Origin of the sequence: Coleofasciculus sp. H7-2, assembly GCF_042747725.1 — a bacterium.
Classification (GTDB): domain Bacteria; phylum Cyanobacteriota; class Cyanobacteriia; order Cyanobacteriales; family FACHB-T130; genus FACHB-T130.
Genome location: NZ_JBHZGO010000089.1, coordinates 57,672 through 114,390, shown reverse-complemented (window position 1 = coordinate 114,390; position 56,719 = coordinate 57,672). Strand labels below are relative to the sequence as shown.

57 protein-coding genes and 1 tRNA gene (2 of these 58 only partly in view) are annotated in these 56,719 nt (G+C 46.0%); 36 read left to right on the top strand and 22 right to left on the bottom strand.

The features are described 5' to 3' along the window. The 5 genes from ACFW2W_RS18475 to psbX all read right to left on the bottom strand — a co-directional run. Nucleotides 1-299, bottom strand: the 5' portion of a protein-coding gene (locus ACFW2W_RS18475; RefSeq protein WP_378181380.1) for a TolB family protein. 187 nt of this gene lie to the left of the window's left edge; the window shows 299 of its 486 coding nt (coding positions 1-299); the start codon lies at nt 297-299; the stop codon falls past the left edge of the window. Nucleotides 300-750: 451 nt separating this feature from the next. Further along, nucleotides 751-1,275 (bottom strand): TolB family protein, encoded by a 525-nt coding sequence (locus tag ACFW2W_RS18470; RefSeq protein WP_378181335.1) that lies wholly within the window; start codon nt 1,273-1,275, stop codon nt 751-753. A 2-nt stretch (nt 1,276-1,277) separates the two neighbouring features. After that, nucleotides 1,278-1,835, bottom strand: coding sequence for a TolB family protein (locus tag ACFW2W_RS18465; protein ID WP_378181332.1), 558 nt, complete (start codon nt 1,833-1,835; stop codon nt 1,278-1,280). A gap of 100 nt (nt 1,836-1,935) precedes the next feature. Next, a complete protein-coding gene (locus tag ACFW2W_RS18460; RefSeq protein WP_378181329.1) occupies nt 1,936-2,751 on the bottom strand; it encodes a Ycf66 family protein in 816 nt (271 codons plus the stop codon). A gap of 241 nt (nt 2,752-2,992) precedes the next feature. After that, nucleotides 2,993-3,112, bottom strand: coding sequence for a photosystem II reaction center X protein (gene psbX, locus ACFW2W_RS18455; RefSeq protein WP_190410189.1), 120 nt, complete (start codon nt 3,110-3,112; stop codon nt 2,993-2,995). A gap of 242 nt (nt 3,113-3,354) precedes the next feature. Here psbX and ACFW2W_RS18450 point away from each other — a divergent pair, with 242 nt between their 5' ends. Continuing rightward, nucleotides 3,355-3,648, top strand: coding sequence for a YggT family protein (locus ACFW2W_RS18450; protein WP_378181326.1), 294 nt, complete (start codon nt 3,355-3,357; stop codon nt 3,646-3,648). Between the two features lie 62 nt (nt 3,649-3,710). Here the strand turns inward: ACFW2W_RS18450 and accC are convergent, their stop codons facing one another. Continuing rightward, nucleotides 3,711-5,063 carry an acetyl-CoA carboxylase biotin carboxylase subunit gene (gene accC / locus ACFW2W_RS18445; protein WP_378181323.1) on the bottom strand — a complete coding sequence of 451 codons (1,353 nt, stop codon included), beginning with the start codon at nt 5,061-5,063 and terminating at the stop codon, nt 3,711-3,713. A 192-nt stretch (nt 5,064-5,255) separates the two neighbouring features. On the opposite strand from accC, the gene ACFW2W_RS18440 reads away from it, so the two are divergent. From ACFW2W_RS18440 to ACFW2W_RS18430, 3 genes are all read left to right on the top strand, one after another. Beyond that, nucleotides 5,256-5,336 (top strand) — tRNA-Leu (locus ACFW2W_RS18440). Between the two features lie 176 nt (nt 5,337-5,512). After that, nucleotides 5,513-6,136 (top strand): chorismate lyase, encoded by a 624-nt coding sequence (locus ACFW2W_RS18435; RefSeq protein ID WP_378181320.1) that lies wholly within the window; start codon nt 5,513-5,515, stop codon nt 6,134-6,136. A gap of 348 nt (nt 6,137-6,484) precedes the next feature. Further along, nucleotides 6,485-6,649 carry a hypothetical protein gene (locus tag ACFW2W_RS18430; protein WP_378181317.1) on the top strand — a complete coding sequence of 55 codons (165 nt, stop codon included), beginning with the start codon at nt 6,485-6,487 and terminating at the stop codon, nt 6,647-6,649. Between the two features lie 980 nt (nt 6,650-7,629). Here ACFW2W_RS18430 and purF read toward each other — a convergent pair. After that, nucleotides 7,630-9,123, bottom strand: coding sequence for an amidophosphoribosyltransferase (gene purF, locus ACFW2W_RS18425; protein WP_378181314.1), 1,494 nt, complete (start codon nt 9,121-9,123; stop codon nt 7,630-7,632). A 164-nt stretch (nt 9,124-9,287) separates the two neighbouring features. Then, nucleotides 9,288-11,645: a phosphoribosylformylglycinamidine synthase subunit PurL gene (gene purL / locus ACFW2W_RS18420; protein WP_378181312.1), complete on the bottom strand. Its 2,358-nt coding sequence runs from the start codon at nt 11,643-11,645 to the stop codon at nt 9,288-9,290. 39 nt (nt 11,646-11,684) lie between these two features. Here purL and ACFW2W_RS18415 point away from each other — a divergent pair, with 39 nt between their 5' ends. The 3 genes from ACFW2W_RS18415 (at nt 11,685) to ACFW2W_RS18405 (ending at nt 17,081) form a co-directional block, all read left to right on the top strand. Next, entirely contained in the window at nt 11,685-11,837 is a 153-nt protein-coding gene (locus tag ACFW2W_RS18415; RefSeq protein WP_378181309.1) for a hypothetical protein, read from the top strand. Nucleotides 11,838-12,344: 507 nt separating this feature from the next. Further along, nucleotides 12,345-15,167, top strand: coding sequence for an ATP-binding protein (locus ACFW2W_RS18410; RefSeq protein ID WP_378181306.1), 2,823 nt, complete (start codon nt 12,345-12,347; stop codon nt 15,165-15,167). Nucleotides 15,168-15,170: 3 nt separating this feature from the next. After that, on the top strand, nt 15,171-17,081 hold the full coding sequence (locus tag ACFW2W_RS18405; RefSeq protein ID WP_378181303.1) for an EAL domain-containing protein: 1,911 nt from the start codon (nt 15,171-15,173) through the stop codon (nt 17,079-17,081). A gap of 66 nt (nt 17,082-17,147) precedes the next feature. Here ACFW2W_RS18405 and ACFW2W_RS18400 read toward each other — a convergent pair whose 3' ends face one another. After that, the gene (locus ACFW2W_RS18400; RefSeq protein WP_378181300.1) at nt 17,148-17,507 is read right to left on the bottom strand and encodes a helix-turn-helix domain-containing protein; all 360 of its coding nucleotides are present in this window, start codon (nt 17,505-17,507) and stop codon (nt 17,148-17,150) included. Nucleotides 17,508-17,655: 148 nt separating this feature from the next. Here ACFW2W_RS18400 and ACFW2W_RS18395 point away from each other — a divergent pair, with 148 nt between their 5' ends. Both ACFW2W_RS18395 and ACFW2W_RS18390 read left to right on the top strand, forming a co-directional pair. Further along, on the top strand, nt 17,656-18,069 hold the full coding sequence (locus tag ACFW2W_RS18395; protein ID WP_378181297.1) for a GIY-YIG nuclease family protein: 414 nt from the start codon (nt 17,656-17,658) through the stop codon (nt 18,067-18,069). A 76-nt stretch (nt 18,070-18,145) separates the two neighbouring features. Beyond that, entirely contained in the window at nt 18,146-18,517 is a 372-nt protein-coding gene (locus ACFW2W_RS18390) for a hypothetical protein (protein WP_378181294.1), read from the top strand. A 523-nt stretch (nt 18,518-19,040) separates the two neighbouring features. Here ACFW2W_RS18390 and ACFW2W_RS18385 read toward each other — a convergent pair. The 4 genes from ACFW2W_RS18385 to ACFW2W_RS18370 all read right to left on the bottom strand — a co-directional run bounded on the left by ACFW2W_RS18385 (nt 19,041) and on the right by ACFW2W_RS18370 (nt 20,259). Then, on the bottom strand, nt 19,041-19,415 hold the full coding sequence (locus tag ACFW2W_RS18385; RefSeq protein WP_378181291.1) for a type II toxin-antitoxin system VapC family toxin: 375 nt from the start codon (nt 19,413-19,415) through the stop codon (nt 19,041-19,043). Next, the gene (locus ACFW2W_RS18380; RefSeq protein WP_378181289.1) at nt 19,406-19,621 is read right to left on the bottom strand and encodes a hypothetical protein; all 216 of its coding nucleotides are present in this window, start codon (nt 19,619-19,621) and stop codon (nt 19,406-19,408) included. Before ACFW2W_RS18380 ends, ACFW2W_RS18385 begins: the two co-directional genes overlap by 10 nt. A gap of 193 nt (nt 19,622-19,814) precedes the next feature. After that, nucleotides 19,815-20,033 (bottom strand): type II toxin-antitoxin system HicB family antitoxin, encoded by a 219-nt coding sequence (locus ACFW2W_RS18375; RefSeq protein ID WP_378181286.1) that lies wholly within the window; start codon nt 20,031-20,033, stop codon nt 19,815-19,817. Further along, nucleotides 20,026-20,259 (bottom strand): type II toxin-antitoxin system HicA family toxin, encoded by a 234-nt coding sequence (locus tag ACFW2W_RS18370; RefSeq protein ID WP_378181283.1) that lies wholly within the window; start codon nt 20,257-20,259, stop codon nt 20,026-20,028. The genes ACFW2W_RS18375 and ACFW2W_RS18370 overlap by 8 nt, the downstream gene beginning before the upstream one ends. Here ACFW2W_RS18370 and ACFW2W_RS18365 point away from each other — a divergent pair. Beyond that, the gene (locus ACFW2W_RS18365) at nt 20,253-20,420 is read left to right on the top strand and encodes a hypothetical protein (protein WP_378181280.1); all 168 of its coding nucleotides are present in this window, start codon (nt 20,253-20,255) and stop codon (nt 20,418-20,420) included. The two genes, ACFW2W_RS18370 and ACFW2W_RS18365, sit on opposite strands and share 7 nt — an antisense overlap. 86 nt (nt 20,421-20,506) lie before the next feature. On the opposite strand, the gene ACFW2W_RS18360 is transcribed toward ACFW2W_RS18365, so the two are convergent. Next, nucleotides 20,507-21,361, bottom strand: coding sequence for an Rpn family recombination-promoting nuclease/putative transposase (locus ACFW2W_RS18360; RefSeq protein ID WP_378181277.1), 855 nt, complete (start codon nt 21,359-21,361; stop codon nt 20,507-20,509). A 155-nt stretch (nt 21,362-21,516) separates the two neighbouring features. Next, entirely contained in the window at nt 21,517-22,548 is a 1,032-nt protein-coding gene (gene pdhA / locus ACFW2W_RS18355) for a pyruvate dehydrogenase (acetyl-transferring) E1 component subunit alpha (protein ID WP_378181274.1), read from the bottom strand. A gap of 169 nt (nt 22,549-22,717) precedes the next feature. Here pdhA and ACFW2W_RS18350 point away from each other — a divergent pair, with 169 nt between their 5' ends. From ACFW2W_RS18350 to ACFW2W_RS18325, 6 genes are all read left to right on the top strand, one after another. Further along, the gene (locus ACFW2W_RS18350; RefSeq protein ID WP_378181271.1) at nt 22,718-25,135 is read left to right on the top strand and encodes an IMS domain-containing protein; all 2,418 of its coding nucleotides are present in this window, start codon (nt 22,718-22,720) and stop codon (nt 25,133-25,135) included. Nucleotides 25,136-25,237: 102 nt separating this feature from the next. Further along, on the top strand, nt 25,238-26,200 hold the full coding sequence (locus ACFW2W_RS18345) for an AEC family transporter (protein ID WP_378181268.1): 963 nt from the start codon (nt 25,238-25,240) through the stop codon (nt 26,198-26,200). Nucleotides 26,201-26,921: 721 nt separating this feature from the next. Beyond that, entirely contained in the window at nt 26,922-28,190 is a 1,269-nt protein-coding gene (locus ACFW2W_RS18340) for a DUF4912 domain-containing protein (RefSeq protein WP_378181265.1), read from the top strand. A gap of 100 nt (nt 28,191-28,290) precedes the next feature. After that, complete coding sequence (locus ACFW2W_RS18335) at nt 28,291-28,860, top strand: hypothetical protein (protein WP_378181262.1); 570 nt, start codon at nt 28,291-28,293, stop codon at nt 28,858-28,860. Nucleotides 28,861-28,884: 24 nt separating this feature from the next. Next, nucleotides 28,885-29,286: a DUF2358 domain-containing protein gene (locus ACFW2W_RS18330; RefSeq protein WP_378181260.1), complete on the top strand. Its 402-nt coding sequence runs from the start codon at nt 28,885-28,887 to the stop codon at nt 29,284-29,286. Nucleotides 29,287-29,319: 33 nt separating this feature from the next. Next, complete coding sequence (locus tag ACFW2W_RS18325) at nt 29,320-30,507, top strand: TRC40/GET3/ArsA family transport-energizing ATPase (protein WP_378181257.1); 1,188 nt, start codon at nt 29,320-29,322, stop codon at nt 30,505-30,507. A gap of 157 nt (nt 30,508-30,664) precedes the next feature. Here the strand turns inward: ACFW2W_RS18325 and ACFW2W_RS18320 are convergent, their stop codons facing one another. Next, complete coding sequence (locus tag ACFW2W_RS18320) at nt 30,665-30,868, bottom strand: chlorophyll a/b-binding protein (protein ID WP_378181254.1); 204 nt, start codon at nt 30,866-30,868, stop codon at nt 30,665-30,667. Nucleotides 30,869-30,899: 31 nt separating this feature from the next. Further along, entirely contained in the window at nt 30,900-31,919 is a 1,020-nt protein-coding gene (locus ACFW2W_RS18315) for a succinate dehydrogenase/fumarate reductase iron-sulfur subunit (protein ID WP_378181251.1), read from the bottom strand. A 452-nt stretch (nt 31,920-32,371) separates the two neighbouring features. On the opposite strand from ACFW2W_RS18315, the gene ACFW2W_RS18310 reads away from it, so the two are divergent. Both ACFW2W_RS18310 and ACFW2W_RS18305 read left to right on the top strand, forming a co-directional pair. After that, nucleotides 32,372-32,803 carry an AbrB family transcriptional regulator gene (locus ACFW2W_RS18310; protein ID WP_378181248.1) on the top strand — a complete coding sequence of 144 codons (432 nt, stop codon included), beginning with the start codon at nt 32,372-32,374 and terminating at the stop codon, nt 32,801-32,803. Nucleotides 32,804-33,029: 226 nt separating this feature from the next. Further along, the gene (locus ACFW2W_RS18305) at nt 33,030-33,911 is read left to right on the top strand and encodes a CPBP family intramembrane glutamic endopeptidase (RefSeq protein WP_378181245.1); all 882 of its coding nucleotides are present in this window, start codon (nt 33,030-33,032) and stop codon (nt 33,909-33,911) included. Here ACFW2W_RS18305 and cbiE read toward each other — a convergent pair. From cbiE to ACFW2W_RS18290, 3 genes are all read right to left on the bottom strand, one after another. After that, nucleotides 33,908-35,194: a precorrin-6y C5,15-methyltransferase (decarboxylating) subunit CbiE gene (gene cbiE / locus ACFW2W_RS18300; protein WP_378181242.1), complete on the bottom strand. Its 1,287-nt coding sequence runs from the start codon at nt 35,192-35,194 to the stop codon at nt 33,908-33,910. The genes ACFW2W_RS18305 and cbiE overlap by 4 nt on opposite strands. 103 nt (nt 35,195-35,297) lie before the next feature. Continuing rightward, a complete protein-coding gene (locus ACFW2W_RS18295; RefSeq protein WP_378181240.1) occupies nt 35,298-35,915 on the bottom strand; it encodes a cobalt-precorrin-8X methylmutase in 618 nt (205 codons plus the stop codon). A 52-nt stretch (nt 35,916-35,967) separates the two neighbouring features. After that, a complete protein-coding gene (locus tag ACFW2W_RS18290; protein WP_378181237.1) occupies nt 35,968-36,753 on the bottom strand; it encodes a DUF1868 domain-containing protein in 786 nt (261 codons plus the stop codon). Between the two features lie 34 nt (nt 36,754-36,787). Between ACFW2W_RS18290 and holA the strand changes: the two genes are divergently transcribed. The 11 genes from holA to ACFW2W_RS18235 all read left to right on the top strand — a co-directional run bounded on the left by holA (nt 36,788) and on the right by ACFW2W_RS18235 (nt 48,814). After that, entirely contained in the window at nt 36,788-37,810 is a 1,023-nt protein-coding gene (gene holA / locus ACFW2W_RS18285; protein WP_378181234.1) for a DNA polymerase III subunit delta, read from the top strand. A gap of 339 nt (nt 37,811-38,149) precedes the next feature. Next, nucleotides 38,150-38,629, top strand: coding sequence for a DUF4168 domain-containing protein (locus ACFW2W_RS18280; RefSeq protein WP_378181231.1), 480 nt, complete (start codon nt 38,150-38,152; stop codon nt 38,627-38,629). A gap of 94 nt (nt 38,630-38,723) precedes the next feature. Further along, the gene (ureE, locus tag ACFW2W_RS18275; RefSeq protein WP_378181229.1) at nt 38,724-39,167 is read left to right on the top strand and encodes an urease accessory protein UreE; all 444 of its coding nucleotides are present in this window, start codon (nt 38,724-38,726) and stop codon (nt 39,165-39,167) included. Nucleotides 39,168-39,360: 193 nt separating this feature from the next. Further along, a complete protein-coding gene (locus ACFW2W_RS18270) occupies nt 39,361-40,062 on the top strand; it encodes an urease accessory protein UreF (RefSeq protein ID WP_378181226.1) in 702 nt (233 codons plus the stop codon). Between the two features lie 97 nt (nt 40,063-40,159). Continuing rightward, the gene (ureG, locus tag ACFW2W_RS18265) at nt 40,160-40,777 is read left to right on the top strand and encodes an urease accessory protein UreG (protein WP_378181223.1); all 618 of its coding nucleotides are present in this window, start codon (nt 40,160-40,162) and stop codon (nt 40,775-40,777) included. Nucleotides 40,778-40,917: 140 nt separating this feature from the next. Next, the gene (gene urtA, locus ACFW2W_RS18260; RefSeq protein ID WP_378181220.1) at nt 40,918-42,255 is read left to right on the top strand and encodes an urea ABC transporter substrate-binding protein; all 1,338 of its coding nucleotides are present in this window, start codon (nt 40,918-40,920) and stop codon (nt 42,253-42,255) included. 146 nt (nt 42,256-42,401) lie between these two features. Next, complete coding sequence (urtB, locus tag ACFW2W_RS18255) at nt 42,402-43,562, top strand: urea ABC transporter permease subunit UrtB (protein ID WP_378181217.1); 1,161 nt, start codon at nt 42,402-42,404, stop codon at nt 43,560-43,562. A 63-nt stretch (nt 43,563-43,625) separates the two neighbouring features. Further along, complete coding sequence (gene urtC, locus ACFW2W_RS18250) at nt 43,626-44,759, top strand: urea ABC transporter permease subunit UrtC (protein ID WP_378181377.1); 1,134 nt, start codon at nt 43,626-43,628, stop codon at nt 44,757-44,759. After that, complete coding sequence (gene urtD / locus ACFW2W_RS18245) at nt 44,734-45,513, top strand: urea ABC transporter ATP-binding protein UrtD (RefSeq protein ID WP_378181214.1); 780 nt, start codon at nt 44,734-44,736, stop codon at nt 45,511-45,513. Before urtC ends, urtD begins: the two co-directional genes overlap by 26 nt. Nucleotides 45,514-45,812: 299 nt before the next feature. After that, on the top strand, nt 45,813-46,514 hold the full coding sequence (gene urtE / locus ACFW2W_RS18240; protein ID WP_378181211.1) for an urea ABC transporter ATP-binding subunit UrtE: 702 nt from the start codon (nt 45,813-45,815) through the stop codon (nt 46,512-46,514). Between the two features lie 185 nt (nt 46,515-46,699). Beyond that, on the top strand, nt 46,700-48,814 hold the full coding sequence (locus ACFW2W_RS18235) for an ATP-binding protein (RefSeq protein WP_378181208.1): 2,115 nt from the start codon (nt 46,700-46,702) through the stop codon (nt 48,812-48,814). Nucleotides 48,815-48,938: 124 nt separating this feature from the next. Here ACFW2W_RS18235 and ACFW2W_RS18230 read toward each other — a convergent pair whose 3' ends face one another. Further along, nucleotides 48,939-49,766, bottom strand: coding sequence for a hypothetical protein (locus tag ACFW2W_RS18230; RefSeq protein WP_378181205.1), 828 nt, complete (start codon nt 49,764-49,766; stop codon nt 48,939-48,941). Nucleotides 49,767-49,878: 112 nt separating this feature from the next. Here ACFW2W_RS18230 and ACFW2W_RS18225 point away from each other — a divergent pair, with 112 nt between their 5' ends. The 5 genes from ACFW2W_RS18225 (at nt 49,879) to ureC (ending at nt 53,716) form a co-directional block, all read left to right on the top strand. Then, on the top strand, nt 49,879-50,769 hold the full coding sequence (locus tag ACFW2W_RS18225; protein WP_378181202.1) for an urease accessory protein UreD: 891 nt from the start codon (nt 49,879-49,881) through the stop codon (nt 50,767-50,769). 49 nt (nt 50,770-50,818) lie between these two features. After that, the gene (gene ureA / locus ACFW2W_RS18220) at nt 50,819-51,121 is read left to right on the top strand and encodes an urease subunit gamma (RefSeq protein ID WP_190440229.1); all 303 of its coding nucleotides are present in this window, start codon (nt 50,819-50,821) and stop codon (nt 51,119-51,121) included. Nucleotides 51,122-51,402: 281 nt separating this feature from the next. Further along, nucleotides 51,403-51,714: an urease subunit beta gene (locus ACFW2W_RS18215; RefSeq protein ID WP_378181198.1), complete on the top strand. Its 312-nt coding sequence runs from the start codon at nt 51,403-51,405 to the stop codon at nt 51,712-51,714. 31 nt (nt 51,715-51,745) lie between these two features. Beyond that, entirely contained in the window at nt 51,746-51,958 is a 213-nt protein-coding gene (locus tag ACFW2W_RS18210) for a DUF1349 domain-containing protein (protein ID WP_378181195.1), read from the top strand. Between the two features lie 27 nt (nt 51,959-51,985). Continuing rightward, the gene (ureC, locus tag ACFW2W_RS18205; RefSeq protein WP_378181191.1) at nt 51,986-53,716 is read left to right on the top strand and encodes an urease subunit alpha; all 1,731 of its coding nucleotides are present in this window, start codon (nt 51,986-51,988) and stop codon (nt 53,714-53,716) included. Between the two features lie 181 nt (nt 53,717-53,897). Here the strand turns inward: ureC and ACFW2W_RS18200 are convergent, their stop codons facing one another. Beyond that, nucleotides 53,898-54,332, bottom strand: a complete 435-nt coding sequence (locus tag ACFW2W_RS18200; protein WP_378181188.1) for a hypothetical protein — start codon at nt 54,330-54,332, stop codon at nt 53,898-53,900. Nucleotides 54,333-54,941: 609 nt separating this feature from the next. Between ACFW2W_RS18200 and ACFW2W_RS18195 the strand changes: the two genes are divergently transcribed. Beyond that, complete coding sequence (locus ACFW2W_RS18195) at nt 54,942-56,081, top strand: response regulator (RefSeq protein WP_378181186.1); 1,140 nt, start codon at nt 54,942-54,944, stop codon at nt 56,079-56,081. Between the two features lie 78 nt (nt 56,082-56,159). After that, a protein-coding gene (locus ACFW2W_RS18190; protein WP_378181183.1) for an aldehyde dehydrogenase crosses the window boundary here: on the top strand, nt 56,160-56,719 show its beginning. It continues 820 nt past the right edge of the window; the window shows 560 of its 1,380 coding nt (coding positions 1-560); it begins with the start codon at nt 56,160-56,162; its stop codon lies beyond the right edge, outside the window.

Below are 56,719 nucleotides of genomic sequence, written 5' to 3'. Positions count from 1 at the left end.
AAGATATCCGTCTTGCCTCGCTCGCTAGAAACATAAGCAATAAATCGACCATCCGCACTCAAAGCAGGTTGATCCTGTCTGGAGTCGCGACGATTGATATTGGGGAGATCGACGAGACGGCGTTGCTGCAAGTCGTAGAGGAAAATGTCTCGATTGTTATTGCGGTCAGAAGCAAAGGCGAGATAGCGACCGTCACTGCTGTAGGCGGGATGTTCGTCGGGCGTCTGGCTGTTGATACCGCCAGTGAGTATTTGCGGCGGGTTGAATAGCTGGGTGTCAAGACAACCAGTCATCCCCATTGTTAATAAAATTGTCAGCCAGCGCCAGTTAATTAGCCATTTCATATCACTTGCGCCTAAATACCTGATGACTGTAACTGCGAAGCGCGACTACACGAACCAAGCCCGCCTGTACAAGCTAAAAATATCACCTGATTCGCCAAAGTTGCGGATTAGAATAAGCGAGTAAGTAGATGGATATAACTATTTGTAGGATGGGTAGAGCGACTAAGCCAGGACTTACGCAAAGCTTATACATATAGCGTTCTTGTCGGTTCAATCCCCTTGTGGTTGCCCAAGAGATGTGGTGATATTTGCGTAAGTCCTGTAAGCGTTACCCATCAAACCCCTGTCATGCGTTGGGTAACGTTGCCTCAACCATTCCCTACATCAGATGTGCGAGTTTAATTATGTCTACCTACTTATTTATTTTTTCTCAGTACTTGTTACACACTACTTAGCACTTTTATCCTCAAGGAGGTGCTGGAAGATTCAGCGGTTGTCCAGAGCGGTCGATAACCACAATATCCCACTGACCATTTTCACTAGATTCAAAGGCAATCATCCTGCCATCGGCGCTAATCGTTGGATTTCGCACTTCTGCTTGCACGTTTTCCGCGAGATTCCTTAACTGGCGAGTTTCGCGGTCATAGAGGTAGATTCCCGACCGACCCTGACGACTTGCAGCAAAGACAATGTAACGACCATCAGCGGAAACAGCCGGGTGAGATGCGATCGCATCCAGGGAATTTAATCCTGGCAAATCAATTAAACGCCGATCCACCGTGTCGAAAAGATAAACATCCTGACTGCTGCGCCGGTCAGAAATCAGGACGATGTACCGACTGGCAATTTGAGGATTGATGTCAGAGGCTGGGCTATTTAAACTTCGCCCTCCTGAATCAAAGGGAAAACTCACGAGACGACCTGAGCCAGTACAACTACTCAATAAACTGGCTAAAGCAACAAATACTGATAGAACAAGGTTACGTTTCACGCTCAGGGAGAGGCAGATGGGCTGCCATCGGGGATATCTAACTCAATATTAGACCCCCGGTCTAGCACCTCTATGTCCCACTGACCGCGACTGCCGCTTTCAAAGGCAATATAGCGACCATCTGGACTAATACTAGGATTTCGCACCCAACCGCGATAGCCCATCGTGAGAATTTGCGAAGATTTGGTGCTGCGGTCGTAAAGTTCCACTTCCGGGCGTCCTTGGTCGCTGGCAATGTAGACAATGTAACGACCGTTCTGACTGAGACTGGGATTTTCGGCGATCGCGTCTTGTCGGTTCAAGCGCGGTACATCTACAAACTGCCGCTGTTGCAAGTCATACAGCCAAATCTGTCGGCTGCCATTGCGGTTAGAAACAAAGGCAAGCAACCGACCATTGCCACTCAAAGCCGGTTGCTCATCTGTATAACGACTGTTGAGGGCAACTGGCCCTGTTGAGCGATTGACTGGGGTACAGGCGACGACTAACCCAGCCATGCTAAACCAGATTCCCCATTTGACCCAGGTATGGATTCCCAGACCGCACGTCAATCTTTTCACATCAAAGTTGCATTGTTGCTTGCAAAAGTAACCCGACCCAATGAACCAGCCGCGTCTCATAAAACGCGGGGCGGACACGAAGACAACGCCCTTACCAGACTCATTCTTGGTCAAAATTGCTGGAGTTGTCCCCTTCGTCTTCCGGGTAGTCTATCGGTTTGTAGTCCACATAGTCGGTTGGGGTTGCTTCTACATCCTCCCGATTCTCCCGATTGGGCGATCGCTCCGACGATTCTCCTCTAGGTGGACGACTTCTTCTTGGCTTGGCGGCAGTCTCTGGATCTCGGCTGGGTGGACGAGTCGAGCTGGGACGGCTACTGCGAGGCGGTTTTTCCTCCCATGTGTCTGAGACTTCCCAATTGTCAGGCTGTTCGGTTGGGCGAGTTTCTGTTGGACGGGGACGAGGCTTGCGAGGGCGATCTCCTTGCCCCAGTTTTTCAGAATTACTATTACTGCGACTGGATGGACGGCGACGCGGTTCATCCTCGTAAGTTTCTACCGTCCGGCTATTGCGAGATTCTTGCGTTCCCCGAATCCGGCGTCTCGGCGGTTCCTCATCCATCGGTTCGAGTTGATCCAACTCGGCTCGATACACGCGGCTTACGGGGCGCTCTTCGTCCACAATTTGCGTATTCCGCTTTGCTACCTCCGTCGCCACTCCCCGCATCCGAATACTTTCAAATGCAAAAAAGATAGCAGAGCCGGTCAACAGAAACTGACCGAATTGCAAAATCGGATCGAGTCGCCATCCCTGAAATAAAAGAATGAAGCCGCACAAGAGACCAACCGCTGCAAAAAAGATATCGTGGTCTCGCGCTAGCTCTGGACGCACGGTACGCAAAAAGTACAGTGCTGCCCCTGCCACTGCCAGAAAAATACCCAGAAGACTGGCTGAGTTAAGCCCGAAGTTTACCATTGCTGTTTTCCCAAGACAAATCTATGTTAACGAGTTAACCGCAGAAATTGGTACGCAGGTTGGGAATTTTAATTCTAAGTATCCTGGGTCAGCAGGAGAATGAGCGGGCAGAAACTGGCGCGGCTGCGATTCGCATCAGCTCTTCTCCCTCTAACATATAAAACCTCAGTTTTTTTAGATCGAGCAACTAATTTAATAATTACTCTCTCGATAAACTGAGGTTTCCGGCTATTCCGGCAATCTAGGAACGTTGGATTTTATCCTTTTGACTAATAAAGATCAGCGCCACTGTGGCTGGGATGACAACAATTACAGCACCCCAGAGCAGACTATAGAGAAAATTCGCTAATGAAGGCGTCATTTTTTTTGGCTCTCTTTGACAACGATTTCTTTTGATCAATTTTAACGATATGTTATGAACTTGAGAAGCCTATTCCTCGCTTCATTTTGTTGCTAGTCTCTTTATACCTCTGTAGCAGTCTGGCTGAATAGGATTCAGCGCCATGCTGCGTTAGAATAATGAGAGATTTGGTTACAAAACTTTAACTATTGTGCCTTGCCACGCCAGTTGCATGACACTGGAAATTTCTTGATTGAGAACCAATGGACGCTGTTTCGCTTGCTAGCTGGATTCTTGGCCCGCTTGTGGGCTTGATGACTTTGTTGTTTATCTTTCGGATTGTCCTTACCTGGTATCCCCAGATAGACCTAAATCGCCTTCCCTTTAACTTGATTGCTTGGCCTACAGAACCCTTTTTAGTGCCATTGCGGAAAATTGTGCCGCCTATCGGTGGTGTGGACATTACGCCAATCATTTGGGTGGGGATCTTTAGCCTACTGCGAGAGATCCTCTTGGGTCAGCAAGGACTGCTGACGATGTTTGCTCATACTCATTAAAGCGCTTTGGAGGTTAGTAGGAGCGGGTAGCGGAAAAAAATTACCGATTCCCCACTCCTTACTTATTGCTGCGACTGCATTAACTGCTCAACAAAATTGGTATAAACCTCGCCTTGTAAAAACTCCGGTGTCTCCATAATTTTTTGATGTAAACCAATGGTCGTGGGTAAACCCGTGATGGCGCATTCCCGCAGTGCCCGTTTCATCCGCTTAATTGCGGTAGGGCGATCGCTACCCCAGACAATTAATTTGCCAATCAAAGAGTCGTAGTAGGCCGGAATTTCGTAATCCGTGTAGACATGGGAATCCATACGCACACCAAAGCCACCGGGGGGCAGATAGCCGCTGATCCGCCCCGGATGAGGGCGGAAGTTGTGGTCGGGATCTTCCGCATTGATTCGACATTCAATGGCATGACCTCGGAGAACTACCCCATCTTGAGTCAGCGACAATTTCTCACCTTGAGCAATGCGGATTTGTTCGGCAATCAAGTCTAAGCCAGTGATCATTTCTGTCACCGGGTGTTCGACTTGAATCCGAGTGTTCATTTCCATGAAGTAAAATTGCCCAGAGGGTGCAAGCAGAAACTCCACAGTCCCGGCACCCGTGTAGTTGATAGACTTAGCAGCCATGACAGCAGCAGTGCCCATTTTTTGGCGCAGTTCTGAACTGAGAACTGGACTGGGGGCTTCTTCCAGTAACTTTTGATGACGCCGTTGGATAGAGCAATCGCGTTCACCCAGGTGAATCACGTTGCCGTAGTTATCGGCTAAGATTTGAAACTCGATGTGGCGAGGACGCTCGATAAATTTTTCTAGATAGACGCCAGGATTGCCAAATGCGGCTTCAGCTTCTCCCTGTGCAGCTTGGAAGAGCTTGCCGAGTTCGCTTTCTTCCCGCACCAAACGCATTCCTCGCCCTCCACCTCCAGCGGTGGCTTTGATCATGACGGGATAGCCGATTTCATCAGCGATCGCTAATGCTTCCCGATCGGACATTAATATCCCATCACTTCCCGGCACTGTAGGCACACCCGCCCGTTGCATAGTTTCTTTAGCGGTGGATTTGTCCCCCATTGCCCGAATCGCTTCCGGCGTCGGACCAATGAAAGAAATCTGGTGAGCCGCGCAGATTTCCGCAAATCTGGCATTTTCTGCCAAAAAACCATAGCCCGGATGAATAGCGATCGCGTTGCGCGTCAAAGCTGCCGCAATAATATTGGGAATATTCAGATAACTTTTGATACTGGGGGGTTCACCAATGCAAACGGCTTCGTCAGCCAGTTGCACATGAAGGGCGTGTCGATCGATCGTCGAGTGAACTGCAACAGTCGCAATCCCCATTTCTTCACAGGTACGGAGAATGCGGAGAGCAATTTCCCCTCGGTTAGCAATTAAAATCTTTGAAAAACGCATCTTCTAGTTTTTAGAGAAATGGGGTAGCGCAAGGAACAATCATTATTATTTCAGGATGTTGCCTTCAGTATCAGTACAGTATATAGATCGCATCACCTCGTATCGGCACAGTTGTCGATGCTGATTAAAAGTCTTGTTTCTTCAAAAAAGAACGAAATTGCCCAAAAGATGCTACGATAGGTATATCTGCAAGCGGATGTGGCGGAATTGGTATACGCGCACGTTTGAGGGGCGTGTGGCTTTGCCTTGCGAGTTCGAGTCTCGCCATCCGCATTATTTTCTCTTATTTTCTCAGTTCTCAGTGCTGTAAGCGCATCAGTGCGTAGTACGCCCTGATTTCTGAAATGGCACAAAAACTTAACTCACCACTCAATTTTTTTGCTGGAATAGGTTTCCGGCAAGAAATTGTTTATGATTTTATATAAGAAAATGAAGTTTTGTAAAGAGCGTTGACTTCAACTGTTATACCTACAAACAGCATTACCCTACCAAGAGCTTGGTATGCTCTCAGTCCGCTTTGGCAGGGAGGCGAAGAAGTGGTGCAGCAAGGACTGCCTCACACACAACTAGCACCAGCATGGCAGATGCTTTTACTGGGAGATGGCTCCCCTACCCGTCATCTACAGCTTTTGACGGGTGAACCAACCGAAGTAGATGTAATTGATATGTCGCCTGTTGGCATGGATGCTGATGCGGCACCCAATCAAATCCAGGCTGTACCGGGACCCAGGTTGCGACGACAGGTATGGCTGCGTACCACCTCCGGTCAGCGGCTGGCTTACGCGACTTCCTGGTGGGAAGCCAGCCATGTAGATGAGTATTTACAAAACCGTTCTTTGCCAATTTGGGCAAGTTTGGCTCGCCTGCGTACCGAGTTGTATCGGGATGTCCAGGGAATTTACTATGGTCAGTCAGATGCTTTAGAATCTGCTTTTGGACAAACAGGACCATTCTGGGGGCGTCATTACCTATTTTGGCATCATGGGCGTCCCCTGACGCTGATTTATGAAGTTTTTTCACCCTATTTGACAAACTACTTGGGGCCAATGCAGCCTGTGAATCCGGGGAATTAAGTAGACGGACTTAATATATTTTGTAGGATGGGTAGGAGCGAAACTCATCAAACCCTTGTCAATGTTGGGTTGAGTACCAATCGCCCAACCTACAAAATGACAGGGTTTAATTCAGTTGTTCTACTTAGCAAGAAGTTACAAATTTGCATAGCAAAGTCAAACAGCAAAGTTCCAATTATGGTAAGCAATTGGAACTTTGCTGTTTCTCTTAATACTAGAGAATTTTGGAGTTAGTTACTACACCCCGGATTAGGATTATTTAAACATAGCCAAGTTCCTTTGGCAGCCCTGATCATTTCAGCAGAAGACGACTGACTATTGCTACCTGTACTAGGAGACGATGGGGTAGTGTTTCTTTCCATAGGAGACGATGGGGTAGTCATTCCATCTGTAGGAGACGATGGAGTAGTCATTCCATCTGTAGGAGACGATGGAGTAGTCATTCCATCTGTAGGAGACGATGGAGTAGTCGTTCCATCTGTGGGAGACTGCTCATTTACTGACGGCATCTGAGCGTATACTTTTTGGCTGTTTACAATCGAGCCAGTGGCATTACTGAAAAATTGATTAGAGTCACTACTACTAGAGTTAATTTGTGCCCAGGCGGGAAAATTCATAAAAACACTAGCGCTAACAACTCCCATCAGACTAATCAGCTTTTTAATTGAGTTTTTTGACGAGTGTGCGTTCATCAGTATCTCCTTGTTTTTTAGCGAAAAGAGTTTCAGTTTCTTGGTTAATTCAGTGTTTTATTTTGTCAGACTCGGCTCTGTTAGCTCAATTCAAAGTTGAGAGGCTTCACTTAGAAATCGAACTGAGACTGAGTAAAGCCAGAGACATTTTTATCCTTCCGTTTTACCCAAGAGTCATGGAGTTTCTTAGTTAAATCTCATCGGTTAAGAGTAGCTTTCTTAATTTTTTGGTTCGTCCACCTAAAGGGTTATCTAAAGTTAAATTATTTTCAGTCTATAGGTATAGGTATAAAATAGTACAAGTTGCTATGAACTGCAAATTTGCTTCTATTTCTTATTTTATTGAGGATTTAAATACTTTAATATAGCAATCCTATTTTAGTTGTGAGATGCCAGCGGTTCAGCTCCCCGACTTCGTAAGAGTTGCCCTAGGATCTTGCCTTCACGAATCATTTAGGACTGCTATATCATTTAGCTTTATGTTTATAACAAATAAATCCCTTAATAATTCCTACAATTTTGGGTTGTCACAAATGTGGGATCGCCTAATCAATTAGAATTGGAAAAATTCTGGTAAATCTAACCCCTAATTTTCTTTCCTTATACAATTCAGTCTTTTGAATGCCCTATTTTTCGCTTCTCAGAGTAACATAAGAGCGATACTATCCCCTAACCCCCTTAAAAAAAGGGGAAATAGACAGAGCTGTTGCAGACATAAAGTGAAATAGTATTACACGGGAAAGATGTCTAGACATCTTTCCCGTGTAAGTTTTTCAAATTCATTTAACCACTGACAAAAAGTTAACAGCTAGCTGCTTTTTCCAACATCAGCTTAGAACGCTTAACTTGCTCTGGAACTGGGATGGGGTAGTCGCCAGTAAAGCAAGCAGAACAAAAATTGTTAGGGTCTTCGCCGGTAGTTTTCAACATTCCATCGCGACTGAGATAAGCTAGCGAGTCTACACCAATTTGCTCGGCAATTTCTTCGACTGAGTTTGTTGCCGCAATCAACTGATCCTGGCTGTCAGTGTCAATGCCATAAAAGCAGGGATGAGTTACCGGCGGAGAGGAAATTCGCATATGAACCTCGGTGGCACCGGCATCTCGGAGGGCTTTGACAAGTTTGCGGCTGGTCGTTCCTCGCACGATGGAGTCATCAACAATGATCACTCGTTTCCCAGTCAGCACATCTTTAAGAGGATTGAGTTTCATCTTGATGCCAGACTCTCGCATTGTCTGAGTCGGCTGGATGAAAGTGCGACCGACATAGCGATTTTTAATCAATCCCTCGGCGTAAGGAATGCTGGATGCTTGGGAAAACCCAATTGCGGCGGGAATGCCGGAATCGGGTACACCAATAACTACATCGGCATCCGCTGGAGATTCGTGGGCGAGTTGCCGTCCTAAGCGCAGCCGGTAGCTATAGAGACTCTCGTCATGCATGACGCTATCCGGACGAGCAAAGTAAATCATTTCAAAGATGCATAGTTTCCGTTTGGGTTGTTCTGCCCAGAAGAAGGAAGCCATACCTTCTTCGGTAATCCAAACTAACTCGCCCGGTTCAACATCCCGCAGGTACTCAGCACCAATAATATCTAAGCCACAAGTTTCTGATGCGAGGACATAGCGCTGGGGGTTAGTGTTTAAAGTGCCAATCACTAAGGGACGAATGCCATTGGGGTCGCGGGCACCCATCAAGCCGTCTGGTGTTCCAATTGCCAGACTAAAGGCTCCTTCGCATTGCCGAAAGGCTCGGATAGCTCCTTCTAACCAGTCTTTGCCTGCGTTAATTTCTTCGGCGATCGCAAAGGCAATCATCTCAGAATCCGTCGTAGTGATTAGGTTACAGTCGCGTCGCAGCAACTCTTCCCGCAGTTTCCCAGTATTGACTAAATTACCATTGTGTGTAAGCGCAAGGGTTCCCAACCGAGTCTCAACAAGTGCTGGCTGAGCATTGACAACGCGGCTGGAACCCGTCGTGGAGTAACGGGTATGACCAACTGCCATGTCACCTGGTAGCTGGTTCAAGATGGATTCATTGAAGACTTGGGAAACCAAGCCCATCTCTTTGTGTAGATGAACCTGCTTGCCTTCAAAAGTGGCAATACCAGCAGATTCCTGACCCCGGTGCTGTAAGGCATACAAACCAAAATAGGTCAGTTTTGCCACATCTTCACCTGGTGCATAAACGCCAAAAACGCCACAAGCTTCCTCTGGCTTATCAGGTCGCTGGACATTCAAGTTGTTAGACTCATCTGAAGACTCATCACTAGCAAAGGGATGGTTGGGAATCATGTGCGAACTTGGCTCCTACTTATTGAGGCAGAGAAAACTAACTGGGCTTAGTAATTCTTAATAATCTCATAACAAAGCATTAATGTCGCTAACCGAAGACATAGACCAGGAATTTAGGGTCTGTCTGGGTGAGCGATTTAGGGAAGGAAATTGGGGGAGATTGGCTAAATGGTTAAACGGCGTTGGATAGCATAGTGATAAGCGTCGCCCATTTTCTTTATGCTAACGTCAATTAAAGCTTGGCTTTGAGCCGTAAAAACCCGTAACTCGCTGTCCGGTTTTCCGACGCGACCCATTTTTTCCCAGCAATCCTCCAGTTGCTCCTTTAAATAGGATTCCCAAATTGCTTGGTGTTCTTGCACTACAGAAACTAAAATTCGCGCTCCTCCCTCGCCAAAAAAGATGGAATCCCAACGTAAAGAGGGTTTTGGGGGAAGTTCCAAGTAAATTTCGGCTCCTAAGTTGCTAGTGATGCAAGCTTCCGAGAGAGCGATCGCTACTCCTCCCTCAGCACAATCGTGAGCTGAGCGAATCCAGCCTTGACGAATTCCTTCCCGACAAGCAGCTTGTACCCGACGTTCCAAATCAAAATCTACGATGGGCGGTTTACCGGCGACAATGCCATGAATTGCTGACAAATACTCGGAGGCACCTAACGTGACTCCCTCTGGTGAATCCAACCGTCGTCCCAGTAAATAAATTAAATCTCCCTCAGCTTGCCAAGCTTGGCTGCAAACTCGCGTAATGTCAGGAATTAACCCCACCATCCCCACCACGGGCGTCGGATAAATTGGCTGGGGATTCCCGTCGGCGTCCACTGTTTCGTTGTAGAGAGACACGTTGCCGCCAGTCACAGGCGTTCCCAATTCCCGGCAGGCTTCCGCGATTCCCCGACAAGCATTTGCCAGTTGCCAGTAACCCACCGGCTTTTCTGGACTCCCGAAATTTAGGTTATCCGTTACCGCTAGAGGTTCGGCTCCCACACAACTGAGATTACGAGCCGCTTCTGCGACGACTGCCTTGGCTCCCTCATAGGGGTCAAGATAGACGTAGCGAGCATTGCAATCGACTGTGGCAGCAACCCCCTTATTGTTCCCCTCGTTAACCGGGTGATTTGGGGAGGGTTCCAGCGGACGCACCCTCACTACTGCTGCATCTGCGCCACCTGGAACAATGACAGTATTGTTTTGCACCTGATGGTCGTACTGACGATAAACCCAACGCTTAGAGGCAATTGTGGGAGTATCTAATAAAGTCAAGAGAATCTCATTCCAGGTGAGAGAACGATCTTGAATTTCAATGCCAGCGCTGGTAAAACTTGGAAGGCGATCGCTTGTCCACTCCCAAGCTAGACGCGCATACTCTGGCGCTTGGGTCAACAATTCCCGGTGATAAATTGGCGTATTATCCGCCAAAGCCGTTGCTGGAATTTCTGCCGCCACGCCGCCTTGGAACAGAATCCGTACAATCGGCTCTTCAATAACTGTGCCTGCAACGACAGCGTGCAAACCCCAGCGGTGGAAAATATCAATCAACTCCTGTTCGCGCCCCTTGTAAGCAACAAACAGCATCCGTTCCTGAGATTCAGATAGTAAATATTCATAAGGCACCATCCCCGTTTCCCGCACTGGAATTTTGTCTAAATCCAGTTCAATCCCGACGCCGCCTTTAGCCGCCATTTCTGACGTGGAACAGGTAATGCCAGCTGCGCCCATATCCTGTGCTGCTACCACTGCACCAGTTTTAAACGCTTCTAGGCAAGCTTCAATGAGGGATTTTTCTAAAAAAGGGTCGCCAACTTGTACCGCTGGACGGTCATCCATCGACTGATCGCTGAGTTCCGCACTGGCAAAACTCGCCCCGCCCATGCCATCTCGCCCAGTCGTAGAACCCACATACAGCACTGGATTGCCAATCCCTACTGCTCCAGATGTGACAATTTCCGGAGTTTCCATCAATCCCAGTGCCATTACATTTACTAAGGGATTCTCCGAATAAGCTGGATCAAAATAGACCTCACCGCCCACTGTGGGTACTCCCACACAATTACCATAATGTGAGATTCCCGATACCACGCCACTGAACAATCGCCGCGTCTTGGCATCTTCCAGAGAACCAAAGCGGAGGGAGTTTAACAAGGCGATGGGACGCGCACCCATTGTAAAGATATCCCGGAGAATACCGCCTACTCCCGTCGCAGCTCCTTGAAATGGTTCGACAGCTGAGGGGTGATTGTGAGATTCAATTTTAAATGCTAGTTGCAGTCCGTCGCCCAAGTCTACAACACCAGCATTTTCTCCTGGCCCGACGAGAATGCGATCGCCCTGTGTCGGAAACTGCTTCAGCAATGGTCGTGAGTTCTTATAGCAGCAATGCTCCGACCACATGACGCCAAACATTCCCAACTCAGCTTTATTAGGATGACGCCCTAGCCGTTGGACAATTTCTACGTATTCTTCTGGCTTTAGACCTTCAGCAGCAATTTCTTCAGGGGTAAACGGGGCGGATGAACTTGTAGACATAGAACCCTTGCACGAACGGCACAGGAGTTCATTTTATCTATGATTGTCCTGTTTCGGGTTGCAGCAGCTGATTTCTCACCTATTTATTTTATTCCCGAAATTCCCGCGCTGATGCCGTCACGCCTAGAGTTTGACATTGCTCAAGTGACTCGCCAATTCTGGCAGATGGAAAGACGCGATCGCCTTCTCTGAAAACTTGCTTCAGCAGCGATCGTGAATTTTTGAATTAACTATCTTTAACTTGCCGAAATAATTAATGTTTATAATAGGATTTTTAAAATAAAAAACTGATAATAATACTCTCTAATAAAGTTTTTTTGTTCATCAAATTATCTTATCTTTTGACTTGTATTTTATGAAAAATCTTGGCTCTTAACGTGTAAATAAAACGGTAATCATTGATATTATTTTTGAGTAAATATAATTAGCGAAGATAAATTGCCAGTTCCATCCCAATAAATTAGAAATAATAAAAAAGTTCTAAACCACCCTACAAGTCAGTATTTTCTTCCATTCTGCTGTATCTTTGGTTACAACCTATAAATTTCCTAAGATTAAGTTTGGTTGAATAGCTACGCAATCAACCCAGCTAACGTACAAGATAAGGAAATAGAAAGTTTTTTTATTTCTTGCCTTGTATTACCTAAAGGCGAACGGCTGTTGGTATCAAAACTATATAGGCATTAAAACGAATTTACTATGACGCGAGTAACAAGCGATCGCCAAATTTCAAAAAATAAGCGAAAAATCCCGCTACGCCTCGTCTTAGTAGTGCCATTTGTCTTCCAAATCTTTACCGCTGTGGGTCTAACGGGGTGGCTCTCGCTACGCAACGGGCAAAAAGCCGTCAACGATGTCACCACCCAACTACGGAGTGAAATTACTGCCCGTATCAAACAGCACCTAGATACCTACTTAGAAACACCTCATATCGTCAATGCCATCAGTGTCGATGCCATTCGTCGCTTCCAAATGTGGAATCCAAACGACATGAGTCCTATGAGAAGCTACTTCTTTTGGCAGCTTAAGCAATTTCCCACAGTAAATTACATTAGCTTCGGAGGAGAGAAAAAAGAATATGCCGGTGCTGGATATAAGGATGATGGTTCCACAGTTATTGAAATTACTGATAAATCTACTAACTTCGTCAATACAATCGTTACCGTAGATAGCGAAGGCAAGCCGACTCAGCTCAAGGAAACCCACCCAAACTACGACCCTCGAAACAGACCTTGGTATAAAGCCGCACGGGTTGCAAACAAACCCCATTGGAATAAAATTTACCAATATTATATTCAACCGAGCCTAGGAATCTCCGCAAGCAAGCCCGTATACGACAAAACAGGCACTTTCCGGGGAGTTGTAGTTACCGATTTATTTCTGTCAAAAATCAGTAGTTTCCTGCAAACTTTAAAAATCGGTCGGACAGGAAAGACATTCATAATAGAACGCTCTGGACTGATAGTAGCTTCTTCTACCTCCGAGAAGCCATTTCTAAACAGCTCGGATGGCAAAGAAGCGAAACGGCTTAACGCAATTGAAAGTTCTGTACCCTTGATTCGCTTTACAGCACAACATTTAACAAAACGCTTCGGCAACCTTAACAAAATTAGCAGCAACCAGCAATTTGACTTTAAGCTGAATGGTCAGCGAGAATTCGTGCAAGTTATGCCCTTCCAAGATGGTCGAGGTCTGGATTGGCTAATTGTGGTGGTTGTTCCAGAAGCCGACTTCATGGAGCAAATCAATGCCAACACTCGTACTACTATCCTGCTGTGTCTGGGGGCATTGATACTAGCTACCCTTCTGGGAATCTTCACCTCTCGTTGGATTACTCGTCCCATTCTTCGTTTAAGCGAGGCTTCTAAGACTTTAGCAATGCAGGCTGTAACAGCGAATTTTGCCAGCAGTCAATTAGAGCAAAAAGTGGAAGTCAAAGGCTTGGGTGAACTGGAAACTCTGGCTCACTCTTTCAACCAAATGGCACAGCAGTTGCGAGAATCCTTTATAGCTTTAGAAAAAACAAACGAGAAGCTAGAAATCCGAGTCGAAGAAAGGACAGCCGAACTCAAAGAAGCAAAAGAAGCCGCTGAGATTGCCAACCGAGCTAAAAGTGAATTTCTTGCCAATATGAGTCACGAACTCCGCACTCCCCTCAACGGCATTCTGGGGTATGCTCAAATCTTGAAACGCGATAAAGATGCCAGCTTCAAACAACTCGATGGCGTCAGTATTATTTATCAGTGTGGCTCCCACCTACTGACATTAATTAACGATATTTTAGACTTTTCCAAAATTGAAGCTAGGAAAATGGAACTCTATCCGAAAGATTTTTATTTTCCTTCTTTTATTTTAGGCGTTATAGAAATTTGCCGCATCCGCGCCGAACAAAAAGAAATTTCTTTTACTTATCAAGCTTTAAATCAACTTCCTACTGCTATTCATGCTGATGATAAACGACTCCGACAAGTTTTGATTAACCTCTTGGGCAATGCTATCAAATTTACAGATAAGGGTAGTGTAAATTTCCAAATAGGGGTAATAGATAAGGGATCGGAGTCTAACCAATTAGCCTTTACCAAGATTCGTTTCCAAATTGAAGATACTGGTGTTGGGATGACTTCAGAGCAGTTAAAAAAGATATTTCTGCCATTTGAGCAAGTGGGAGATAAAAATCGCCATCCAGAAGGCACCGGCTTAGGATTATCGATTAGTCAGGAAATTATTCAGATGATGGGAGGCGAACTAAAAGTCGAGAGTAGTTTAGGTAAAGGTAGTATTTTTTGGATAGACTTAGATTTGCTTAAAACATCTCAATCTATTGAAAAACCTTCTGTTATTTCAGCAAAAAATATTATTTGCTTTAAAGGTGAAAGGCGCAAAATTATGATCGTAGATGACCGATGGGAAAATCGCTCATTTCTAGTTAATTTATTAGAGCCAATAGGATTTGAGGTAATCCAGGCTGAAAACGGAAAAGAAGGGTTAGAGAAAGCTGTTGAATTTAAACCCGATCTGATTATTACAGACTTATTAATGCCAGTTATGGATGGCTTTGAAATGTCTCGACGCCTCCGAGAGTCAACAGAATTAAGAAATGTAATTTTGATTGCTTCCTCTGCTAGTGTATTTGAATTGGATCGGCAAAATAGTCTGGAAGCTGGCTGTAACGGATTTATTGCAAAACCAATTATACTTGAAGATTTATTTGAGAAATTACAAATTTACTTAAAATTAGAATGGATTTATGAAGAAGCTGACAATTTAGAAAATCACAATCAGCAAGATGATTTTAATAATTTTCAAGATTCCGAATTTGTAGCACCGCCATCCGAAGAACTTGTCACGCTTTATCATGCTGCTCGAATCGGTGATATCGAAGGTATTGAACAGGAAGCGACTAGAATAAAGCAATTGGATAAAAAATATTTTTTCTTTGCTAATCAACTGCTGCAACTAGCGGAACTATTTGAAGAAAAAGAAATACTAAATATTGTCAAACGATATTATTTAGAGGTGTAAGAAATGAATAATTTAAATAACGAGCTTATTTTGATTGTTGACGATCTCCCCAATAACCTCAAGCTGTTGTTCAGTTTATTGAAAGAATCTGGCTTTAAAGTTTTAGTGGCTAAGGATGGTGAAAGTGCAATCGAGAAGCTAAAAGAAGTCTCACCCGATCTTATATTGTTGGATGTAATAATGCCGGGAATAGATGGGTTTGAAACTTGCGATCGCTTGAAATCATCAGTAGCAACGAAAGATATTCCTGTGATTTTTATGACTGCTCTTACCGATTCGGTGGATAAAGTCAAAGGTTTGTCTCTAGGGGCAGTAGATTATATTACCAAGCCCTTTCAGCAAGAGGAGGTTTTAGCCCGCGTCCGGCTTCACCTGAGACTATATTCTTTAAGCAAAACGCTCGCAGAGCAAAATGTACTTCTTAAACAGGAAATCGACGCCCGAAGAGAGACAGAAGCAGCGTTGCAGAGGATTTCTCAGGAGTTAGAGCAACGGGTAACAGAGCGCACATTTGAACTTACACAAGCCCTGTATGACCTTCAACAAACGCAAATTCAGCTGTTGCAGAGAGAAGAAAAATTAGGGCATGATGCTTTTCATGACACGCTGACGGGTCTGCCTAACCGAGCATGGTTCATGAATCGGCTGCAATTTGTGCTTGAATTAGCTTTAAAGCGTCAAGATTATTTATATGCAGTCCTATTTATTGACCTAGATCGCTTCAAAGTGGTTAATGATAGCCTTGGACATTTGGTTGGAGATGAATTACTCAAAAGTGTCTCTAGCCAACTACAAGCTTCTTTAAGACACACAGATACAGTTGCGCGTTTTGGAGGAGATGAATTCGTCATTTTACTGGAAGAAATTAAAGATGTAAACGAAGCAACTGCTGTGGCTGAACGCATCCAAAAGCAATTAAGACTACCATTAAATTTTAACGATTATCAAGTCTTCACTGAAGTCAGCATTGGCATTATTCTCAGCACAACGGGTTATGAGCGACCAGAAGATGTGCTGAGGGATGCGGATGTAGCAATGTATCATGCTAAAGCCCAAGGAAAAGGGCGTTACGAAGTGTTCGATCCAGCGATGCAAACACTGGCAATGGCACGCTTGCAAATGGAGAACGATCTACGACGGGCGATCGCGCTAAAAGAATTTTTTCTTTATTACCAGCCCATTGTCTCGCTCTCTACGGGTGAAGTGAGCGGCTTTGAAGCACTGATACGCTGGCATCACCCATCTAGGGGCTGGATATTGCCCGATCGCTTCATCCCTGTGGCTGAAGAAACTGGATTAATTAACGATTTGGGCTGGTTGGTTTTGCAGGAGGCTTGTCGCCAATTGAGTATTTGGCAGCAACAGTTTCCTCAAAAACCTCCTTTGACGATCAATGTGAATCTTTCTGCCGTGCAGCTTAAGCAAGTGGATCTAGTGGATCGAATAGAAGAGATTTTGCAGCGAACTGGGATATCAAGAGGCTGCTTGAAACTAGAAATTACTGAAAGTTGCATTCTAGAAACAGTAGCCTGGGAAGAAAAAATGTTGAAGCAGCTTAAAGCTCTAGGCATTCAGTTATGTATTGATGACTTTGGCACCGGCTACTCTTCTTTAAGTCGCTTGCATGAATTTCCTATTGATACGTTAAAGATTGACCGCTCTTTTGTGAGCCGCATCGAGCCAGACTTCAGCGATATCGAAATTGTTCAGACAATTGTGACGCTAGCTCGTAGCCGAGGTATGGATGTTGTAGCAGAAGGGATAGAAACGCTTCCTCAGCTACAGAAACTGCGAGATTTAGGATGCGAATCGGGGCAAGGATACCTATTTTCTAAGCCTGTAGACAGCCAACAAGCAACCCAACTATTGGTTAATGACCAGATATTTCAGGCAGTGCTGGTAGGAGAAGCGTAAACGACGCTCTGCTTCCTCAAGTAAGGCTATGTCCTCTTGCCTAGTTTCCATCTTTACCGCCCTTAACTAGGTTTCTTGCAAGACGTTGTGGATCAGTTCTGCTGCTAGTTCCAGCTTATCCCGCAGGGTCAGGGCTTCCAGGTCAACTGTGACAACAGACCTAGTTCTGAGCATAGGTGCGGCTGGCGGTGCAGTGGGCAACTCCAGGGTTTCGTAGAAGTAATCAATTGGCTTTCCGTAAACTCCAGCAAATGCGGGTAACTCACTCTCTGCATCTACCTTGCGCTTCCCGTTTTCAATGTACGACAAGGCTTGTTGGCTCAGGCTCAGGTTATAGCCAATCTCTAGCTGTTCGATGACCTGCTCTTGAGTCAATCCCAGTGATTCACGGGTAGCCTTGAGGCGCTTGCCGAGGGAGAACGCCATATCAGGTAATCGTGTAAAGAACAATAAAATCCTATATTTTTTGTTAAGAATGCTCTATTGAATAATTTGGTTAGCTTAAAATAATCGTGTAAACACAAGATAATCTTGTAAAACCTAAATCACAAGTGCTACAAAGCGAGGTCAGTACATGGCATGGAGTAACTGGATAGAGTGTAAGTTTGACAGTCAAGGGAAACTTGACACCTCTAGGCTATGGGAAGCCTCGAATTCTTCTGGTGTATACGCGATCGCGACCAAAACTGGCAGCAATTATAATACCCATTACATTGGAAGGTCTGGAAGAAGTATTAGGGGAAGGTTGAAAGCTCATCTTTCAGGAAGCGGTAACAAAGTTATTGCTGGCATACTGCAAAACAAAAAAGACCGTCCTAGCGATCCAACTCAAGCTTTATACTTTGCTTATCTTGAAACAAAGGAACATAAGTTGATTGAAGCAGCTTATATAGATGCTTCTGATCGACCTCTTGGAAATTTAATAAAAGCTAGGCTCCCTGAAGGATTAAGGGAAGGAGATATTTATAGTTCTGAGCTAGAAGATTAGTTTTTTAAGAAATAAATAAATTATTAGCAGTATTGTACTGCTCACAGCAACTTCCACCATTACAACGGAGCCAAATATGAAGTTTTCAGCCGACCGTCAAGAAAAGAAAGGACCACTTGGTGGAGCTTACTACGAAACATACATCAAGGTAACTTTAACACCTGAAGAGGAAAAGGTTGCACGTAAGCAAAAAATTATGGGGGCTGGACTTGTTGGAGGCGATCCCGAAGGTGAAGGAAAAGTAGTTTATATGCTCTGTAATAAATACATGATAACGATGAATGACTTAGTTGCTGGTATTACAGCAAAAGTTGGTAGTGGTAGTAAATTGGGAAAGTTGGCATCTTTTGAAGACGAAGTAAGGGAGGCGTGTAAAGACTTTAAGTCTAATATTGAGGCAGATCAATTTTTTGGATCGGGTGGTTCAAAAAGTGAAGAAGAATTTTAGATTACTGAAGTTAAGATAGGGCTACCCTATTTTATTTGGAAATATTCAAAAGGCATACACGCTTATGGCACATTGGAATTTTGTCAAAGTCAAACTGTCTGATATCGAGAATGTTGATTACAATGAACTTAAACAAAGCCGATTAGATACATTATTGAACGGGTATGACCCATTTGAGAAGGTTCTCAATAGCGAGTCAGATCCAATTGCGCTAGATATGTCAAGAAACCCATACAGAATTACTGATGGTAGGCATAGAGTCTATCTTGCACGTCAAAAAGGCTACACAGAAGTTCGAGCCGTATCTACTTGAGTGTTACTAGGTTTCCACTTAAATAGTGTGACTGCTCTGCTACATTATGAGGAACTTAGAGTGCGGTCGCCTTCTTTCTCAAAGTAACGAAATAGCGATCGCATCTTTATTTACTACTCATCGTCGAATGGCGATCGCTCTCTTCTCAAGTACCAAAAGAGTGATCGCATCTTTATTGGATACTCATCGTCGAATGGCGATCGCTCTCTATTACAAAATTCTCACTGAACAAGTTTTTATTTCTGTTAACTTAACCAGTCTCGCATCATTCGTCAACAAGGTTGCATTTAGAAATTGTGCTGTTGCTGTAATAATGGCATCAGGCAACCTGAGATTGTGATTTTTGCGGAATGCAATCGCTAATTCTTTAATATTTTCATCAATACAAACAATTATAATTTTAGTCAAAAAAGTGCGAATTTGTACTTCTTCATCTGGATTGAGACTAGGATAAGATAGTAATTCAATTTCAGTAATCACGGAAATAAAATATTTTCCTGATGGCAAAGGGTCTGTTAGGCGACCACCCAAGTAATACAAAACTATATTTGTGTCTAATAAAATTAAAGGTTCTGTCAATGCCATTCATCCCTAATTTGCTGCTGATACTCTAAAGGATCTATAGTTAATTTAATAATACCTGCATACTGGGTTAGATTAACATCGTCTTTTTCTGACAATTGATATGCCTCTAATATTTTCTCAATTCTCTGCCAGTCTTCATACTCAATCAACACAGCAACAGGACGCATTGCTTCATCTGTGACAATTTTTTTCTTAAAAGGTAGCATGACAGTCTGCTTCAGATTAAACGTTTAATTCTTTTATCGTAGCCTCAAATCAAAAAAATGGTAATTTGGATGGTTACAATGCGATCGCATTCTTCTTCCTCAAGTAACAAAAGAGCGATCGCATCTTTAGAAGCTCCTTGATAAGATAGCGATCATCACAAGAGCGAAACTGCCATTCCAACCCAATATTTTACTACGCTGCGTGACAAACGGTTGGTTCGGGAAGCGGATCTCCAGCAGCTTCATAAGCAATAATTAAAGACTCTAACGCTTCAATTCCATTTGCAACCGCTGACTCGTAAGTATCACCATGAGTCCGCCAACGTTGTCCTATAAAATCAGGAAATCCTACCAAGAAACAGTTATCTTCCTCAGACCACTGAATAACCATTTGGTACTTGAACTTAGTCATCTTGTTCCTTCCCATCTAAATCCTCAATTGCCAGTTGAACTTCAGTAATTGCCAGTTGAACTTCCTTTTCTTGGTAGCGTTTAGCGTCGGCTCCATCTTTACCAGAAATCGTAATTTTTCCAGTATATAAGCGATGCACCCAGTTGGTGTGGCTTCCCTTACCTGGGAGTTCTGTAAAACCAGCTTTGTGAAGCATTTGTTTAAGCTCTCGGATTTTCTTTGGCATTACAGCTTATCGCACGGTCAGGTTACGCGATCGCATTCTTCTCAAGTAATGAAAGAGCGATCGCATCTTTATCTACTACTCATCGTCGAATTGCGATCGCATTCTTCTCCCTCAAGTACCAAAAGAGCGATCGCTTCTTTATTTACTACTTGATAAGATAGCGATCGCGCATTCTTCTCCCTCAAGTAACAAAAGAGCGATCGCATCTTTATCTACTACTCATCGTCGAATTGCGATCGCTCTTAAACTAATTTCCCGAATTTTCTCCTTGTGGGGTATCAGCAGCAGACGCTTGCGCCGCCTGTCTCACCGCCTCAATATCCAAGGCTAACCTCTCGGATATTTGTTCCACACTTAACCCCAACTGCAATAACAAAGGCACTGTTTCTAACTTACCTTCCTGTTTACCTTCCTGTTTACCTTCCTGTTTACCTTCCTCCTTACCTTCTTCCTTGGCTTCTTGATAAAACCTCGTCTGCTTTAGATCGCTTAGTCCAAACATCGCTTCTATCTCCTGCCGACTCAAGTTGGTAAACTTATAAATTAATATCGTCTCAACCAATTCTAGAACTTTCTGCCTGAAGGCAACATCCTCAAGTTCCTGTCGTGCTTGCTGTAGCAGTCGATTAGTTTGTTCAACTGCTGTTTCCTCATCCCCGACTACCAGCTGCACCATCCCTAAGCCAAGCGATGGATCTGTTGCTTCCACAAATTCATCGAGATATACAAACTTAACTTGCTGACTTGTCACCAAACTCCGATACTGCATTGGTAAGCCTGGATCTATAGTGCGGCTTTCAAATACCGCCACCGCATACCAATCATTCTTTGGTTTGTATTGACCAAGGTAGACGAAGATTTCGGTAAAAAAGCGCCAGTAAAAGTCAGATTTTGATTTAAATTGGACTTCAACAAAGTAGATTGGTAGGTTTGTGGAAGCTTCGGGGGGTAAAAATACACCATCGAAGGTGCGAGACAGTTCTTTAATTTCTTTTGAAGAAAATTCGTAGTTTTGAGCTTGGGTCGGTGGCTCTCCGATAAGTTCAAATAAAAGGCTAGGTAAGGTTTGAAAAAGTTGATAGAAAATTGTATCTGTTCTCACAGTATTCGCTTAAAATTACATTTTTTACCAACTTTATTTTTACATTAATTAAGGCAATTTAATAAGTTTTACCTATCAGGTAGAAGCAAAAGTTATAAAAAAAGTAAGGTGAGCAACGCTCACCTTACTTTAAATTACAGTTATTAACTCAAGTGTTAATCTTCGGCAAAAATGTAGCGGTACAATTCGTTGGGATCGGGTTCTGGACTTTCCTCGGCAAACTTCACCGCATCGTCGATGACGCTTTGAATTTTCCGGTCAATCTCTTTGAGTTCTTCCTGAGTTGCCAGATTGTGTTCTAAGAGATGAGCTGCCAACTTTTTGATTGGATCGCGGGCGAACCAATATTCCTTCTCATTTTTGGAACGAAGTTCGTCGGGGTCAGCCAGAGAGTGACCTCGAAAGCGGTAGGTTAAGGCTTCAATCAAGGTTGGTCCTTCACCCGCACGGGCACGCGCGATCGCTTCCTGGGCGACTGCTCGTACTGCTAACACGTCCATCCCATCAACCTCAACACCTGCCATGCCAAATGCATGGGCTTTCTTGAAAATCTCTGGTACAGAAGTTGCCCGTTCGTGCGCCATGCCAATTGCCCACTTGTTGTTTTCCACAACATACAAAATCGGCAGTTTCCAGAGCGCCGCCATGTTCAAGCATTCAAAAAATTGACCGTTATTCGCAGCACCATCTCCAAAAAAGCAGGCGGTTACTTGATCGGAACCGGCATCTCCCAAGGCTTCGCGGCGATACTTACTGGCAAAAGCCGCACCCGTAGCAACAGGAATTCCTTCGGCAACAAAAGCATAACCTCCCAGCAGTTTATGCTCAGATGAGAACATATGCATCGAGCCGCCGCGTCCTTTGCTACAACCAGTGGCTTTACCAAATAACTCAGCCATCACCTCTTTTGCGGGAACGCCAGCACTCAGAGCATGAACGTGGTCGCGGTAGGTGCTTGAAACATAATCCTCACCGGGACGCATCGCCTGGATGACGCCAGTTGACACAGCCTCTTGACCGTTATATAGATGGACAAAACCAAACATTTTGCCCCGGTAGTACATCTCGGCGCACTTGTCCTCAAACGACCGCCCCAAGACCATATCCTCGTAAAGGAGCAATCCTTCCTCTTTGGTGATTTGAGTTTGAGCGGTGTCAAAGACGGGTAAAATGCGTTCCTGAACCATTGATTTTAGGGATAAACTTGACGTGATTGGTTGAACGGCGGTTTTTATGTACCAAGATAAGCTTCTACTATAGAAGCTAGGGGGTATAATTATCGCACCTATTCTATCGTTTATGTTCGCTCGTACAGATACAGATTAATTTAGTTGCCTGGGGCTGAGGAAGTAGACTGTGAGAATTCCGCTCGATTACTACCGGATTCTGGGCCTGCCGATTCAGGCTACGGCTGAGCAGTTGCAGCAAGCGTATCGCGATCGCGCTCTGCAACTTCCTCGACGCGAGTATTCAGAAATCACGATCGCCGCCCGAAAACAACTGCTAGACGAAGCTTACGCGATTCTCTGCGATTCAGAACAGCGTTCCGCTTACGACGCTACATTTCTGACTAAAACTTACGACTTGGACTCAGAATCAGGAACGGCAACTCGTCAGGAGGGAAACGGCACAGCAGACGCTGACCTTGACCCTTATACGCCCAGCATCGAAATTCAAGACGAGCAATTCGTTGGGGCATTGCTGATTTTACAGGAGCTAGGAGAATACGAACTGGTGCTGAAATTGGGGCGTCCCTTCCTCAGTCGTGCCAGCACCAGTATCGAGAAGGGTCGTTTGGGGAACCCTCAGCTAGTGCAACCAGATATTGTGTTGACACTGGCACTGGCGTGTCTGGAACTGGGTCGAGAGCAATGGCAGCAAGGTCAATATGAAAATGCCGCCACCTCCCTGGAGACGGGACAAGAATTACTGTTGCGAGAAGGTATATTTGCCAGCTTGCGGGGGGAAATTCAGGCGGATCTTTACAAGCTTCGCCCCTACCGCATTTTGGAATTACTCGCGAGTAGTGAAGACAAAGTGACGGAACGCCGCAAAGGATTGCAGCATTTGCAAGAAATGCTGCAAGAACGCGGCGGCATCGATGGCACCGGAGACGATCAATCTGGATTGAACATTGATGACTTTCTCCGCTTCATTCAGCAACTGCGTAGCTACTTGACCTCCACCGAACAGCAGAGCCTTTTTGAAGCAGAAGCGCGTCGTCCCTCGGCGGTTGCTACCTATTTAGCGGTTTATGCTTTATTAGGGCGGGGATTTGCCCAAAGACAGCCCGGTCTAATTAGACAAGCCAAGCAGATGCTGATGCGCTTAGGCAAGCGTCAGGATGTGCATTTGGAACAAGCGGTGTGCGCCTTGCTGCTCGGTCAGACGGAAGAAGCCAGTCGCGCCTTGGAACTCAGCCAGGAGTACGAACCCCTCGCCTTCATTCGGGAACATTCTCAGGGTGCCCCAGACTTGTTACCTGGGTTGTGTTTGTATGGGGAGCGTTGGTTGCAAGCAGAAGTGTTTCCCCACTTCCGAGATTTGGCATCAGTGCGGGCTTCTTTGAAGGATTACTTTGCCGATGACCAGGTTCAGGCTTACTTAGAAGAATTGCCAGTAGAGGAAGACGCAACAAATGAGTGGGCGGTGTTGCCGACTCAGCAAGTATCCTATGCCGCTGCTCCCTCCTCGCGGGGGACAAGCGACTCGCCAGGATTTCGCAGACCGGAGAGTGTGGTTTCTCGTTCCAGTTCGCATAACGGCAGTGGAGAGAATGGGGGCAGGATGAGCGATACGGGATCGCGCAACGCTGAAGAAAGTTCGTCGCGCGATCGCCTTCAACAAGTGGTGGAACAGCAGCCTGACGCTGCCTATCGAACGGCGACGATGACCGCGACAATCGATCGCCCACAGACAGCAGGAGGATCGAATTTACCGGCAGCAGAACGAATTTCTAGGTCTCCAGAACCAGAGGGCAACGATCCGGGCTTGGCTGGGGATTCTTCCTCGAAGCGTCAGCGTCGCCGAGGGAATTCACAGGAACCAAATGAACAACCACGGGCAACGATCGCTAGCCGGTTGCGGAGAACGGATTCTGTGCCCAAGGCATCGCCCACAGGGGGAGATGTATCAGCTCGTCGAGGCGGTCGTCTTCAACGTTCTGCGGCTTCCTTGCGCTCGGCAAAAACCGGGCGGCTCATTTTACTGGGACTTGCCGGGATTCTCGGTTTGGGAGTCTTTGTAATGCTAGCGATCGCGACTTTCGGTTGGCTCCAAAGAAGTTTCTCAGGTCCGCTCTTGGAGGGAGAGCAACCGATGGTACAGCTAGCTGCGCCTCCGGTACCGATTCCCGAACCAGGCAGTAAATTAACCAGTCCGTCTGGCCCTCTAACCCAAGAAATAGCTCGACAATTGGTTCAGATTTGGCTTGCCAGTAAAGCAGATGCCTTGGGTGAAGAGCATACCGTTGAAAAATTACAGCAAATACTTGCCGATCCCGCTTTGTCTCGTTGGCAGAAACGTTCTCAAAGCACAAAGAACAGTAACTCGTACTGGAAGTACAAGCATAAGGTCGAGGTAAAATCTGTTGAAACGAGCGATCGCCATCCCGACCGCGCCAAAGTGGATGCACAGGTGAATGAAACCGCAGATTTCTATAAAGCAGGCAAGCTCAATCAAGCTTCTTCCTACGATGAAAGCCTGCGCGTGCGCTATGACCTGGTACGCAAAGATGGTCAGTGGCTGATCCAGGACATGAAGGTTCTGAGGTAGTCATTGGTCATTAGTCATTAGTCGGCTCGTCATCAGGCGACCGATTGTTAACCCATGACCCGTGACTGATGACCAGTGGCTAAGCACAGTGGCTAATAACGAATGACCGAAACCTTATTTCATGCCTATACGCCCATCATCCTGTGGACGGGACTCGGTATCATACTATTTAGGTTTATCCCCAGTTCCTTACCGAGGTTGCTGGGTCGCAGCCTATATTGGGTTGGGGTACCGCTACAGATTCTGACGCTGGCTCGTCAAGCTAACTTATCGGAAAATGCTGGAGTGGTGCCGCTGATTGCAATGACAGCTTTAGCGATTGGTTTTTCCTTTGCATGGCTAAGTTTGCAGGTTTGGAAACGCTTCAGTTGTGAAAATGGCGAAAGTAAAAATTCTTTTCTCCTGCCTTTTTTAGACCGATCTCGCCAGGGTAGTTTCATCCTGTCTGCCATGCTGGGCAATACAGGTTTTGTGGGGTTAGCGATCGCTCCTTCTTTGATTAGCACTCAAGCTTTCAGTCTAGCCGTCTTCTACAGCGTCACGAATAACATCATTGGCACCTATGGAATCGGCGTCTTTATCGCCAGCTACTTTGGGCGACCCGCAAAGCGAAATCATTGGTGGATTCAAATTCGAGATATCTTGAGTGTTCCTTCCCTGTGGACATTTAGCCTCGGATACCTCACTCGCTCGGTTGAACTGCCTACTTTCCTGGAATCAGGACTGCAAGCTTCCGTAGATTTTGTCATTGCTAGCTCCTTTGTGCTGATGGGGATACGACTCGCTCAGCTGCAAGGATGGAAGAGTTTTCAGGTTGCCTTGCTCCCTGCCCTAGTAAAAGTCGTGGTGATGCCGGGATTGGTGGGCATTGCCGCCACTTTAGTCGGTTTATCGGGCGACGCACGATTGGCAATGATTCTCATGGCAGGTGTGCCCACTGCCTTTGCCAGTCTGATCCTGGCAGAGGAGTACGATCTCGACCCAGACTTAGCCGCCAGCAGTATTGTCGTGAGTATAGGACTGCTGCTGTTGATGATTCCGCTTTGGCTGCTTATATATGGTTAATCCTAGAACGCCAATACAGGAGTTCTCCTTTGTGCCTCATTAGTAAGCTTTCTTGCCTATTAGAGGAGGTTGAGCCTCTGAAGAAAGCACACCCAACCCAGAAGAGCTTAGGAATCAGACCGATCTCCCTTTGCCTCTGATAATTGGGGCAAGGAGAGATTTTAAATATTGCCCCAAAAAAGTGAATGGGTGCCGCTTCTTTTGTCATGATTTTTTGACATTGTGAATTTGCATGGGAACGCCTCCAACAAATTGACAAATTAGGGCGATCCCAATTCGTCCTCAAATGTCAGGATATCATGACAATACGATCCCCAATCACCTGATAACTTCGTAGATATACCTATAATCGGCTGAAACACCCCTTGACCTAACCCGGCATTTTTCTGCAACATGAATATTAACAAAGCGATCCCCCGATCCCAAAGAAATGCTGTAATCAGCACATTTCTCAAATCCTGGGCGCTCAGTTAGATTCTCAATCCAACCAAGAAAGCCAGTCAGTCTTCTGGGCGTCGCCAAAGCAGCCCCCATTCGAGGGTGACACCAGCTCGTTCAAGACCGGAGCTAACCATTGAGACGTTACAGATTTCAGGAAGGGGATGATATTGCACAGCTTTCCGAAGTAGAAGAGATGCGAAATAGCATTTTGTGCTGCTTTGCTAGTCAGTCTCTAGAGAAGTAATCTAACTGCCGCCCAAACTATCGGAGACTATCTGTTATGGCAAAAGAACGCCCACCATTGGAAGAGATGACATTGAGGCAACTCCGTAAAGTTGCCAGTGAATGCAGCATCTCTCGATACAGCAGAATGCGTAAAGAGCAACTGCTAACAGCAATTAAAGAAGTCCAACGCACCAAGATTTCTCTCGGTTCAACTCGCATAGTGGAGGCGCAAGAAGAAGTGGAAGCAGCAAAATTTGAACTGGGTCAGGAAGATCGTACAGGTGGAACCCTGGCATCCGTAGACGAAGGTCTAGGGGATCTTCCTGGTGGCTACGGTGAAAGCCGCGTTGTCCTCATGCCCCGCGATCCACAATGGGCATACACCTACTGGGATATCCCCAACGATCATAAAGAAGAGTTGCGCCGTCAGGGGGGACAACAACTGGCGCTGCGGCTCTACGATGTCACCGACGTTAATCTAGAATATCAAAGCCCTCACAGCATTCAGGAATATCCTTGCGATGAGCTAGCGCGGGAATGGTATTTGCCGATGCCCGTGAGCGATCGCGACTATGCTGTAGATATCGGCTACCGCTGTGCCGATGGTCGCTGGCTCGTCTTAGCTCGTTCCGCTCCCGTCCGCGTTCCTCCCGTCTATCCCTCAGATTGGATTGAAGACCAATTCATCACCGTTTCTTGGGAAGAAGACCTGCGCGACAAGACTTTCCTAGAACTGGTTCCGCCTGCCAAGAAAATGGCAGTGGCTAGCTACGGTAGTGTAGTAGCAGGTGGCAACCCCATTTACGACGAAATCTTCGGCATGGCTCAGACCGTCGAAGCTCAACGGGTAGCCGGTTCCCTGTATGGCTCCATGCAGCACGTACCCGGTTCTATGCAGTCAGTGTCCCTTGCCGAACAAGCTCTTAGTTCCTACGTCTTCCCCTCTGGCGTTGGGATGTGGGCAGTTCCCACCGTATCTGGTCTCACCATGTCTGGTGTGGGAATGTCCGGAGCTGGCTTCTCGGCTTCCGCCGTCCCGATGCGTCCTCGCCAGTTCTGGTTGGTTGCTGATGCTGAACTGATTGTTTACGGTGCCACCGAGCCAGATGCTACGGTCACAATTGGCGGTCGTCCCATCAAGCTGAATCCAGATGGCACCTTCCGCTTCCAGATGTCCTTCCAGGATGGTCTGATTGACTACCCGATTATGGCGGTGGCGACTGATGGCGAGCAAACCCGCTCAATTCACATGAAGTTTAACCGCGAAACTCCATCGCGCAATACCAACACCAAAGAAGAAGCTGTCGAGGAATGGCTCTCTTGAAAAGATAAAGGATGAGGAATCAATGAATTCCTCCTTTCCTCAATCTTCTGTCTTTTGAAGTTTCCCCCGGCTCAGGTCGGGGGTTTATTATTTGAAAATTATGAAACCTGAAGACATTACCAAAACCCTTACAGAACTATTTGCTGCCACAGCGATTGAAGCGACCGCACCCGGCTTGTGGCAAGTAGAAACGACTCAGATGCGTCTGTTGGTGCTGCTTTCCGATGACGGTTCTTGGCTGCGACTTCTCTTACCTATTGCACCCGCTCAAGAAGCGCAACCGTTTGTCGAACAGCTGCTAGAAGCCAACTTTGATGACACTCAGGAGACTCGTTACGCCCTGAATCAAGGGGTGCTATGGGGTGTATTTCAGCACAACCTTGAGACTCTAAATGTAGAGGATTTTTCAGGAGCGATCGCGCGACTCATTTCTCTGCATCAGACAGGTTTATCGGACTGCTTTAATCAGCTCGTTGAAAGTCGAATTAGTCAAATTATCCTGGCTGCCAAACAGCAAGGACAATCCCTCACAGCCACACTCCAAACCCTCGATCGGTTCTACGAAGAAGGTCTCATGGGCGAGCTGGATCTGCCTCCAGAGGCTCGTGAGGAGGTGCTGGCGGCATGGCGGCGTCAGTTAGAACGCCTTTGGCCTGAAATCGAACCGTAGCTTGTTGTCAATCCCGTAAGTCTCATGGACATCATTCAAATCCTCAAAGACGACTACCAAAGATTTCCAGAAAACCAAACCTACAGCATCTATGCAGAAGATGTCTTTTTCAAAGATCCGCTGAACAAGTTTCAAGGTCTTGAGCGTTACAAACTCATGATTGGCTTTATCAAAACCTGGTTTATGAACGTCAAGATGGATTTACATGACATTCGCCAATCGGGAGACACAATTCAACTTGAGTGGACTTTGAGCTGGAATACCCCTCTGCCGTGGAAACCTCGCATCGCCATCCCCGGCTGGAGCGAGTTACGACTCAACACTGATGGAATGATTGCTTCCCATATCGATTACTGGAAATGTTCGCGTTTCGATGTGTTGAAACAACATTTGTTACCCTTAAAACAGGGAAAAAATAATAAGTAACGTAAACAATTCTCAGATAGGAAAAAAGCATTCATGCGCGTAATTTTGATGACCGGCAAGGGTGGCGTTGGCAAAACTTCTGTAGCCGCCGCTACTGGCTTGCGGTGTGCCGAACTCGGTTATAAAACCCTCGTTTTAAGTACCGATCCCGCTCACTCTCTCGCCGACAGTTTTGACTTAGAACTGGGGCACGTTCCGCGACTGGTTCGCCCAAACTTGTGGGGTGCTGAATTAGACGCTCTGATGGAATTGGAAGACAACTGGGGCGCAGTCAAGCGTTACATTACCCAAGTTTTGCAGGCAAGAGGCTTGGAAGGCGTGCAAGCGGAAGAATTGGCAATTTTACCAGGCATGGATGAGATTTTCGGTCTGGTACGCATGAAGCGCCACTACGATGAAGGCGAGTTTGACGTTTTAATTATTGATTCAGCTCCCACGGGCACGGCGCTCAGATTGCTCAGCTTACCGGAAGTCGGCGGCTGGTATATGAGACGTTTTTACAAGCCGTTACAGGGCATATCAGCGGCGCTCAGACCTCTAGTTGAACCGATCTTCAGACCGATTGCCGGTTTTTCCTTGCCCGATAAAGAGGTAATGGACGCTCCCTATGAATTCTACGAGCAGATTGAAGCTCTAGAAAAAGTATTAACTGACAATACCCAAACTTCGGTGCGCCTCGTCACCAATCCCGAAAAAATGGTGATTAAAGAGTCTCTCCGCGCTCATGCTTATTTAAGTTTATACAACGTTGCTACGGATTTAGTGGTGGCAAATCGGATTATTCCCGACCAAGTGACCGACCCTTTCTTTCAACGTTGGAAAGAAAGCCAGCAGCAATATCGGCAGGAAATTCACGCAAACTTCCATCCCTTACCAGTCAAGGAAGTTCCGCTTTACTCAGAAGAAATGTGTGGGTTGGATGCCTTAGAACGGCTAAAGGAAACGCTCTATAAAGATGAAGATCCGACTCAGATATATTACAAGGAAACAACTCTGAGAGTTGTGCAAGACCAAAATCAGTACAGCTTAGAACTTTACTTGCCCGGTATTGCCAAAGATAATATCCAACTGAGTAAAACCGGCGATGAATTAAATATTACGATAGGCAATCACCGCCGCAATTTGGTGTTACCACAAGCATTGGCAGCGCTGCAACCAGATGGAGCAAAGATGGAGGATGACTATCTTAAAATCCGGTTTACCACTCCGGTTCAGGTTTAGCTAGTCAATTAGGGTAGATATCAAGGTAGCGCCTCCAGATTCTCGTTCTCAGGATCAGCCTAAAAACGAGAATCTGGATGCAGAGTAGGGGCATGGCACAGAAAAAGCTCCTACGCATGGAATTGAAGGTTAACAATTCCACGCTTCTGTGTGCGAATTAGCGCCAACCCAGCCAGGTAAAAAAATCCTGATGGGTGAAAAATTCTAGCACTAATAAAGCCACAAACCCCACCATCGCAAATCGTCCGTTGATTTGCTCGGCGTAGGGTGTCCAGCCAAAAGCAGGTTCTGGTTGATTATAATTTTCTGCGGGTGTTTCTGTGGGTGATTGTTCTGGGGAAGAAGTTGTTTCAGGATTCATTGCTTTTACTTCAATCGTGATTCAATATGAGTTAAGATTCAAGGCTTTGGACAGATTCAATCAGCGATCGCACTACCTCAGCCCCAGCAGACGGCTCAAACCCCAAAGGAAACTTACCCCGAACCAGCATTCTGAATCCGAGTGGTCCTAGGCTAATCATCCCCTTGATGTCTCGAAAAGAATTCCCCACTACTTGCAAACCAAACCGACGTTCATCAATCCAACCTCCTTCCTTCACCAGATCAATTAATACTTTCCGGTGACGGATTGAGCGACTGGCTTGATCGTCCTTACGGTCGAGAATTTGCTGTTTAATTTTGCCGATTTGATCCATTGGTGCCACATCCATCGGACAAACCGTATTGCACATAAAACAGCGGGTGCAACCCCAGACGCCCTTGGTTCCTTCGTTGTAATTTTCCAAACGGGATTCTATGTCGGCGTCACGAGAATCCGCTACCATTCGATAAGCCTTTGCAAGGGCGTGGGGACCCACAAAATCCGAATTGACCTCACGGGCGTTGCATTCAGAATAGCAGGCACCGCACAGTATACAATTGCCTGTTTGATTAAGGCGATCGCGTTCTTCGGGTGTTTGCAAAAACTCTCGTTCCGGTACGCCACTTGCACCCGTACTCACATAGGGTTCAACTGCTTCAAGATGATCCCAAAAACTCCGCATATCCACCACCAAATCTTTAATGACCGGCATATTGCCCATTGGTGCGATAGTAATTTCTGGGATAGCATCTAAGAATTTTTGCCGGGGATCTGAAGGGCTGGCACTCGCTGCTATCTGTTGCAGCCTTTGTACTTCACTGCCGACATTTTCCTTACAAGCCAAAGCGGAACGACCGTTGATTCGCATTCCACAACTGCCGCAAATTGTGTTGCGACAATTCTTGCGAAAAGCTAAACTTCCATCCTGCTCCCACTTAATAAGATTTAGGCAATCCAGAATCGTGTTGCCAGGATCGACATCCAGCGTGTAAGTCTGCACTACAGGGGAGTAATTTTGCTCCTGCCGGATGACCTTAAAAAGGACTTGCATGCTTTAAAGCTCTTCATTCTCTTAACTTCTAGTCTAAAGCTGAATTGGGGATCTGTAGACAAACCCAGCTTTGTTTGAAATGACTTGACTTGGGAGTATGGCTGATTTTTGGATGCCCAAGGCTAGAAGGACAAAACAGAGATATCTCCTGCCTTACCCTCCAAAAGATAGATTTTTAGAAGCAGATACTTTACACTTTATACTTTAAACTTTACACAATCTCTAGTCTCTACTCTCTAATCGCTCCTTTAACGGTCTGCTATCTGGTAGTAAGAACCTCAACTTTTACCGAATTACGCAATTTTGCTGAAATCCAAGAATTTAAGGGCGACCCTTGTAAATATCCTTGTCAAAGTTGAGTGATTTAACGATATATTTTTTTTAGTCAGCCAAATATTGGCATAAGACTCTCTTTACTATACTGTAGATTGAAGTGTATTTTGCATATAGCGATGAGTGAAACCGCAACAGCTCCATTGACAGGGAAAGCACTGCTTCAAAAAGTAAAAGAGCTTTCACACTTACCACGGCGAGAAACAGCAAAACGCTGTGGCTATTACACCGTGACAAAGAACAGCCAGACGCGCGTCAACTTAACAGACTTTTATGACGCAGTTTTAGGCGCTAAAGGTGTTCCCCTCGATCCAGAAGGAACAAAAGATGGTCGGGGTCGAGAGCCAACCTATCGTGTAAGCGTACACAAAAATGGTCAAATTGTTATTGGTGCAACTTACACTGAGGCAATGGGATTAAAGTCTGGTGATGAGTTTGAAATTAAGCTGGGTTACAAGCATATTCACCTAATTCAGGTGGATGGCGATAAAAGTAAGACAGCCGACGATACCAGTGATGAAACCAAAAGTGAGGTGGCGACTGCATCATAGGCGGTAATGCTTTCTGATATGGCGTTGCTTCTAACAAATTCATCAGGCAATTTGAAAGAATCAACTGCCTCTCCTTTCCAGGGAGCATCTTAGGGAAAGCGGATACATCTTTTGTGGACTGGACATAAAAGCTGCGGGGGTTCATGCTTACCCCCAGCGGTACATAAGACAGTTTTTTCACAAACTTGAGGTGTTACGCTGGGGCCAATGAAAGCTGTCTTTAAGAATGCCTATTTTTGATCGAGCCGATTGGTGGCTGGCATCACTTGCACAAACTCCTGCTGTGTTGAAAGCGATCGCTTTTTTCATGGTCTGGCTAGTTCTTTGGTTGCCAGTTGCGATTCCTTTGGCAGCCGTGCTGAAATGGCGACCCCCTAACCCATTGGCTGTAGAGCAAAAGCTACCTTTATTAGCTTCGCTCTATTTAATTGCCCCTGTGATTGTGTGGGGTGCCGCTTGGGTGGAGGGGGCTTTTTTTTCAGATTATGGGTTGGACTGGGAAGCTTCAATATTAATTTCACTAGGACAAGGCTTCGCTTTAGGGGTGCTAAGTCTGCTAGTGGTGTTTGGCATTCAAAAAGCCTTGGGCTGGATCGAGTGGCAACCTGAAGAGAATCGCTTCATTGCAGATACACAGAACCCGCCGCAAAATCTTGGGTCGGTAGTCGGATCTATCTTACTACCGACATTGTTATTGGGATTATTGATTAGTGGAATTGAAGAGTTAATTTTTCGGGGATTTCTGCTTACTGAACTCCAGCAAGATTATTCAGCTTGGGTGGCGGCGGCAGTTTCTAGCTTAATTTTTGCGCTGCTTCATTTGGTTTGGGAACAGCAGGAAACATTGCCTCAGCTGCCAGGATTATGGCTGATGGGGATGGTATTAGTGCTGGCTCGTGTCTGTGATGATGGGAATCTAGGCTTGGCGTGGGGACTTCACGCCGGATGGATTTGGGCGATCGCCAGTCTGGATACTACGAGAGTGATTTGCTATACCGGCATTGTTCCCGCGTGGGTGACTGGTTTGGGAGAAAAGCCTCTCGCGGGTGCGGCGGGAATTCTTTGTCTACTGGGAACTGGGATTTTAATCTGGCAACTTTATCTTTAAGATGAGCGATTTGCTGCCAGAATCGTGACGGGATTGAGCGGAGAAAACCGAGTCAGCGGTCCTACCGGCACAGAACGCGATAGCTGCACTTGCAACAACTGATAATCCCATTGCTGACGCGATAACCAACCCAAAGCCTGATTCAGATGTTCCAGGGTGGCGAGTGCTAGTACCAAGCGCCCTGAAGCGGTTAAATGGGAATGGCAGGTATCGAGAATTTCAGTTAAATTGCCGCCGCTACCGCCAATAAAGATGCGGTTGGGTGCGGGGAGATTGTACAAAGCTTCTGGGGCGCTGCCATGAATGGAAATCACATTTTCTACCTGGAAGCGATCGCAGTTCTGCTGAATTAACGTGGTGCCAGCAGAGGTTTTCTCAATCGCATACACGCGAGAAGTGGGGAATAAACGGGCAATTTCAATCGAAACTGAGCCGGTACCTGCCCCAATATCCCAAATAATTTGTCCTGGCTGTAGCGCCAATTCTCCTAGTACGAGAATCCGCACTTCCCGCTTCGTCATCAAGCCGGGGCGATCGCTAAAACTCAAGAAACTCCGATCCGGGACTCCCAGCATCGGCAGCGCCTCCAAATCCTGTAGCGGTGGGGTTTCCTCGCCCCTACCCGCTGAATCAGACTGGCGTAGCAATACAACTACATTCAAGGAAGCAAAATTTTGCTCTTGTAGAGACGTAATTAATTGTCTCCCTACAGCGGGAAAAGACCGAACTCGCTCATCGGTACCGCCTAAATTTTCACAAATCCAGAATTGATAAGTGCTGGGTAAATCTAAAGCGAGTAATAGACGAGCGATCGCGTCCGGCGTATTCTGAGTATCTGTTAATACAGCAATCTTCTCAATCCCCTGTTGCAGCGCTTGGGTTAACTCTTCGAGCGATCGCCCGTGGGCACTGATGACACGAGCATCCTGCCAGGGAACCTTAATCCGGTTAAAAGCCAGCTGAACCGAACTCAGATGCGGATGAAACGTTAATTCTGCTGAGGGTAGTTGTGCCACCAACAGCCGTCCCAATCCAAAAAAGAGGGGATCGCCACTCACCAATACGACAATGCCGCCAGAACCCGCAGACAGGCGGTAGCGAATTTCCTCAATTGCCTTTGTGAAATCACCCAAAATCAGCCGTTGAGCGGGGCAATCGGGAAAATAGGAGAGATGGCGATCGCTCCCAATTAACAGCGTCGCCTGCTCTACAATCTCCCGCACAGCATGACTCAGCCCATCTGCGCCATCCAAGCCAATTCCGACAACGTGTACGAGTGTCATTGTCAGAATGCACCGGGCGGCGGGAAGTCGCCGCTACACAGACTAAACCTGCCTACGCAGGTTGCAAATCTATTTGTCGTGACGCTAAATAGGCAGCGAACTCCTAACATTTCTCTGCCTCCCAAGCCAGTAAGAGTAAAGCATTGACAATCGCGGCGGTGACGGGTGAACCGCCCTTGCGTCCCTCAATGCGAATTTGGGGTACGGGCGTCTTTTCTAGTGCCGCTTTTGACTCCACTACGGAAATAAATCCCACGGGTGCGCCAATTACCAGAGCCGGTTGAACGGGTGCCGAGGGTAACTCTGCACACAAAGCCAGCAGCGCCGTGGGGGCATTGCCAATCGCATAAATTGCCTCTGGAAATTCTCGCCAACATTGCAGTAAGCCAGTTTCCGTGCGCGTCTTGCCGGGGAGAGCTTCGCGCGCTTGTTCCACGGCAGCAATTAGGGGATTGCCAAAAGTTTGCGCCACCATTCCTGCCACTCCCTGTTTTACCATGCCAACGTCTGTAATAATCGGCACGCGACGCCGCAAGGCAGCGATCGCGCTGGGAATCGCCCCCTCACTAAACCGAATCAGTTGGGCAAATTCAAAATCAGCGGTGCTGTGGATCGTTCGACGTACAATCGCGTACTCGGAGGGGCTAAAGCGGTGTTCGCCAATTTCTCGATCGATGAGAGCAAAACTTTGCTGGAGGATGGGATGAATGGGTAAGCTCATAAATCAGGAGTCAGCTAATAGCGATTTGTGAGCCGCTATTAGCCGATTATTGTTAAAAAGTTAAAACAGGCCAATCAGGTTCCCGATAATACCGGGTCATATCGTCAAATTTTCGCAATTGTGCCTGGTGTGTGCAGATTTGGGGAGAATTTTCCAACCATTGTTCGTTGATTTGGGAAAGTTTTTCACAGAGGCGATCGCGCTTCAAATCCGGTGAAATCTCGCCAAAATAGCCCAGCGTGACATGGGCAGTAAAACGATATTGCTGTTCAATCCCCAAAGCCATTAAACTACGACTTTGATAAATAAACCGGCGAAACTTCAACATTCGCTCGTAGGTTCCTTCATCCTTGGGGACTAAACAAACCGCGACTGCACGGGGCATTACCATCAATCCCAGCAACTGCCAAAGCATCGGATTACCGCCAGTGATAGATGACTGGGACTGCTCGAAGATTTGAGCAATGCGATCGCGCAGTTGTTCTTCAAACTCCGGATTTTCACTCGTGGCGTGTCGATAAGCACTGTCCCAAATCAAATCTGCTAAGGTTACATGAAAACTCTCAGCGGGGACTGGCACAATAAAACCAGGATCTAGCTGCTGTAGCAGTTGCTCTTGGCACACCTTCAAGTTTTCGTAAAACGTCGCATTCTCGGATTCTTCCCCCCAAGGTGGTGCGATCACCGTATAGCCAGGGAAAGGCACCGCTTGTCTTGTCCCTGACGGGGAGGGCTTAAACTTCGGAGACTCCTGTATATGCTGTACTTGGGACTCGTAGGTTGCAGGTAGTGTTAGCCGTGCTACCCGATTTAAATAAGTGTGATAAGTCTCGTCCAATCTTGATAGCCTCGTACTTTTAAGAGATGCTTTAATGCCAATTTACCTCTACTGGGGTGAGGATGATTTTGCCCTAGAAAAAGCTGTTGACTCCCTGCGCGATCGCATTCTCGACCCCCAATGGACTAACTTTAACTATGACAAAATTTCTCAAGCGCTACCCGATGCGGTCATCACTGCTTTAAACCAGGCGATGACACCACCTTTTGGCAGCGCCTACCGTTTGGTCTGGTTGGTTGATACCACTATATGCCTGCACTGTTCGGAAGAACTACTAGCTGAACTGGAGCGGACTATACCGGCGATTCCTGAGTCTTCAATATTATTGCTGACTACTCGCTCTAAACCCGATGGGCGTCTCCGATCTACGAAGCTGCTGCAAAACCATGCCGATATTCGAGAATTTTCTCTCATCCCGCCCTGGAAAACTGAAGAACTGCTAAAAAGGGTGCGTCAGGTTGCCCAGCAAGTCGGTGTAAAACTAACCCCGGCAGCTGCCGAACTTTTAGCCCAATCTGTGGGAAATGATACCAGACAACTCTGGAACGAACTGGAAAAGTTGCAGGTTTACGCTGGTATCCCGAAGAATCTCCCCACCGCCCCTGACCAAGCAGGCGTATCCCAAGAGAGCGCGATCGCCCTCGAAGTCGTTGCTGCCCTAGTTATCTCTAACACCCAAAACAGCTTGCAGCTCGCATCGGCGATCGGATCGGGAAATACTGCCCACGCCTGTTCGCTGGTTGCAGACTTGATCGGTCATAACGAACCCGCTTTGCGGATTGTCGCCACCTTAATCGGTCAATTTCGCACCTGGTTGTGGGTGAAACTGATGGTAGAGAGCGGTGAGCGAGACGAACGGGCGATCGCCACTGCGGCAGAAATCGGCAACCCCAAACGAATTTATTTTCTGCGCCAAGAAGTCAAAGACTTCTCTGTGCCTCAACTCACCTTAACCTTACCCTTACTCCTAGAATTAGAAGTCAACCTCAAGCGAGGAGCTGACCCCATCTCTACGCTACAAATGAAAGTTATAGAACTGTGTCAATTGTATCAATGAAGGCATAAATACGTAGAAGCAATTTTTTCCTCCCTACCCCAATGTGTAGGGGTAGGGAGGAAAGCGCTACCTATACCACCCAATCGTTACAGCTTTCGTAACGTTCTGCTTTTTAGTCTAAAGTGTGGTAAAATTCACACACTCTTAATATCCGTAGTGAGTTGTATATTACTACTTGATACCTGCTCCGTAGGGAGAAGGCTTCTGTTTTTTGAGGTACCAACACGGGATCTAAATCTACGAATGCCTGTCTCTACCTGGAACTTCTCACCCTTAAAATAGTTCAGAAAAAGTAATCCTTGTGTGTTTCGATTTTCTCTTTTTTGGTCGCACTAGATCATGATGACTTTATACAGTTCACGTCGCTCTCTGAATCGAGTCTTATCTCAATGCCTGAGTGTTGGTACTCTCGCTGCTCTCAGTCTGTTGTTAGGTTTTGCACCGGGTCTATCTGAGCGATCGCATAGCCTTGACTTTAGTTCTCAGGCATACGCTCAATCACCCTTCAGCAATAAGGACTTAATCAACTTCGCCAGGGCTGTTTTGGCGATGGAACCGGGTCGCCAAGCTGCCTATAACGAGATCAAAAAAATCGTGGGAAGCCCTCCGAACATTGCTTGTAGCCAACCAAATAGCTTGCGATCGCTTCCGGGAAATGCACAAGCCATTGCCATAAATTACTGCAAACAGTCTCAAAAGATTGTGCAGAGCAACGGTCTGTCAATTGAATTATTTAACCAGATTACGGTGGAGGCGCAAAAGAATTCGGAGGTAGCAACACAGATAAAAAATGAAATGATCCGTCTGCAAGCTCAGTAAAAAATGGACTTTTGCTGACCCGGCTTGACTTGGATTTTTATGTCATCTGTGCTGTAGTAGCATCACAATAACGTGCTGACTAAACATTCCAACGATGCTAACGATAACGCAACGCTTGCCCGCAAATTCGGATGCATCGGTAAACTTTACTCTTTTTCTGACTGCCCAGGAGCGCACGCGCAGCCGCTATCGTTTTGAAACGGCTGATGGACAAGCTTTGTATCTGCGCTTACCCAGAGGAACGGTGTTGCGCGATCGCGATCTCCTGCAATCTGAAATGGGCGATCTCGTCGTGAGAATCGTGGCTAAACCGGAACCCGTTCTCACCGCGACTGCCCAGAAACCCCTAGATTTGCTGCGGGTGGCTTATCATCTAGGCAATCGCCATGTACCGATAGAAATCGCTCCCACTCATTTGCGGTTGTCTCCCAACCCAGTTTTGAAGTCAATGCTGGAACATCTGGGGATGGAGGTACGAGAGGAAATCTCGCCTTTTTATCCAGAAACGGGTGCCTATGGACAGCATCATCACGGTTAGTTAATTGGGTAGTAAATAATGGGATTTTGAGTTGTAGAAGACTTGCGGTTATCGCGTCTGATTTTTAACTCTTCCCGACTACCTAATATCTACCAAAATAGGACTTACGCAACATCACCACATCTGAGGGCAACCACAGAGGGATTGCCCCTACAAAATGCTATATGTATAAGCTTTGCGTAAGTCCTGAAAAATGACCAACGAACAATTACCCATTCCCGATTCCCCAGTTAACCTGCTGTGTCTTTTGCAACTAGCGAGTCCGGCGTTGCCGGTGGGTGCTTATAGCTATTCCGAAGGGCTGGAAACGCTAGTCGATGCTGGTGTAATTGAGAACCCGCAAAATCTGGGACACTGGCTCAAACAGGAACTGGGTTATGGGGCAATTCGGTTAGAAGCAGCGGTGATGATCCGGGGATATCGGGGGGCAATTGCCGGGGATTTAGAGGCTTTAAATTACTGGAATGTCTGGTTATCTGCTGCTAAGGAAACACAAGAGTTGCAAGCGCAAAGTTGGCAGATGGGGCGATCGCTGATCCGATTGTTTTTGGAATTAGAGCCGCAGGTTCGGTCAATGGCGGATGCGATTGGGAATCCTTGTAATTATGCGATCGCTTTCGGCATTGCCGCCGCCCATTGGCAAATCGATGCTGCATCTGCCCTCTTGGGCTACTTACACAGCTGGGCAACCAATTTGATTGCAGCCGGAGTCAAATTGGTTCCCCTGGGACAAACGGCTGGACAACAGCTACTCCTAGAACTACAACTCAATCTCATTGATGCTGCCAAGGAAATTTTAGCGTTAGAAGATGACGCCCTCAGTAGTTGCGGCTGGGGATTAGCATTGGCGAGTATAGCTCACGAAACTCAGTACACGCGCTTATTTCGGAGTTAAAAGAAATGGGCACAATAGACACATCGCTGGTGAAAGCTGCGAATGGCTAATTGCCTTGCTACGATGAGCAATTAGCCATTCCCTATTCGCAAATTTTATGAATGCTTTTCGGGTTGGAGTAGCGGGCCCAGTGGGTTCGGGAAAAACTGCCTTAGTAGAAGCCTTATGTAAGGCGATGCGGCAAAAATATCAAATTGCTGTGGTCACGAATGATATTTATACCCAGGAAGATGCCCAGTTTCTAGTGCGGAGTCATGCATTGGAGAGCGATCGCATCCTTGGTGTCGAAACTGGCGGCTGTCCCCATACCGCCATCCGCGAAGACGCTTCTATCAACATCGCTGCCATTGAACAGATGGAACAGCGATTTCCCGATTTAGACTTAGTGTTTTTAGAAAGTGGTGGCGATAATCTGGCGGCAACCTTCAGCCCAGAACTTGTAGACTTGACAATTTACGTCATTGATGTTGCAGCCGGTGACAAAATTCCCCGCAAAGGTGGCCCCGGAATTACTAAATCCGATCTTTTAGCGATCAACAAAATTGACCTTGCCCCTCAAGTCGGAGCAGATTTAGGCATCATGGAACGCGATGCGCGGAGGATGCGGGGAGAAAAACCCTTTATCTTTACGAATTTAAAGACTCAGCAAGGATTAACCGCTGTGGTGGACTTTATCCGCCTAAATCTGGGCGAAATTTCAGAAACAGCAAGCTGACCTTTCCTAGAAATGATCCAAAAGTTCGATTCTTTGTATCATTGATAACAATTTCTTCCCAGAACATCGCTCTAATATCACTGCTTAACTGTGTATGTTCTCTATCATTAGGCTGATTCAGCCAGGAGTACGGTAACGGTATGGCAAGGCGATTAGGGCGACGTAAATTTCTTCTATACGGTTCTGCTACTCTGGGAACCAGTATTCTTCTCAAAGCTTGTAGCAGCACTCCCACCCCTTCCACCTCTGAGACTGCCAGCCCAACGGCGGCATCTCCCTCTCCCAGCGCGACGACCGTTGCGGCTGCTGGTGCAGGAAACACCATCAAAGTGGGGATTCTGCACTCTCGCAGCGGCACGATGGCGATTAGCGAAAACAGTGTCGTCGATGCCGAACTGTTGGCAATTGAGGAAATTAATAAAGCCGGTGGCGTCCTCGGCAAGCAAATTCAAGCAATTGAAGAAGATGGTCAATCCGACTGGCCCACTTTTGCCGAGAAGGCGAGAAAGCTAATCGATCAAGATAAAGTTGTCACCGTTTTCGGCTGCTGGACTTCCGCCAGTCGCAAAGCAGTGCTGCCAGTATTTGAAGAAAAAAAACATATGCTTTGGTACCCCGTACAATACGAGGGTCAAGAGTGTTCCAATAACATCTTCTACACGGGTGCTGCCCCCAACCAACAAATCGAGCCAGCAGTCGATTGGCTATTGCAGAATAAGGGCAAAAAATTCTTCCTAGTTGGCTCCGATTACGTTTTTCCGCGTACCGCGAATACGATTATTAAAGAGCAGTTAAAGGCAAAAGGCGGCGAAACCGTCGGTGAAGATTACTTACCTCTAGGCAATACCGAAGTCACGCCCATCATCACTAAAATTAAAGCGGCTCTGCCTGATGGCGGCGTTATTTTTAATACCCTGAATGGGGATAGTAATGTGGCTTTCTTCAAGCAGATGCAAGGTGCGGGGTTGGGGCCAGATAAGTATCCCGTAATGTCTGTCAGTATTGCCGAAGAAGAAGTCAAGGCAATTGGCACAGAATATCTCAAAGGTCAATATGCCGCCTGGAATTACTTCCAAACAGTAGATACCCCAACGAATAAAAAATTTGTCGAAGCTTTTAAGGCAAAATACGGTCAAGATCGGGTAACAAATGACCCCATGGAAGCGGCTTACATTGCCGTTTATCTCTGGAAGCAAGCTGTCGAGAAAGCAAAAACGGCTGACGATTTAGAGTCAGTGCGAAAGGCTGCGGTAGGTCAGACTTTTGAGGCTCCAGAGGGCACCGTAACGATGGAAAATAACCATCACATCTCTAAGTTTGTGCGACTAGGTGAAGTCGGAGATGACGGTCTCTTTAAGATTGTCTACGAGACGAAAGCAGCAGTGAAGCCAGTTCCTTGGAACCAATTTGTTGCCGCAACTAAGGGTTTGGGATGTGACTGGTCAGATTCCAAAAAAGGTGGTCAGTACAAGATTTAAGAGCTTAGTAATTAGTCCTTAGACATAGTAGGTTGGGTTGAGGTAACGAAACCCAACTCCAGAAGATTCGTTGGGTTTCGCTATTGCTCAACCCAACCTACGGGCTTTAAAAGCTAATGACCAATGATTAATGGCTGAGGAAGCGTGTGATAGCAGGATTGCTGGATGGGATCTTTAATGGAATTAGCATCGGCGCGGTTTTGTTAATTGCAGCGCTGGGGCTAGCCATTGTCTTTGGACTAATGGGCGTTATTAACTTAGCTCACGGTGAGTTGATGATGCTGGGAGCCTACACAACTTTTGTTGTACAAAATGGCTTCAAAATGTTGGGTAAGCCTTGGTCTGAAACCTATATCGTTTTTGCCCTGATTTTGGCTTTCCTGGTGACAGCGGCTGTGGGATTAGTTTTGGAACGGGGGGTAATTCGTTATCTTTACGGACGCCCTCTAGAAACACTGCTGGCAACTTGGGGCGTTAGTCTAATTTTGCAGCAGTTCGCTCGCAGTGTTAGCTGGGTGTTAGTCATTGGCATTGCGATATTTTGCCTTTTGTTTTTTGGTGCTTTGTGGATTCTGTCTCTTCGCCCAGATTTTGAGCGTGTTCGTAACTGGGTAATTGCAATAATGTTGCCGATATCTGTGGGAGTTGCGAGTGCCGCAGGTGCATTTTTGGGACAAACTTATAAACTTGCTGTCACCAAGCCTTGGTTTGGCGCTCAAAATGTGGACGTAACGGCACCGAACTGGTTACGAGGAGGGCTGCGGCTGGGCACTTTGCAGATGCCTTATACGCGGCTATTTATTATTGGGCTAACCATTGTTTGTGTTGCCGGAATTTATATATTTTTGCAACGTTCTTCGTGGGGATTAAGAATTCGCGCAGTCATGCAGAATCGCAGTATGAGTGCTTGTTTAGGAATTCCTACTGCCAAAGTTGATGCCATTACATTTGCTTTGGGTTCTGGATTGGCTGGAGTTGCCGGTTGTGCAATTAGTTTGCTGGGTTCTGTAGGCCCCAATACAGGTCAAAACTACATTGTCGATACGTTTATGGTGGTTGTTGTCGGTGGCGTCGGCAAGCTGGTAGGCAGTATTGTGGCAGCGATGGGAATTGGCACGATTAACTACTTAATCAGTTCTAAAGTCTTGGTGCCGATGGTGGCACCGATGAAGCCTTTAGTGGATTTCTTTGAGTTTTTCGGCACAACCAGTATGTCGAAGGTGATGGTATTCGCCTTAATTATTGCGTTTCTTCAGGTGCGTCCAGGGGGAATTTTCCCACAGAAGGGACGTAGCGTTGATGCTTAAACAAAGACAATCGCGCAGAGGCTCAAGGCGATGATTTTGGATGCGGTTCTTGAAGTTAAAGGCATGAAGCGGCAACGCAGACGATTGCTGCTAATGGAAATAGGAGTGACGCTGGCGATCGCTCTTTTCCTCATCTTCGTGATGCCAGCAGTTCTGACAGGCTTTCGTCTCAGCTTGCTAGCGCGATTTTTGGCGTTAGCGATCGCTGCCCTCGGCATTGATTTAATTTGGGGCTACACGGGTATGCTGAGTTTGGGGCATGGTGTATTTTTTGCCCTCGGTGGCTATGCCTTGGCAATGCACTTGCAATTAGCTCCTCTCAAGAACGGTTTACCGGAATTTATGAGCCTCTCTGGCATTCTAAAACTGCCTTGGTTCTGGCAGCCGTTTTATTCGTTTGGTTTTGCCGCCGCCGCTGTCGTGATAATTCCCGCTGTATTAGCCGCAATATTAGGTTATTTAGTATTTCGCAACCGTATTCGGGGCGTTTACTTCTCAATTTTGACCCAAGCTGCGACGATTGTATTTTTTAATTTCTTCAACGGGCAGCAGGGATTCTTTAACGGCACCAATGGTTTAACAAACTTCAAAACATTATTAGGGGCAACAGTCAGTAATAATCAGACGCGATTTGTTTTCTACACGCTGACAGTCTTGTTTTTGGCAGCTGCTTATGCTTTGTGCCGATGGCTGACTAGCGATCGCTTTGGACGAGTTCTGATTGCGATTCGGGATGATGAGAGTCGGATGCGCTTTTCTGGCTATAATCCCACTGGATTTAAAGTCGTGGTGTTTGCGATTTCCGCTGCTCTGGCTGGAATCGGGGGTGCCTTATTCACCCTCCAATCAGGTCTAATTTCACCGAAAGCAATGGATATTGCCTTTTCTATTGAAATGGTAATTTGGGTAGCAGTGGGAGGTCGTGCCAGCTTAATCGGAGCCATATTAGGGGCGCTATTAGTCAACTTTGCCAAGAGTCTTTTGAGCGAGCAATTTCCGGGTATTTGGGTATTTTTCCAAGGAGCATTATTCTTAATTGTGGTAACAGTTCTTCCCGATGGTGTAGTCGGTTGGCTGCGCTATCAAGGTTTCCAGCACCTGCTGACACTTCTAGGGCGGAACAAGCAGGTAGCAACCTATCCCAGCCTTGAAGAAGACCCAGAGGTACAGCATGAACGCGAAAATATTAGAAACTGAAAATTTAACGGTTAATTTCGATGGTTTTAAAGCACTGAACCATCTGAATTTCAGCATGGATGTTGGGGAATTGCGGGTCGTAATCGGTCCAAATGGTGCGGGTAAAACGACTTTTTTGGATGTGATTACCGGCAAGGTGCAACCCACTGAGGGACGGGTATTATTTAAGGGGAGAAATGTGAAAGCCCTCTCCGAACATCAAATCGCTCGATTGGGAATTGGTCGAAAGTTTCAAACTCCCCGCATTTACCTCAACCTGACTCCCCGCGAAAACATGGAACTTAGCTGCAATCGCAATAAAAATGTATTGGCAACACTTTTTGGGCGTCCCCCTACTGGCGAACGTAGCAAAGTAATCAGTTTGCTAGAAACGGTTGGCTTAAGTACAAAAGCAGATATCCGCGCTGGTTTACTTTCTCACGGGGAAAAGCAACGGTTAGAAATTGGGATGTTAGTTGCCCAGTCGCCCGATTTATTGTTGGTTGATGAACCCGTTGCGGGGCTAACTGATGAAGAAACTGACAATATTGGGGAACTACTTATAGCGTTAGCTCAAAGTCATTCTATTTTGGTGATTGAGCATGACATGGAATTTGTACGCCAAATTGCTCGTAAAGTAACGGTGTTACATGAAGGCTCGGTGTTGTGTGAAGGCACGATTGAGGAAGTACAAAATGACCCTCGCGTCATAGAAGTTTATCTAGGAGAACAGTTAGATACTCAGCGAGAAGCGCTTAAAGAACTTGAGGAGTAAAAAGGAGCGGTGCATGATATCAATGATTATATAGATAACAAAGAATAAAGCAGCTTTGCCATGATATTTTTTTCTTGTCTTATAGCAATTATGTTTGATTTGTAAAAATTATCTCCATTAACGCTTACTTCGCTATAAAACGTGCAGTAAGAGAAGAAGAGAAGCGATAATTCATAACTCATTTAGGATTGGTAGAGTTTGTAAAATTTAAAATTTTCGCTTACTAAAGCTAAAGCAATTAAAGACTCAAGTACGCAATTTTAGAAGCGATCGCGCCTTATTCAACCAAGCACAATAAAATGCTGCAAATTTCTAATTTAAATGTCTATTACGGTGAAAGTCATATCCTCCGCAATGTGGATTTGAGCGTCCCATTAGGACAAATGGTGTGTCTAATTGGACGCAATGGTGTCGGCAAAACTACTCTGCTTAAAACAATTATGGGGTTACTTAAACCCCGTAGCGGTACGATTACTTTTGCCGATGAGATGATAACAGATAAATCCCCAGATCGAAGGGCACGGCTGGGAATTGGTTATGTTCCTCAAGGACGGGAAATTATCCCGCGCTTGACAGTGAAGGAAAATTTGTTGCTGGGTTTGGAGGCGCGACGTGACGGTAGAAGTGGTAAGGAAGAAGTCCCGGAGGAAATATTTTCCCTATTTCCAGTCTTAAAATCGATGCTATCTCGAATGGGTGGCGATTTAAGTGGAGGACAACAACAGCAACTAGCGATCGCTCGCGCTTTGATGGGGAAGCCGCAGTTACTCGTACTCGATGAACCCACCGAAGGCATTCAACCTTCCATTATTTTGGAAATTGAAGCAGCAGTGCGGCGCATTGTTGAATCTACCGGCATTTCTGTTTTATTAGTCGAGCAACACCTGCATTTTGTACGACAAGCAGATCGGTACTACGCGATGCAAAAAGGCGGTATTGTCGCGTCTGGCTCGACTAGCGAACTCAGTCAGGATGTAATTCAAAGGTTTCTAGCTGTCTGACGCAGATAGCTAAAAATCTTTGCGAGTAACCCGTATAACTTGCAGTTCTCAAGGTAGGCGTTTTTAGCGCGATCGCCTCAGAAAATAGAGCAACCGTTTTACCGTCACAGCAGCTAAACTGTGGAGAGCCTTGTGACAGATTATCTGTCTGGGGGACGTAAATACCGCACCTACTTAAATCAGGGATGTTCAAGCGGCTGCAACAACTTCAACCCAAGCTGCTAATTTTTACCTTTGGGGCATCTTTGCTACCCGTGATGTTCCTAAGTGCTGTAGCGTGGCGATTTGTACAGCAGCCACTCATCGACTTAGAAAAAACTCGACTCGACGATCAAGTTTTAGCTTTTCGAGGATACACTGCCGCTACCGAGAAAGGATTGCAAAATTTATCCTCAGGCTATGCGCTCTGGACGGATTTATACAATGCAATTGAGAAGCGGAATTGGGCTTGGATCAAAAAGGAAGTGTCCGCTCAACTTCTCCTCTCTACCGACGTTGATCATGTGAAAGTGGTGGGTCGTAGTGGAGAGATTTTGGGAGAGCGGGGTGACGCTTGGCAAATTCCTAATGTGGCTGAGCGGTTAACTGCTGCGATCGCTACCAACAAACCAGCGACTATGTTGATTGATACCGGCTCGCGTCAGATGTTGCTCTTTTCAACAGCGCCTGTCTACAACAGCGATGGTACGGGGAAGTCACCCGGAACTTTAATTTTAGGGCAGAATTTAGATGAAACTTGGTTGCGTAACTTTCTTAATTTCTCTCAACCTACCACCAAGCTGCAAGTCATTTCTCTTGATGGCAAACCTATCATTTCTAGCAACGCCAAATCCAGCATTGAGCCTTGGGAACAGGCGAATTTAAAGTCGCGGGTGTTACGCAAGATTCAAAAAGGTAAAACAGTTTATCGGATTGAACCGGCATCTGGTTTGAATACGATATATGCTCCCATTACTTCCCACAATCAGCCTGTTGCCATTGCCAAAATTCAAATAGTCTCAGAGTATTTTAATCAAGCTTCCGTCAACCTAAACCGCGTGATTTGGCTAGGGCTGGGATTGGCAACCTTGTTATCGATTGCGATCGCGCACCTGCTAGCCAAACAAATCGGCAAACCGATTATCCAGCTCTCCGAACGCAGCAAAACCTTAGCCGCAGGCGATTTGAGTACCCCCATTCCCGGTATCGGCGCGGGTGGTGAAATCGGTCAACTCGCTCATGCTTATCAAGAAATGGCTCAGGCGCTTAAAGCCCTCATCGGCAACCTAGAGCAACGAGTTGCAGGACGCACTGAGGAACTAGAACAGGCGCGTCAGACTCTTGAAGAACGAGTACAACAGCGTACTGAAGAGCTTTCGCAAAAAAATCAGCAATTACAGCAAGCTCACGACCAACTACAGCAACTGAATGCTGAATTAACCACTAACGCTCAACAGTTAAGTCAAGCACTACGCAATTTGGGAAGGGCGCAGGCGCAACTCATTCAAACTGAAAAAATGTCCAGTTTGGGTCAACTCGTTGCTGGCATTGCCCACGAAATTAACAATCCGATTAATTTTATTTATGCTAACCTTTCCCATATCAGCGACTACACGAAAAATCTACTGAACCTCGTACAACGCTATCAAAAAAGTTATCCCGATGCTGAAATACAACAATATATTGAAGACATCGATCTCGATTTTTTAACCAGCGATCTGCCTAAAATTATCTCTTCAATGAGAGCTGGCACCGATCGCATTCGTCAAATTATTTTATTACTGCGAAACTTTTCCCGACTCGACGAAGCCGAAATGAAGCGGGTCAACATTCATGAAGGAATTGATAGCAGTTTGCTAATTGTGCAGCATCGCTTGCAATCAAGCGGAAACTGGAAGGCGGAGGGAAATCCAGAAATTCAGGTAGTTAAGCAGTACGGCGTTCTGCCACCCGTTGAATGCTATCCGGCGCAACTTAACCAGGTATTTATGAATATTTTTAGCAATGCAATTGATGCGCTGCAAACTATAAAACAACAACCTGAAAAACGGATTTATATTAAAACTGAATTCAGTGCGTCTAAGCAAATTATCATCAAAATTCAAGATAACGGTTCCGGAATTTCTACAGCGATTAAATCAAAAATATTCGACCCTTTTTTTACAACTAAACCGATCGGTAGAGGCATGGGTTTAGGGCTGACTGTCTGTTACCAAATTCTGGAACATCATCAAGGAAGTATTGATATTATTTCCGAACCGGGACAGGGAACAGAAGTTATCATTGAATTACCCCAACAAGTTAAACAACCAAATTGGTAATATTTAAAAAGTGCCGATTGCTGAGTGAAAGGCGAGAAGCAAGCTAGCAAATTTTAATTTATCGGTTTTTTGGCAATTTATAAGCAATACTTACCAATTGGTAAATCAATATTTTATTTCCCATTTACAATGGATTTTGATTTCTAGGATCTCCAAAAAGATAGTAACCTGTAACTTTTTTAAAAGCCTCGGAAGTTTGGTCACCAAGACAACCATCTACACTTAAATAAATTCCTGGAAATTGATTTAAAAACTGTTGCAGTTCCTTGCCGTTATCAATCTTAGAATCTGGCGAATAATATATCAAAGGTTGCTTTTCACCAGGTTGGATATCTACGCCTTTTTCTCCAAGCTTGCTGGTTTCTGGATTATCCCAAGTAATTGTTCCTTTATCGGTCATTCGGCGCAAAAGCACAGCGGCACCGTATTGCTGCGATACGGCTGTATTTGACCAGGTGCCATCGTCAACGTATTTTCCTTTAGTATAGTGGTTTGAAGCACTCCACAAATAAGGCGAAAAAACATCAGAATGGTAGAAGCGATAACCCCAACCGTTGTAGCCTTCTAACTTAAAAAGAATGTTTGGAAGACTCCAATCTTTCCATTGGTCAAATTTATCAAAAGTTAAAGCATCAATGGCACTTTCTTCCCATGTAAAGGGTGGATTGCCACTAGAGGGACGATCTTTTGGTTCGCGTATGGTTTTTCTTGTCAGCGGATCTCCATTGTGCAGGTGGGTATTGAAATTTAAGGAAGATTCCATGTTGTGTATGATGGCTATCACATACCAGGGAATCGCCAGTTTTTTCCCTACCGCATCATACCTAGGACGATTTGTATCAATGGTAGCCAAAATATCATCTATTTGACCAAGTTTATTTTTAGAAATTTTGCAGCTATCAAAGAGTTGCTGGTATTCATCTTTTAAGTTTGCAAAGCTGATGGCAGCCATGAGAGTCTCCAGTATAAAAAAATGAAAATATCCGTTTAAATTGAGTTTAATGGTATTTTTGTTTAAGGTGATTTTCTGTAGTAAAAAATTAACAATTTATGCGCCTAATCTAATGAATGACCTCGATCGGGCTTCAGCAGCAAATCCCTCATCCTCTGGGTGGCATGGCATTCTTAACTTGGGGTTTTCTAAAACCCAAGGCAAAACCCAGGTGATTGGCGATCGCGTAAAAGCACCGCTGAAGGTACAGCGCCCATTTTATCCAGAAGGATCGGAGATTTGTCATAGTGTAATCTTGCATACAGCTGGGGGTGTTGTGGGAGGCGATCGCTTATCTCTCAATTTTCACCTCCAACCCAACGCGCAAGCCTTAATCACTACCGCTGCCGCCAGTAAGGTTTATCGCAGTAATGGATTGCCAGCGAGTCAAACGATTGAAATCGAGGTGAACGCGGGTGCTACTTTGGAGTGGCTACCGCAGGAAACAATTATTTTTGACGGCGCGATTTATCGGCAAGACTTGCGGGTAGAATTAGCTCCAGAAGCAAGTTGGCTGGGCTGGGAAATTACACGCTTTGGGCGTAGTGCCAGAGGGGAAAGATTCTTACAGGGAGAGTGGCGATCGCATACCGAAATCTGGCAGCAAGGACGCCCTCTGTGGATCGATCGGCAATGGCTACCCGGCGGGTCAGAAATCCTCGACAGTCCTCACGGCTTAGCTGGGCAACCTGTTGTGGCAAGCTTAGTTTGGCTTGGGCAAGCGGTGTCACCGGAGATTGTGGAAAAAGCGCGAAACCTAGGCAATAATTCACCCTTTTTTAAGAGGGGAACAGGGGGGAATCTTCACCAAGCAGGCATTACTCGTCTTCCTTCTGGGTTATTGTGTCGCTATCGTGGTGCTTCTACGTCTGAGGTGCGAAACTGGTTTATAGATATCTGGAATTTGCTGCGTTTGCACTTTTTAGAACGCCCTGCTTGTCCACCGAGAGTTTGGCAAATTTGAGCGAATCGCAGAGGACACGGAGAATACAAAGGAGTTTAAGAAGTTATCAATGCAACTGACGCCACAGGAAAAAGATAAGCTATTGATTTTCACGGCGGCACTGTTAGCGGAACGCCGCAAGGGAAGAGGTTTAAAGCTGAATTACCCAGAAGCGATCGCTTATATTTCTGCTGCCATTCTGGAAGGCGCTAGAGATGGACGCACCGTTGCCGATTTAATGAGTTATGGAACAACATTACTGTCACGGGAAGAAGTCATGGAAGGTGTGCCAGAAATGGTGCATGAAGTGCAGGTAGAAGCTACATTTCCTGATGGTACAAAATTGGTTACAGTTCACAATCCGATTCGTTAACTAAATTATAGTTAACGAATCAAAAAGACGTGAAAGGTTTAGGAGTTATTGTTTGATATTTTAGAAAAAAAATGGCTCTTCCGTAGTTGGTATGCTAAATTTATAGTCAAGAAGCGCCACAAGCTATACTAGCCATGAATTTAAGCCAATTTAGCGTTTATTAAATAGAAAATACAGTCCAAAATCGTTATACCTTGCTAGGTAAGCCTTTCAAGTTTTGGAATCAACTTTTTAGCATACCAAGTAATGAAGAGCCAAAACAATATATATAGGAAGTTGAGATGATTCCAGGTGAAATGATTGTACAAGCAGGGGAAATAGAACTGAATGCGGATCGTCCTAGGATAAAATTGCAAGTAGCAAATACAGGCGATCGCCCGATTCAAATTGGGTCTCACTATCACTTCTATGAAGTGAATGAAGCACTCAATTTTGACCGAGAACAAGCAAAAGGAATGCGGCTAAATATTCCAGCCGGTACAGCCGTCCGCTTTGAACCTGGAGATGAACGGGAAGTGGAATTAATACCTTTTGTTGGTAGCCGTCAAGTCTACGGCTTCAATGGCAAAATTAATGGCTCGATTGAGCTATAAACATTAGATAGATATGAGTTAACGCACTGCAATGGAATGGGACAACGAACCGCCTATTAGGAACGTCCAAAATGACACGATTTCTATCACTTCCGGTGTAAAAACTGATTTTTGGCGCGAGACTCACTACGGGTTCATTCCAGATAGCGGTCATTTTTTTTATCAACAAGTGAACAAAGACTTCCCAAGAATAACCCAAAACTCTGTGTACCTTGGCGCTAGCCTTTGCGTACCTTTGCGTTAAAAATATACCACTCTAAAGGAATAAAGGATGAGTTACAGAATGGATCGCCGCGCTTACGCCGAAACCTATGGCCCGACAGTAGGCGATCGCGTTCGTCTTGCTGACACCGAATTATTCATCGAAGTCGAACAAGACTTCACTACCTACGGCGATGAAGTGAAATTCGGTGGCGGCAAAGTCATCCGCGATGGCATGGGACAATCCCCCATTTCTAACGCTGAGGGTGCCGTTGATCTGGTGATTACCAACGCCTTAATCCTCGACTGGTGGGGGATTGTCAAAGCCGATATCGGCATTAAAGATGGCAAAATTTTCAAAATTGGTAAAGCTGGAAATCCCTATATTCAAGACAACGTAGATATTATTATTGGCCCTGGAACCGAGGTTGTTGCCGGGGAAGGAATGATTCTCACCGCTGGCGGGATTGACAGCCACATTCACTTTATTTGTCCGCAACAGATAGAAGTAGCGATCGCATCCGGCATCACCACCATGATCGGCGGCGGTACTGGCCCCGCTACGGGTACAAATGCTACCACTTGCACTCCCGGTCCGTGGAATATTTACCGAATGCTGCAAGCCGCTGACGCCTTCCCGGTGAATCTAGGCTTCTTGGGTAAAGGCAATAGCAGCCAGCCTGAAGGACTTATAGAACAAGTGTTAGCCGGGGCGATGGGTTTAAAACTGCACGAAGACTGGGGCACCACACCCGCGACGATTGATACTTGCTTAAGCGTTGCGGATAACTATGATGTGCAGGTAGCCATTCATACCGATACCCTAAATGAAGCTGGTTTTGTAGAAACTACCATCGCCGCGTTTAAGAATCGCGTAATTCACACTTACCACACCGAGGGAGCCGGTGGAGGTCACGCACCGGACATCATCAAGGTATGCGGCGAAGCGAACGTCCTGCCCTCTTCTACCAACCCGACGCGCCCTTATACCGTCAATACCCTAGACGAACACCTGGATATGCTGATGGTGTGCCATCACCTCGATCCCAGCATTCCCGAAGATGTCGCCTTTGCCGAGTCGCGGATTCGCCGGGAAACAATTGCTGCTGAAGATATCCTGCACGACTTGGGCGCATTCAGCATGATTTCCTCTGATTCTCAGGCAATGGGGCGTGTAGGCGAGGTAATCATTCGCACCTGGCAAACGGCACACAAAATGAAAGTGCAGCGCGGGAACCTCTCCCCAACCCTTCTCCTACCAGAAGAGGGGCAAGAAAGGGCAGATAATTTCCGGGCGAAGCGCTATGTTGCAAAATATACAATAAATCCAGCCATTACTCACGGCATTTCGCAGTATGTTGGTTCTGTGGAAGTGGGGAAACTGGCGGATTTGTGCCTCTGGCGTCCGGCATTTTTTGGCGTCAAGCCAGAGATAGTCATTAAAGGGGGGGCGATCGCTTACGCTCAAATGGGCGATGCCAACGCCAGTATCCCCACACCGCAACCAGTACATATGCGCCCCATGTTTGGCAGTTTTGGAGGAGCGATCGCTGCCACTTCTCTAACTTTTATTTCCCAAGCCGCACTCGAAAAAAATATTCCCGCTCAGCTTAAGCTACAAAAGCCCGCCGTTGCTGTCAGCGGTATGCGGAAGCTAAGTAAGCGAGACATGAAATTAAACGATGCCCTGCCTCACATGGAAGTAAATCCGGAAACCTACGAAGTCAGAGCCGATGGGGAATTGCTGACTTGCGAACCGGCAACCGTTCTTCCCTTAGCGCAACGCTACTTTTTATTCTAATTGAATCGGTGGGAGAGACGCGATTAATCCTGTAGAGACGCGATTAATCCTGTAGAGACGCGATTAATCCTGTAGAGACGCGATTAATCCTGTAGAGACGCGATTAATCCTGTAGAGACGCGATTAATCCTGTAGAGACGCGATTAATCCTGTAGAGACGCGCGATTAATCGCGTCTCTACTTATCTATTTTTCAAAACTAACACCCCTTGCGAATTCACCTCGTATTGTGCCCCCACGTAACCAGTGCGCTCATACAGAATTTGATGAATGTATTGGTCTAGTTTTGCTTCATCAGAAATTTGAGGTCGATAATATTCTTTGATTTGCTCCTCGATTCCCATCACCTCCAGGCGATCGTGAAGTGCGGCGGGTTCTCCTGCTAAATAAGCATTTCGCGCCGCCTCATCGCTCAAGAAGCTCATCACAATTGACAACGGAACGCCTCCCACCGTCATCCTGCCACTGCTCAGTAGTACTGCCCCCAGAAAGATAGATAGAAGTATAGAAAAGTAGATGCCCGTTATAACTTTTACAGGAACTTTGGGTGAAGGACGGTAATCAGGGCGTTGTTGTTTGCGAATGGTTCGACTAGATTCAGGCGCTAAGCGAGCCATAGTTTCCGACTTTAAATCTGTGCTTCTATTGATGCCTGAAATTAAGTTGTTTGGTCAATCTATCCTGAGACGTAAAGATTCAAAGACTGCGGAAACAACGCAGTCAACATAGAGCGCAGATCGCTAAGCGGCGGAGAGTTTCAAGCGATCGCCTGCACGTCATCCTGTAGATAAAGCTGTCCTGATTGCCAACTACTCAAACTCATATCTGGAGCGCGATCGCCCAAAAGACCTGTCCTACCCATCCATTAGCAGTAGGAAATTGACTTCGCTACTTCGGATCTTTCCCGTTTTACTTAATTTATAGATGTAAATAAACTATATATCTGCGACTTTTTCTTTCCAGCAATGAGCAGCCAGATGTATCAGAGGACGGAAAACTATGACCGTCATACTTAAGGTTTATAATTAATTTTCTGTTACAAAGGTCATTTGGCTAGTACAGACACTGGATAGAAGCCAAAGAAACAAAGATTCGATGAAGATGCCCAAGAATCCTTCTGGAGAATGAGGCAAAATGATACCTTAGGCGTAAAGAATGTTACGTGATGCCCGATTAATTTACAAAAATTAATTTCAATAAACTTGAGTTGTTAACCTATCGCTTCCATGAAGAATCATTCGAGTCTCAATCAACCTTGTGAAACTGACCGCATTCTCGTTGTGGATGATTCTCCCGATAACTTGTTTTTGGTTCAAACCATTCTAGAAGAAGAGGGATATCAAATTACCTTGGCGGAAAATGGTCGTTCTGCCCTAAACGAGATTGAACAATCTCCACCAGACTTGGTGTTATTGGATGTCATGATGCCGGGGATGGATGGATATGAAGTCACAAGGAGAGTCCGTGATAATACTAAGTTGCCGTTTATCCCGATTTTGCTGATCACAGCCCACGATCACGCCAGCGTGGTAGAGGGATTAGATACAGGAGCGGATGATTTTATTCGCAAGCCAGTACAAGTCGATGAATTGCTGGCGCGGGTGCGATCGCTTCTGCGGCTGAAGCATAGTGTGGACGAACGCGATCAAATTGCCCGTCAGCGAGAAGATTTCGTTTCTTGGCTCACCCATGACTTACGGACGCCGATCGTCGCCGCAGAGCGGATGCTGGCTCTATTTAGGCAAGGAGCCTTAGGAGAACTCTCGCCAGGAATGCAAGAAGCGATCGCCACGATGGATCGCAGCAACCGCAACTTGCTGGCGATGGTGAATACTTTGTTAGAAGTCTATCGCTATGAAGCCGGTCGTAAAACCCTGAGCTTCTCGCCTATTGACCTGCGAAAACTACTTCAGGAAGTGATCCAAGAACTTTCCCCCTTAGCAGAGGAAAAAAATCTGACCTTGAAGCTGGATCTAGAAGACAGCGCAGACAATCATCCGCTTGATTGCAAAATAGTCGGCGATCGCATGGAAATCCATCGGGTTTTAACTAACTTAATCGGAAATGCTATCAAATTTACAGATAGCGGTTCCGTAGCCGTCCATGCGTCGATAGCCCCCCATACAAGTAACTCAGCTAATCCTGCCGTCGTTATTGACGTTAACGACACAGGCCCTGGCATCACCCTAGAAGACCAGAATGTTTTATTTGAGCGGTTCCGCCAAGGGAACCACAAGCGCTCTGGCAGTGGTTTAGGGCTGCATCTATCGCGTAGAATTGTGGAAGCTCATCAAGGTGCAATTGAGGTCAAATCTGAGTTCGGTAAAGGGAGTTTATTTAGAGTCCGTTTGCCTGCTCAAGTATGAAATTTTACCGTTGGATTTTAGATTTTGGATTTTAAAGGGCATAAAATCTAAAATTTAAAATCCAACATGGGAGAAAAAATGCTCGTTCCACTGAAAGTTAGTAACATCGTATCTCAGCAACGAAAGTTCTTTGCAACCGGAAAAACTAAAGACATATCATTTAGACTTCAACATTTAAAGCTTTTAAAACAAGCGCTTTTAGAGAATGAAGTCGCTATTTTTAAGGCTCTGCAAACCGATCTGAATAAATCAGTATTTGAAGCTGCTTTATCAGAAATAGGAGTTTGCTTAGAAGAAATTAATTATGCGTTAAAAAACCTAAAAAACTGGACAAAGCCTAAGAAAATAAAGCCACCGATTACCCAATTTTTATCCTCAGCTCAGGTTTATTCTGAGCCGTTGGGTGTAGTTCTGATCGTGGGAGTTTGGAACTATCCCTTGCAGCTACTAATTTTGCCTCTAGTGGGTGCGATCGCCGCCGGTAACTGTGCGATTTTAAAACCTTCAGAAATTGCTGAAAATACATCGCATTTGTTAGCTGAGATTATCCCTAAATACTTTAATCCAGAAGTAGTTGCTGTTGTAGAAGGCGGTATCGAAACCAGCCAGCAGTTACTCGAAGAAAAGTTTGACTATAT

Bases quoted from the DNA above. Each gene is read 5' to 3' on its own strand.
- psbX (WP_190410189.1), bottom strand. From the start codon at position 3,112: ATGACGCCTTCATTAGCGAATTTTCTCTATAGTCTGCTCTGGGGTGCT.
- ACFW2W_RS18270 (WP_378181226.1), top strand. From the start codon at position 39,361: ATGACCAACGAACAATTACCCATTCCCGATTCCCCAGTTAACCTGCTG.
- ACFW2W_RS18335 (WP_378181262.1), top strand. From the start codon at position 28,291: ATGAAACCTGAAGACATTACCAAAACCCTTACAGAACTATTTGCTGCC.
- ACFW2W_RS18280 (WP_378181231.1), top strand. From the start codon at position 38,150: ATGATGACTTTATACAGTTCACGTCGCTCTCTGAATCGAGTCTTATCT.
- ACFW2W_RS18450 (WP_378181326.1), top strand. From the start codon at position 3,355: ATGGACGCTGTTTCGCTTGCTAGCTGGATTCTTGGCCCGCTTGTGGGC.
- ACFW2W_RS18225 (WP_378181202.1), top strand. From the start codon at position 49,879: ATGAATGACCTCGATCGGGCTTCAGCAGCAAATCCCTCATCCTCTGGG.
- pdhA (WP_378181274.1), bottom strand. From the start codon at position 22,548: ATGGTTCAGGAACGCATTTTACCCGTCTTTGACACCGCTCAAACTCAA.
- ACFW2W_RS18340 (WP_378181265.1), top strand. From the start codon at position 26,922: ATGGCAAAAGAACGCCCACCATTGGAAGAGATGACATTGAGGCAACTC.
- ACFW2W_RS18235 (WP_378181208.1), top strand. From the start codon at position 46,700: ATGTTCAAGCGGCTGCAACAACTTCAACCCAAGCTGCTAATTTTTACC.
- ureA (WP_190440229.1), top strand. From the start codon at position 50,819: ATGCAACTGACGCCACAGGAAAAAGATAAGCTATTGATTTTCACGGCG.
- ACFW2W_RS18200 (WP_378181188.1), bottom strand. From the start codon at position 54,332: ATGGCTCGCTTAGCGCCTGAATCTAGTCGAACCATTCGCAAACAACAA.
- urtA (WP_378181220.1), top strand. From the start codon at position 40,918: ATGGCAAGGCGATTAGGGCGACGTAAATTTCTTCTATACGGTTCTGCT.
- purF (WP_378181314.1), bottom strand. From the start codon at position 9,123: ATGATTCCCAACCATCCCTTTGCTAGTGATGAGTCTTCAGATGAGTCT.
- urtC (WP_378181377.1), top strand. From the start codon at position 43,626: ATGAAGCGGCAACGCAGACGATTGCTGCTAATGGAAATAGGAGTGACG.
- ACFW2W_RS18405 (WP_378181303.1), top strand. From the start codon at position 15,171: ATGAATAATTTAAATAACGAGCTTATTTTGATTGTTGACGATCTCCCC.
- ACFW2W_RS18370 (WP_378181283.1), bottom strand. From the start codon at position 20,259: ATGCCAAAGAAAATCCGAGAGCTTAAACAAATGCTTCACAAAGCTGGT.
- ACFW2W_RS18390 (WP_378181294.1), top strand. From the start codon at position 18,146: ATGAAGTTTTCAGCCGACCGTCAAGAAAAGAAAGGACCACTTGGTGGA.
- ACFW2W_RS18295 (WP_378181240.1), bottom strand. From the start codon at position 35,915: ATGAGCTTACCCATTCATCCCATCCTCCAGCAAAGTTTTGCTCTCATC.
- ACFW2W_RS18460 (WP_378181329.1), bottom strand. From the start codon at position 2,751: ATGGTAAACTTCGGGCTTAACTCAGCCAGTCTTCTGGGTATTTTTCTG.
- ACFW2W_RS18330 (WP_378181260.1), top strand. From the start codon at position 28,885: ATGGACATCATTCAAATCCTCAAAGACGACTACCAAAGATTTCCAGAA.
- ACFW2W_RS18380 (WP_378181289.1), bottom strand. From the start codon at position 19,621: ATGCTACCTTTTAAGAAAAAAATTGTCACAGATGAAGCAATGCGTCCT.
- urtD (WP_378181214.1), top strand. From the start codon at position 44,734: ATGAACGCGAAAATATTAGAAACTGAAAATTTAACGGTTAATTTCGAT.
- ACFW2W_RS18325 (WP_378181257.1), top strand. From the start codon at position 29,320: ATGCGCGTAATTTTGATGACCGGCAAGGGTGGCGTTGGCAAAACTTCT.
- ACFW2W_RS18230 (WP_378181205.1), bottom strand. From the start codon at position 49,766: ATGGCTGCCATCAGCTTTGCAAACTTAAAAGATGAATACCAGCAACTC.
- cbiE (WP_378181242.1), bottom strand. From the start codon at position 35,194: ATGACACTCGTACACGTTGTCGGAATTGGCTTGGATGGCGCAGATGGG.
- holA (WP_378181234.1), top strand. From the start codon at position 36,788: ATGCCAATTTACCTCTACTGGGGTGAGGATGATTTTGCCCTAGAAAAA.
- ACFW2W_RS18385 (WP_378181291.1), bottom strand. From the start codon at position 19,415: ATGGCATTGACAGAACCTTTAATTTTATTAGACACAAATATAGTTTTG.
- ACFW2W_RS18415 (WP_378181309.1), top strand. From the start codon at position 11,685: ATGATTGTCCTGTTTCGGGTTGCAGCAGCTGATTTCTCACCTATTTAT.
- ureE (WP_378181229.1), top strand. From the start codon at position 38,724: ATGCTAACGATAACGCAACGCTTGCCCGCAAATTCGGATGCATCGGTA.
- ACFW2W_RS18305 (WP_378181245.1), top strand. From the start codon at position 33,030: ATGCCTATTTTTGATCGAGCCGATTGGTGGCTGGCATCACTTGCACAA.
- ACFW2W_RS18320 (WP_378181254.1), bottom strand. From the start codon at position 30,868: ATGAATCCTGAAACAACTTCTTCCCCAGAACAATCACCCACAGAAACA.
- ACFW2W_RS18395 (WP_378181297.1), top strand. From the start codon at position 17,656: ATGGCATGGAGTAACTGGATAGAGTGTAAGTTTGACAGTCAAGGGAAA.
- purL (WP_378181312.1), bottom strand. From the start codon at position 11,645: ATGTCTACAAGTTCATCCGCCCCGTTTACCCCTGAAGAAATTGCTGCT.
- ACFW2W_RS18410 (WP_378181306.1), top strand. From the start codon at position 12,345: ATGACGCGAGTAACAAGCGATCGCCAAATTTCAAAAAATAAGCGAAAA.
- ureG (WP_378181223.1), top strand. From the start codon at position 40,160: ATGAATGCTTTTCGGGTTGGAGTAGCGGGCCCAGTGGGTTCGGGAAAA.
- ACFW2W_RS18310 (WP_378181248.1), top strand. From the start codon at position 32,372: ATGAGTGAAACCGCAACAGCTCCATTGACAGGGAAAGCACTGCTTCAA.
- ACFW2W_RS18210 (WP_378181195.1), top strand. From the start codon at position 51,746: ATGGAATGGGACAACGAACCGCCTATTAGGAACGTCCAAAATGACACG.
- urtE (WP_378181211.1), top strand. From the start codon at position 45,813: ATGCTGCAAATTTCTAATTTAAATGTCTATTACGGTGAAAGTCATATC.
- ACFW2W_RS18215 (WP_378181198.1), top strand. From the start codon at position 51,403: ATGATTCCAGGTGAAATGATTGTACAAGCAGGGGAAATAGAACTGAAT.
- ureC (WP_378181191.1), top strand. From the start codon at position 51,986: ATGAGTTACAGAATGGATCGCCGCGCTTACGCCGAAACCTATGGCCCG.
- accC (WP_378181323.1), bottom strand. From the start codon at position 5,063: ATGCGTTTTTCAAAGATTTTAATTGCTAACCGAGGGGAAATTGCTCTC.
- ACFW2W_RS18375 (WP_378181286.1), bottom strand. From the start codon at position 20,033: ATGACTAAGTTCAAGTACCAAATGGTTATTCAGTGGTCTGAGGAAGAT.
- ACFW2W_RS18315 (WP_378181251.1), bottom strand. From the start codon at position 31,919: ATGCAAGTCCTTTTTAAGGTCATCCGGCAGGAGCAAAATTACTCCCCT.
- ACFW2W_RS18400 (WP_378181300.1), bottom strand. From the start codon at position 17,507: ATGGCGTTCTCCCTCGGCAAGCGCCTCAAGGCTACCCGTGAATCACTG.
- ACFW2W_RS18345 (WP_378181268.1), top strand. From the start codon at position 25,238: ATGACCGAAACCTTATTTCATGCCTATACGCCCATCATCCTGTGGACG.
- ACFW2W_RS18195 (WP_378181186.1), top strand. From the start codon at position 54,942: ATGAAGAATCATTCGAGTCTCAATCAACCTTGTGAAACTGACCGCATT.